Raw genomic sequence first — 56,266 nt, 5'->3', positions numbered from 1 at the left:
GCCCAGACGATGAAGGAGAGCGCGCCGATGATGACGATCGCCCAGACCATCATGCGGTAGCCGAAGATGTTCTTGCGGGCGTGGGTGCTGATGAGATCGGAGACGATGCCGAAGGCGGGCAGGGCGACGATGTAGACCTCCGGATGGCCGAAGAACCAGAAGAGGTGCTGGAACATGATCGGGCTGCCGCCGCCATGCTGCAGCTGCTCGCCCATCTCGACGATCGCCGGCATGAAGAAGCTGGTGCCGAGCACCCGGTCGAACAGCATCATGACACAGGCGACGAAGAGGGCGGGGAAGGCGAGAAGCGCCATCACCGTCGCCGTGAAGATGCCCCAGACGGTGAGCGGCATGCGCATCAAGGTCATGCCGCGCGTGCGCCCCTGCAACACGGTGACGACATAGTTGAGGCCACCCATGGTAAAGCCGATGACGAATAGGATGAGGGAGGAGAGCATCAAGATGATGCCCCAGTCCTTGCCGCCGGGCGTGCCGGAAAGCACTGCCTGTGGCGGATAGAGCGTCCAGCCGGCGCCGGTCGGCCCGCCGGGTGCAAAGAAGCTCGCGACGAGCACGAGGACGGCCAGCAGATACAGCCAGTAGCTCAGCATGTTGGCATAGGGGAAGACCATGTCGCGCGCGCCGAGCATCAGCGGGATCAGGTAGTTGCCGAAGCCGCCGAGGAAGAGCGCAGTCAACAGATAGATCACCATGATCATGCCGTGCATGGTGATGAACTGGTAGTAGCGTTCCGCATCGATGAAGGCGAAGGCGCCCGGAAAGCCGAGCTGCAGACGCATCAGCCAGGAGAGCACGAGGGCGACCATGCCGATGGCGATCGCGGTCGAGGCATATTGCACGGCGATGATCTTCGCATCCTGGCTGAAGACATAACGCGTCCACCAGCTATGGGGATGATAGAGTTCCACGTCCTCCACTTCCGCGGGGCCAATCTGTTCGCCCGTGCCTGACCGGATATCGACCATCTGCGAGAACCTCCCAACACCGGATCATCTCGATCCAACGCCTTGAACCTGCAATTCCGCACGTCCAACAATGGAATTGCGTCTCCTCACGAGCGGGATGCGGGCGGATATCGCGAGCACTTTTCCTCATCCCGCTTTGGCCGTCGGGGCGCCTGTTATTGCGCCGGGGCGGCATTCACTGCCTGCGCCGTTTCTTTCGTTCCTGCCTTTGCCTGCAATTGCGAGAATGTCGTCTGTTGCGAGAGCCAGGCTTGATAATCGGCGGCACTGTCGACGACGACGGTGCCGCGCATCTGTGGGTGACCGGTGCCGCAGAGTTCCGCGCACAGCACTTCGAACGTGCCGGTGCGCGTCGGCGTCAGCCAGAAATAGGTGACCATGCCCGGCACCATGTCCATCTTGGCGCGGAACTCCGGCACGTAGAAATCATGCAGCACGTCGACCGATCGCAGCAGGATCTTGACCGGCTTGCCGACCTCCAGATGCAGCTCGCCGCCTTCGATGACGACGTCGTCGAGGGCGACCGCATCGTTGCGATTGAGGCCGAGCGAATTTTCAGGCGTGATGTCGCGGGTCTCCGACGTACCGAGCTTGCCGTCGGCGCCGGGCAGCCGGAAGCTCCACAACCATTGCTGGCCGACGACTTCTACCTCCGCCGCACCATCCGGCACGGTCACGAACTGGTGCCAGACGAAAAGGCCGGGGGTGAGCATGGCGGCGACGCCGAGCGTGGTGCCGCCGGCAAGCCACCCTTCGAGCTTCCTGTTTTCCGGTTCATAGGCCGCCCGGTTTCCCGGGCGATGCCGAAAACGCAGGACGCAATAGGCCATGAAAAGCACGACGGCGACGAAGACGACGCCGGTAATCCAGAAGGTGATGATGAGCGTATTGTCTATGTAATTCCAGTTGGACGCGATCGGCGTCCACCACCATGGGCTCAACAGATGGAACAACACCGAACCGACGGCCACCAAAACCAGAACAACTACCACGGCCATTTCTGTCCCTCCTCGCCGCTGGCGGCTGTGGGCATGAATACGCAATCCGTAGAGCCTTCTGCATGTTTCCGTTAATCGTCGCCGATCAAACGGCAAAACATGCAGGAATTCAAAGTTCTACAGCGACCTTTGCGCATCTGGTCAGACACGCGGTGCTGTAGCTGCAATTATTACACGAACGTCGAACAGTCGCAATTCGCCGCCTCCGTGCGAGCAGCGGTTGCGTTTAGTCTCCGCAGGTTACTGCGAATACTGCTTGAGATAGGCGATGAGGTTGGAGATATCCGTATCATCTTTCAAACCGGCAAAGGCCATTTTCGTGCCTTTCACCTTGGTCCTTGGATTGTGCAGATAGTCGCGCAGATGCGCCTCATCCCAGACGAGTCCACCCTTGCCGGCATCGATCATCGCCGGTGAGTAGCTGAAGTCGGCATGAGTGCCTGCCGTTCGTCCGAACAGATGGTTGAGCGATGGCCCAACCTTGTTGGTGTCGCTGTCGGCCACATGACAGACGGCGCATTTCTTGAAGACGGTGGCTCCGGCGGCCGCATCGCCCTCTTGCGAAAGGGCAGCGAACGGACAGAGCATCGTTGTCGAAAAGGCAAGGGCAACAACAAGAATTCGCATGACACTTCCTCAATATCGCCGGGCGCAGGCAAGGAAGGCTATCGTCAATCTGTCGTTTTGGCGGTGCTTGCTTCTCTTAAGTTGGCGCCACGGCGGTTGATACTTGCGACACGACGACGGTACGCCTCGCTTTGTGGAAGTCAACCGGCGCAGCCGGCCGGTTTGCCGGATGCGCCTAAATTTTCGCCATGTCGCTGCCGGCGCTCAGACGCGATTGCCGTCGGCGTTGAAGAAGTGCAGCCGCTCGACCGGCAGGCGTACGGGCAGCGAGCCGGAAACGTTGAGGAACCGGCGGTCGTTGGTAAACGCCTTGAAGCCGGCACGGCCGAAGGAGAGGTGCAGGATGATGCCGAAGCCCGTCGGTTCGACCAGGTCGACATTGGCTTTCAGCGCATCCGGGCCTTCGACGCCGATCTCGACATGCTCCGGCCGGATGCCGAGCGTCGCCCTGGCGCCGTCCGTCAAGGCAGGATGCGGCTGGGCCGGAACGATGATGCCGCCTTCGGTCTCGAAGCGCGGGGCGGTGCCGTTGCGATAGGTTCCCTCGAAGAAGTTCATCCCTGGCGACCCAATGAAGCCGGCCACGAAGAGATTGGCCGGGCGGTCATAGAGATCAAGAGGGCTTCCGACCTGCTGGACGAAGCCGCCGTTCATGGCGACGATCCGGTCGGCGAGCGTCATCGCCTCGATCTGGTCGTGGGTGACGTAAATCGAGGTGGCGCCCAAGTCCTTGTGCAGCTTCTTGATCTCGGCGCGCATCTGTTCGCGGAGGCGCGCGTCGAGGTTGGAGAGCGGCTCATCGAAGAGAAACGCCTTGGGTTCGCGCACGATGGCCCGGCCCATGGCGACGCGCTGGCGCTGTCCGCCCGAAAGTGCACGGGGGCGGCGTTCGAGCAGCGGGTCGAGACCGAGCTTGGCGGCAGCGCCCGAGACGACGCTTGCGATCTTTTCCTTGGCGACCTTCCTCAGCCTCAGGCTGTAGCTCATATTCTTGGCGACCGACATGTGCGGATAGAGCGCGTAGGACTGAAACACCATGGCGATGTCGCGGTCCTTCGGGGCCAGTTCGTTGACGCGTTTTCCGGCGATGCGGATTTCGCCCGAGGTCACGCTTTCGAGCCCGGCGATCATGCGCAGTAGCGTGGACTTGCCGCAGCCGGACGGGCCGACGAGCACGACGAATTCGCCGTCGCCGATCTTCAGGTCGACATCGTGCAGGACCGGGTGGATGCCGTAGGATTTCTGGATATTGGCGATATCGATGGAAGCCATGAGAACAATCCTCAGCCTTTGACCGCGCCGGCCGTGAGGCCCTGGACGAGATAGCGTTGAATGAGCAGGAAGAAGAGGCAGGCGGGGATGAGCGCGAGCACGCCGGCGGCCATCATCTGCCCGAAGTCGACGGAGAACTTCGACACGAAGGACAGAAGCCCGACGGGGAACGTCGCCTGATCGTTGCCGGAGATCAGCATCAGCGAGAACAGTAGCTCGCTCCACGCTGCGGTGAAGACGAAGCCGAGCGTCGCGGCAATGCCGGGCAGCGTCAGCGGCAGGATGATCTGGCGGAAGGCGACGAATTGGGTGGCGCCGTCGATCATCGCGGCCTCCTCCAGATCCTTCGGGATGCCGTCGAAGAACGACTGCATCAGGAAGGTGGCAAACGGCACGTTGAAGGCGGTGTAGACGATGACAAGGCCGGTCAGGCTGTTGGTCAGCCCGAGCGGCGAGAGGATCTTGAAGATCGGCGCCACGAGCATCACCAGCGGGAACATCTGCGTCAGGAGCATCAGCGCCACCAGCCAGTACTTGCCGCGGAAATTGAAGCGCGACAGGGCGTAGCCCGAGAGCGAGGCGAGGATGGTGACGATGACGGCGGTGGAACCCGAGACGATCAGGCTGTTCTTGAAGAACACCGGAAAGGCGCTGTGGCGGAGCACGAAATCGAAGTGCTCAAGGCTGGCGCGCGACGGCCACATTCGAATGCCTTCGGAGTAGAGCAGATCGTTGGGCGTGACGGCGACCTTCAGCAGCCAGTAGAGCGGGAAGAGCGCAAACGCGATGTAGGCAAGGATTGCCAGCCGGTGCGCGATCGTGAGGAAAAGAGGTTTGGCGCGCATCGGTTCAATCCTTGCTCAGGAGCCATTGCCGCAGGATGACGATCAGCATCGAATAGGCGAGCAGCAGCGCCAGGAGCACGAGCGCGATCGCCGAGGCGTAACCGAAATCCAGCCGCTTGAAGGCCTGGGTGAAGATGTAGCTGGCGACGATCTGGGTTCGGTCGGCCGGTCCGCCATTGGTCATGACGATGATCAGGTCGGCAAAGTTGGAGATCCAGACGGTGCGCAGGAGGATGGTGATGGCGATGGTGGGCGCAAGGAAGGGAAGGGTGATCGACAAGAAACGTTGCACTGGGCCGGCGCCGTCGATGCTGGCGGCCTCGTAAAGATCGCGAGGGATCGCCTGAAGGGCTGCTAGCAGCGTGATGGCGAAGAAGGGGATGCCCCACCAGACATTGGCGATGATCGGTCCCCACATGGCAAGCTGCGGGTCGGACAGGATGTTGTTCGGTTCGCTCATGATGCCGAGGCCGAAGAGCCAGTGCGGCAGTGGGCCGACGACCGGATTGAACAGCCAGGCCCAGTTAAGGCCGGCGAGGAAACTCGGTACTGCCCACGGGAGGAAGACGAGCGCCTGGGCGAGGCCGCGGCCGTAGAAGGGCTTGTCGAGCAGCAATGCGAGGATCAGACCGAAAACGAACTGGAAGAAGACCGAGGCACCGGTCCACCAGAGCGTATTGCGCAATGCCCGATAGAAGGCCTGGTCCTCGGACAGCGCCCGGAAATGATCAAGACCGATATAGGCGCCGGAGAACGGGTTCAGGAGCTGGATATCGCGGAAGGCGTAGGAGACGCCGAGCACCAGCGGCACCAGCATCACGGTGACGATCAGGATCAGCGCCGGCGCGCTGTAGAGATAGGGTGCGGCGCCATCGGCGATGCGCTTCTTCAGCGGCGTCCTGCTTGCCGGCAGGCCGCTTTGGCGGGCGACATAGGCCATCGATCGAAATTTCCCCTGTGCGGCCGCCGGTTTTTCGGGCGTGCCTCGATTCTAGGTCGGAGCGGGAAGGGCGGAGACCGCGCACACTTCATTCCGCTCAAAGAGTTATGAGGGCCGGCGGCGGCGAACCGCCGCCGGCCAAAAGCTTACTTCTTGCTGGCGAGGAACTTCTGCTGTGCCTTGGTGAGGTAGTCGGCCCACTGGTCGGCGAGTTGCTGCGGCGTGATATCGCCGAGCAAGGCTTCCTGGGTCGTCTTGATGGCGAGCGAATCCTTGAAGAAGGCGAATTCCTCGAGGTAGGTCGGCATCACAGTCAGGACGACGTCCTTGTCGGCAAGTTCGTCGAACCAGCCCTTGAACTGCGCGCTGGCATAGAAGGGATCCTTCTCGGCCGACTTGTGTACCGGAAGCGCCCCGGTGCGCTTGTTCCACTCGATGTTGCCTTCCGGCCCTTCGAGCGTCTCGATCAGCTTCCAGGAGAGGTCCTTGTTCTGGCTTGCCGATAGCATCGACCAGCCGGCAAAGCCGATGGTTGTGAAAGCCTTGCCGCTCGGGCCCTTCGGCATGGTGGTGACGCCGAAGTCTTCCGATTTCATGCGCTCGGCAATCGCGATCAGAGCATCCGGGTCCTGGTCGAGGAAGGCGCAGGTGCCGCTGTAGAAACCGGCGACGATTTCGTTGAAGCCCCAGTTGACGCTGTCCTTCGGCGCCAGCCCCTTCTTGTAGAGATCGATCACCCAGGTGAGGCCCTTGACCCAGCCTTCGCCGTTCATGGTCGAGGTGCCGTCCTCATTGAAGAAGGTGTTGCTGCCGGCCATGGTGGCGCCGAACATCACCCAGCCGTTGAGGCCGCCCGGACCGCCGCGCAGGCAGTAGCCGGACTTGCCCGGAAGCTTCGAGACGGCTTCGGACGCCTTGACGAAATCGTCCATGGTCTTTGGCGGCTCGTTGACGCCGGCTTCCGACAAGAGCTTCTTGTTGTAGAACATGGCGCGCAGGTAGAAGCCGTAAGGCAGCATGTAGGCGGTGTCGTTGACGTCGCGGCCGAGTTCGAGCGCGCGTTCCGTCAGGCCGCCGGTGTGTTCCCACTTGGCGAGGTAGGGCTCGAGGCTTTCGAGCATGCCGTTGTTGGCATAGAGCGACAGCCAGGTGTCGGGCATTTCCATGACGTCAGGCAGTTCGCCGGCCGAAACCATGGTCGCGAACTTCTGGAAGGCTTCGCCCCAGGGAAGCGAGATGATTTCGACCGTCGTGCCGGGGTTGGCGGCCTCGAACTTGGCGACGATCGACTTCAGCGTCTCGGTGCGCTCGGGACTGGTGATGACCTCGACGAGCTTCAGTTTGGTGTCGGCGAGCGCGCTTCCGGCCATGAGGCTGGCGAGAAGCGTGGCAGTGATCAGTTTCTTCATTTCTGTTCCCTCTTTTCTTCGTTGGTTTTGGTTCAAAGTGGGCGGACCGGGATCCTCATCCCGCTCCAGTCAGTCAGTCGAAGCGACGGCGAGCGCCGCTTCGAGATCGCTCCAGAGGGCCTCCGTTCCCTCCAGACCGACATGGAGCCGTACCGATCGCGGCGAGATGCCGAAGGCGGCCGCGGAATTGGGCTGGGCTTTCTGCGACAGCACGACTTCGCCCGGCACGATGAGGCTTTCATGCCCGCCCCAGGACACGCCGAGCTTGAAGAGTTCGAGATGGTCCGCGAAGCGCCTGACGTCGACGCCCTCGCGGAAGATGAATGAGAAGAGGCCGGAGGTGCCGGAAAGGCCCGGCGGCAACGTGTTGCCAAGGCCGGGGTGGCAGACGGTCTCGACCAGCGGGTGAGCCTGCAGGCGGCGCGCGACTTCAAGCGCCGAGCGCTCGTGCGACTTCATCCGGATCGGCAAGGTACGCAGGCCGCGGATCAAGAGCCAGGCGTCGAAGGGCGAAAGCTTGCCGCCGAGATAGGGATAGGCTTCGGAACGGATGCGGCCGATCAGTTCCTTCGATCCGGTGACGACGCCGGCGACGACGTCCGAGTGGCCGCCGAGATATTTCGAGGCCGAATGGATGACGAGATCGACGCCGAGCGAGATCGGCTGCTGGAAGATCGGGCTCGCCCAGCTGTTGTCGATCGCGGTGATGATGCCCTGGTCCTTCGCCAGGCGGGCAAGGGAAGCGACGTCGTGGGTGTCCATTACCCAGCTCGTCGGGCTTTCCATGTAGAAGAGCTTTGCGCCGGGCAGCGCCTTGGCGACCGCTTCCTCGTCGCGGCCGTCGACATAGGTCACTTCGATCTTCATGCGCTTCAGATGCGTGCCGAACAGGCGGAAGGCATCGGGATAGACATGGTTGACGGCAACGATCCGGTCGCCCGGCTCGACGAAGGAGAGCACGGTAGAGGAGATCGCCGACATGCCGCTCGCAAAACCGATCGCGTCCTCGCCGCCTTCGAGTTTCGCCAGCATCTCCTCGAACATGCGCACAGTCGGGTTGAGGCCGCGGGTATAGATCGGCCGCACGCGCTCGCCCCGGTAGGAGGCGACCATGTCGTCATAGTCCTTGAAGGTGAAGAGCGAGGTCTGCACGATCGGCGGCACGACGGCGTCGAAGGCGTGGCCTTCGTCATGCGCGACGATCAGCGAGGCGTGGTCGAACGGATCGAGGCCGTTGGTCATTTGGACATTTCCTTGATGTCTTCCTCGACGATCGCGAGGATTTTCAGCGTTTCTTCGCGCGCGGTCTCGGGGTCCTGAGCAGCGATTGCGTTGAAGAGGGTGCGGTGGAACGGGAAGGAGCGACGGGCGAAATCCGTTCGGTCGAAAGGATGGTCCCAAAAGCGCTCGAAGGCCTCGCGCATTTGTTCGAGCAGCTGGCGAAAGAGCGGATTGTGGGTGGCGTCGTAGATCGCCAGATGAAAGGCCAGGTCTTCCGGCCCCGACGTGCCCTTGGCGATATGCACGCGCTCCATTTCGTTGAGCCTGATTTCGATGACCTTCAGGTCGTCTTCGGTTCGCCGGCGGGCGGCGACCATGTTGGCCTCGACCTCGATGCCGCGGCGCACTTCGAGTGTCATCAACAGCACGTCGCGCAGGTGCGCCGCGTCGAGCGTGAGCGGCATATGGACGGTCGCGCCGGAGATCGTGCGCAAGAGATAGGTGCCGCTGCCCTTGCGCGCCTCGACGACGCCGAGTGCCTGGAAGTGGCGAATGACCTCACGGATCGTGGAGCGGCCGACGGCCAGCGCCGTCATCAGCTCGCGCTCGGCCGGCAGGCGTTCGCCGGGTTTCAGGCCCGATTGTTCTATGTAGTCAGCCAACGCGGCAATCACCTGCTGAGCCCGGTCGGCCGGGGGCAGGGGCATCAGTGCCGCTCTTGCCGGTTCATTCATTCGGCTCCCTCCCCAGAGGCCAAATTGGTCTGACATCTCACCAATATGATCAAGCCAGTTGGGGTCGTCAAGCAAGAACTGATAGACGCACAACTGTTGACCCCGCTCGCCTCAGGCGTAGACAAGGGAGGCAAGGAGCTCTGGTGATGATGAAATCGGAATATCAGTTCGTGGTCGCAGCCGTGCTCGGCGCGTTCTTCGTCATGGTGGCGGCTACGGGGGATGCCGAGGCTCAGATGCGGACGCGGAAGGGCGAGTATTACGAGGGGATCCAGCGCAAGCCCTATGGCTATTACTGGATCTGGCCACCGGTCGAGCAGCAGCAGCCCGTCTACAAGAAGCAACCCGGCAAGAAGGGCAGCGAGCTCGCGAAGCCGCGCAAGCGGCCGGTTCAATAGCCGCAGGGCTCGACGAAGAGCGCAAAGAGAAGCGGCGCCCTGGGGCGCCGCAACTTTGATCAGACCTTCGCGACGTGAACGTCGCGGGGGAGTGAGGAGAGAACCTCCGGCCCATCCTCCCGGAGGATAACGATATCCTCGAGCCGGATGCCGAAGCGGCCGGGGAGATAGATGCCGGGCTCGATCGAGAAGACCATGCCTTCTTCGAGCACGGTTTCCGAGGTCGCGGTGATATAGGGCGGCTCGTGGCCGTCGATGCCCATGCCGTGGCCGGTGCGGTGGACGAAGTACTCGCCATAACCGGCGTCCGAAATCACCTTGCGGGCAGCAGCATCAACCTCCTTGGCGAGCACGCCCGGGCGAGCCGCCTTCAGTGCCGCCTGGACGGCCCTTTCGACGATCGTGTGGATCTGCCCGTAGCCTTCGGGCGCGGGGCCGACGATCGCCATGCGCGTAATGTCGCTCGGGAAGCCCTGCTTGCGGCCGCCGATGTCGATGACCACGGCATCGCCTTCCTCGATCACCCGCTCGCTGGCGGAGTGATGCGGGAAGGCGCCGTTGCCGCCGGCGCCGACGATCCAGAAGGCCGGTGCGGCACCTTCCGAGGCGAAGTGCCCGCGGATCTCGGCGGCCAGTTCCTTCTCCGTCATGCCCGGGCGGATCTTGGAGAATGCCGCCTGCATGGCGCGATCGGCGATGCCGGCATTCATCTTCAGAAGCGCGTACTCGCTCTTGTCCTTGCGCATGCGGAGCGCGCCGAGCGTCGCCGGGGTGAATTCGCGCGCGGTATCGGCGGGCAGCGCATCGATCAGCAGCAGCGCAAAATCGGCGCGCATGGTTTCGTCGAGCACGACGCGACCGGGCTTTGCGGCGCCGACATCGGCAAGCGCTGCGGTCAGGGCGTCGCTCGGGCCAACGTCATCGGCCCAGTTGTGGAAGGCGATGTCGGTGTGCTCGCGCGTGCCTTCGGCGTTGAGCGCCGGCATCAGGAACGCTTCCTTCTCCGGGCCGATGAGCAGTAGGCACGGGCGTTCGTCGGGATGCGGATGGTAGCCGATCAGCCAATCCATATGCGATCCCGGCGCCAACGCGACGAGGCCGACATTGCTTTCGGCCATCGTGCGGCGGAGTGCTGCAAAACGGCTCTTGGTGAGTTCCTTCATGGTGTTTCCAATTCTGGCTTGAGAAATCAGATGCCACAGCCGGTCATGCGGCCGTGGCCGAAGGTGAGGGGGAAAGGAGCACCGGAGATCGGCGCGTCGTCGGCTACGGGGAATGCTTGAGGCCCGCGCCTGTCTTGCGGCGGGACTTGGATCTTTGGCTCTTCAAGCGGACACCTCCCCCTCGAATGCACGAACATGAGGCCGGGAGGCTGGTCGCTTCCCGTCGCTATGCGTCTGTATTTGCACGACTTTGGTGCTGTGGCTGAGCGTTGTCAATATGGAATTTTAGTCACACTAAAATTTATGACGGCATCGCCTCAGGCAGCCAATCGCAGCAACCGTGCAACCGCCTGCTGGTCGAAGCCGCCGATACCCTCACGGATGTCGGCAGCGACCGCGTCGGCAGCAGCGTTCTCATCGCGGCGCCTCAGCGCCTCGATTGCCTCGCGGTGGCGGTCGACCACGTAAAGTTCGGTCACGTGTTCCATGGCGATGCCGAGGATCGGGCCGAGCTGTAGCCAGACGCTCTCGATCAGCGGCACGGCGACCGCATCGGGATTGGCCGTATAGATCATCCGGTGAAACGCCTGGTTGGCGATCAGCGCCGCCACCTTGTCACCCCGACGGATCTCCGTCTCGATGCTGTCGTCGATCGCCGTGATCTTCTCGATCTGACGTTCGGAAAGATGAGCGACGGCCCGGCGAGCCGCATGGCTTTCGAGCGCAATGCGCAACGAGATCAGTTCTTCGAAGCGGGCGGGCGTGATGTGCGGAACCACGATGCGGCGGTTTTCGAGGAACTGCAGCGCGCCGATCGAGGTCAGCTGTCTAAGCGCCTCGCGCACCGGGGTCGGGCTGCTTTCAAGCGCCTCGGCCAGGCCGCGGATGGTGACGGAGGTGCCGGGTCGGAACGCGCCGACCATGATCGCCTGGCGCAGCCGGTGAAAGGCATAGTCATGCGTGGTCATGCCGTCGGGGCGCGCAAGTGGCGGTAAGACAAGGGGTTTCAAGTGCGCATGTCCTTTTGCCCGAATTGCGATGGCTTTCTCATCAGCGAGAGCGGTGTTTGGCAAACGCCTGCATACACTTTTCCGCGTCCCGCTCTACGTCAAACGCCTGATAGCACTGCCGCTGCTTGACTCCAATTCCCGAATTATGTCAACTTTCTGAAAATGTGATCACAAAAAGAGATTTGCGATATGTCGCTCGACGCGGAAGATCCCAGCGCATTCAAGGCATGGCTCGAGCAGAACGGGCCGATCGAAAGCATCCAGGCCGTCGTCTGCGACCTCAACGGCATCATGCGGGGCAAACGCGTGCCAGTGGAGCAGGCGGGCAAGGTGCTCGGCGGCGGCATCCGCATGCCGCTCTCGATCGTCGGTGTCGACGTCTGGGGCGAGGACATCATCAACAGCGAGCAGGTGTTTGCGAGCGGCGACCGCGACGGCATCTGCGGTGTCACCGGCCGCGGCGCGCTGCCGGTCAACTGGACCTCGCGGCCGAGCGCGCTGGTGCCGCTCTGGCTGCAGCTTGAGGACGGCAAGCCGTTTCTCGCCGATCCGCGCCAGGCCCTGGCGGCGGTCGTGCGGGAGTACAAGGAGCTCGGCCTTCGTCCCGTCGTCGCGACCGAGTTGGAGTTTTACCTGATCGACCCGGAGCCGGACAGCGCAGTGCCGCCGATCTCGCCCTATACCGGCAAACGTCTCGATTCCGATGCGATCCTCTCAATCGACGAACTCGACGATTTCGGCGAGTTCTTTTCCGACGTCTACAAGGAATGCGCCCGGCAGAACGTGCCGGCGGATGCGGCGATCGCCGAGAACGGCATCGGCCAGTTCGAAATCAACCTGCTCCACACCGACGACCCGCTGAAGGCGGCCGACGACGCGATCTTCTTCAAGCGCATTGTCAAAGGCGTGGCGCGCAAGCATGGGCTCGCCGCGACCTTCATGGCCAAGCCCTATGGCACCCGTTCCGGCAATGGCATGCATATCCATTTCAGCCTGCTCGACGAGGAGGGCAACAACGTCTTCAACGACGGCAGCGACGAGGGCTCGCCGATGCTGAAGAACGCCGTCGCCGGTCTACTGCGCGGCATGGCCGAGACGACGCTGCTGTTTGCGCCGCATTTCAATTCCTACCGGCGACTGCGGCCGGATACGCACGCGCCAACCGCCGTCTGCTGGGGTTACGAGAACCGCACCTCGGCCATCCGTATTCCCGGCGGCAATCCTGCCGCGCGGCGTATCGAGCACCGCGTCGCCGGTGCCGACTCCAATCCTTATCTCGTCATTGCCGCGATCCTCGGTGCTGCCTTGGTCGGCATCCGCAACAAGTGGAAGCCGCCGGCGCCGGTTTCGGGTCGGGCCTATGCAGCGGAGAAACTGCCCAAAATTCCCTCGGAATGGGGGCAAGCGGTCGACAGCTTCGAGGCAGGACCGATTGCCGCCGAAATCTTCGATCCCGTGCTGCGCTCGATGCTTATCGCCTGCAAACGCCAGGAAATCGCGGGCTTTGCCGAGCAGGTCACGGACTACGAATTCAGCGCCTATCTGGAAATCGTCTGATGCTTACCAAACAGAAATCCTATGCCGGTGACGGCAGCTACCCGACCAGCTACTACGCCGCCTCCCGCAACATCATCCGCACGCCGGTCCGGCTGCAGGGCCGGGTCGAGGCCGATGTCTGCGTCGTCGGCGCCGGCTATTCCGGTATGTCGACGGCGATCCACCTTGCCGAAAAAGGCTACAAGGTCGTCGTCATCGAGGGCGCGCAGGTCGGCTGGGGCGCTTCGGGCCGCAACGGCGGTCAGGTGGTCAACGGCCTTAATGCCAGTCTCGCGACCATCCAGCGCCGCTACGGCGAGGATGCGGCGCGCTTCATCGGCGGGCTGGTGCAGGAGGGCGGCAAGATCATCCGCCGCCTCGTCAGCCAGTACCAGATCGAATGCGACCTGAAGCCGGGCAATATCTACGCCGCCTATACGCCGGCGCATATGAAGGAGCTCGAAGCCAAGCAGGCGCTCTGGCGCAAATATGGCATGGACGACCACCAGTTGCTCGACCGTGTCGCGCTCGCCAAGCTCGTCAAGTCGGATGCCTATTGCGGCGGCATGCTGGACACGACCGGCGGCCACATGCATCCGCTCAATTTGGTACTCGGCGAGGCCCGTGCCTTCGAAAGCATTGGCGGCACGATCTACGAACAGTCGCCGGTGACACGTGTCGACCACGAGGCGGCGCGGCCGACCGTCTATACTGAAGGCGGCGAGGTTTCGGCGCGCATCGTCGTTCTCTGCGGCAATGCCTATCTCGGCGATGCCGTGCCGAAGCTCGTCTCGCGCGTTATGCCGGTTTCGACGCAGATGATCACCACGGCGCCGCTCGGCGAAGAGCTTGCCCATTCGCTGATCCCGAGCGACATGTGCGTCGAGGACGTGCGCTATATCCTCGACTATTTCAGGCTCTCGGCCGACAAGCGCATGATCTTCGGTGGCGGTACCGTCTATGGCGGAACCGATCCGGCCGACGTGGTCGCCAAGCTGAAGCCCAATCTCGAAAAGGTGTTCCCCGCGCTCAAGGGCGTGAAGATCGACTATGCCTGGAGCGGCAATTTCGCGCTCTCCTTCACCCGCGTGCCGCAGATGGGCCGGATCGGCAGCAACACCTATTTCGCCCATGGCTATAGCGGCCACGGCGTTACCGGTTCGCACCTCTTCGGCCGCACGCTCGCCGAGGCGATCGACGGCGACACTACGCGTTATGACGTCTTCGAGAAGCTGCCCTGGTATCCGTTCCCGGGCGGGCGCATGTTCCGGGCGCAGTATTCCACCATCGGTTCCTGGTGGTACCAGTTCAAGGACGCGGCCGGGCTCTAGGAACAATCCGCGCGCAGCGGCGTTTTGGCCGGGCGGACCGCCGTCTCGGCGGCGGTCCGCGGTCGATCTCGCGTCGAATGTGTTTCCGTCCTGATTGGCGATGCGATAGTATCGACCTTCTGCGGCAGGGGTCCGCCATCTCAAAGTGGGCCTTTGCGTCTCTGCCCTGTGACCGCCCGCATCTGGCGCTTGCTGAATCGGTCACCAAGGATCGCCCGCCTGTCGCTGCGGGCAAGCAAACGGGGAGCCTATCGCTCCCGATTGATTTCCTGGGAGACCTCGCGATGTTCGTGCGCTTTGGCTATGAAATCGGCATTCGTTGCCCGCAGCCGACCCCGATGATGACCTATCTTTCCGTCGTGCCGGAACGGCGCTCATGCCTGCGGCGCGAGCATGGTCCAGTCTCTTCGCCGATCGTGAAGATGGAGCAGATCACTGATCCGCATGGCAACACCTGCTTCCGGATGACTGTGCCCGAGGGCGATTTCAAGCTCTGCTATGATGCGGTGATAGAGGATGACGGCAGGCTCGACGCCACGGACCCATTGGCGGATGCGGTGCCGGTCGAGAACCTGCCCGCCGAGTGGCTGCCTTATCTTGCAGCCAGCCGCTACTGCGAAACGGACCGGCTTGGCGCGCTTGCCTGGCGTCTGTTCGGCGATGTGCCAGCCGGCTGGGAGCGCGTCCAGGCGATTTGCGATTATGTCCATGAACGCCTCGTTTTCAGCTACGGCTATGCGCAGGCGATGCGCACGGCACTCGAGGCGCATGAGGATCGCGTCGGTGTCAGCCGCGACTACGCCCATCTGGCGATCACCCTCTGTCGCTGCATGAACATGCCGGCGCGCTACGTGAACGGCTATATGGCCGATATCCCCGCGAGCGAACATCCTGCGCCGATGGATTTCAATGCCTGGTTCGAGGTCTATCTCGGCGATCGCTGGCATACGTTCGACGCCAAGAACAACCAGCGGCGGGCGGGGCGCATCGCGGTTGCCCGCGGCCGTGATGCCGCCGACATTCCGCTGATCCAGACCTTCGGCAAACATGAGCTCACCGCTTTCACCGTCTGGACCTGCGTCGAAACGGATAGCGCGCTCAAAGGCTCGCATCGCGCCTCCGACGTTTCGCTGCTCACCCCATGGTTCAGCGAAACCTGGGCGAAGCATCTTCAGGACCGCGACCGCAACCGCCATTGATGAGCGCGATGGCGGCGAACCGATTTTTTACGATTTATGCGATTTGCGGAATTTAATATCTACAAACTCAATGGAAAATATAGGAGAACAAGACAGTCGATGGGCCGTGGCCCTCGCAGGAACGGAGAGACGCGATGAACGCAGCGAAACCGACGATCCAGTCCCGCTACGCACTCTACGGGACCACACCGCAACGCCGCTCACATGTTCATCTCGTTCCGCACGCAATTGCCATCGTTGCCGCCTTCTCTTTCGTCAGCGCCGTCGTCGTCGGCGCCTTCTGACGGCTGCCTCAGCTTTGCCGTGACAGATGCTCGTGCACGGCAAGCCACTCTCCTGACGATTTCCGCTCGAACACGATCGTTTCCCGTTCGTCCGCGGTTGCGGGCTCTCCATTGAATTCCAGTTCGGTCTCGACCCGGTGGGTGAAGACCGCGACATTGCCCACCGTCTGCACATTTCGCTCGCTCGACCGGCAGGCGCGCACGCGAAAACCGTCCCGTTCCTCCCAAAGCGACCACTCGGCCTCGTACTCCGCCCTGCTTTTCAGCGGTCGGTCGAGCGTGTGGAAGATGAAGGTCGCATCCGGCGCGAACGCGGAGAAATAGGCTGTCCGGTCATGCCTGGCGAAGGCGGCAACCAGCCGGTCGGCGGCCTGAAGCACCGACTGTTCGAGATCTTTCATGGGGTTCCCTCTTTATCCGGAAGCAGACTGCTCCGGTGGTCTTCGCGATGGTCAGCGCACTGCAATGAGCGTCGCCAGCGGGCGGTTCTGGCGTGAGACGCGCGCTTTGAGATCGTCGAGCGACATGGTTTCGCGCTTCGCGAACTCGGTGAACATCATGTTGAGATTGTTGAAGAACATCTCGCCGACCGCCTCGGCATCGACATCAAGTGCGACGACGCCCTTGGCTTGAAGTTTGCGGATCAGCGTCGAAACCTGCTCGCATAGCCGACGATCGAGTTCGGTGTAGCGCTTGCTGAACGGGCTCTCCGGCTGCTGGATGGCGATCGCCATCGCGGTGCGCCACATCTCCTTGCTGAGATAGTAGAGCGAGTGATCGTAGTATTCGCCGATCAGCGCATCGAGTGCGCCCATGACGGAGGCGGGCGGGTTGTCGACGATCGATCCGCCGCCGGCGAGCACCTCCTCGACTTCCATCGACACGGTGGCGAGCAGGATGTCGCCCTTGTTTTCATAGTAGTTGTAGAAGGTTCCGACCGAAATTTCGGCGCGCTCGGCAATGTCCTCGATGCGTGCGCTGTCGTAGCCGACTTCGCGAAAAAGCGCGGCGGCGGCGTCGAGAATTCGCCTGTTGCGATCCGCCTTTTGCCGTGCGCGCAGTCCTGTCATTCCAGTGCTTCCCCGAATTATGAATTGGTTCAAAATTGAGATTGACTTAAAAAATGAATTCATTCAATCTTTTTTTGAAGACGCCGAAACGAGCGTCAAAACAAGAGGGCAACAGCATGATGCAGTCAGTTCGTGACGGTGCGCGCCTGCGCCGTTTTTTCTCCTCCACGGCCGCAATCGCGATCGCCGCTCTGTCGACGGTCGCGGCCCCCGCGCCGGTCTTTGCCCAGGAAGAGCTCAATGCGCTCGTCTGGTGCGACCACACCGATCCGGCGCTTCTTGAGCCGTTCGAGAAGGCCAATGACGTGAAGGTCAACGTCAAGGTTTATGAGGGCACCGGGGCAGGGCTCTCGATCCTCGACCAGTCGCAACCGGGCGACTGGGACGTGCTCGTGATCGACGGCGTCGACGTGCACCGGGCCATCGACCTCGATCTGCTTGCCGAAATGCCGGCCGATGCGTTGCCGACCGCCGACATTTTCCCGGAAGTGCGCATGGAGGCCAACAACACCAAGGACGGCAAGACCTACGCCGTCACCGAGAAGTTCGGCTACAACACGATTTCCTACGACAAGACCAAGGTCGACCCGAAGGACATGCAGGACCTTTCGGTTATCTGGTCGGATAAATACAAGGGCCGCATAGCGCTCTACGACTACTATCTGCCGATGATCGGTCTCGTCGGGCTTGGCCTCGGCAAGAAGACCGCCGATCTGAGTGACGCGGACATGCCGGCGATCAAGGAAAAGCTCGCGGCAATGCGGGCCGTTTCCAAGCAGGTGAGCGACGTCGTCTCCTCGCAGACCGCGCTTGCGACCGGCGAAGTCGACATTCTCGTCGGCGGTGGCGAATGGATCACCGCTGTTCTCTCGGCCGACAAGCCCAGCCTCGACTGGACCATCCCCGAGCAGGGCGCTGTGCGCTGGGCGCAGTCGATCGGCGTCATGAAGGATTCGACCAAGCAGGATCTGGCGCTGAAGTTCGTGCAGTACATCGTGAGCCCCGAGGGCCAGGCGCGGCTTGCGACCTCTTCCTGCTACTGGGCGATGCCGGCCAATGCCAAGGCGGGTGAACACCTGACCGACCAGCAGAAGGCGGCCCTGCGCTTCGACCAGCAGGCCGAATATCTGAAGAAGACGCAGCTCTATCCGATCCCGTCGGCCGAGCTCGACCAGCAGTTCCAGGACGCCTGGACGGAAATGCTGCAGCAGTAATGAAAGCAGCGGGCGCGATGTGTCGCGCTCGCCCTTCTTCTTCGCTCGCCGAAATCCTTTGATCTGGGACGGTAATGGCAGACACCGCTTTGACATCAGCGACAGCGCTTGAAGACGCCGACCGGCGCAAGGCCTGGGGCTTCGTTGCTCCAGCGCTTCTGTGGACCGTCGCCTTCTTCGTCGTGCCCTTCGCCTTCATGGCGGCGATGAGCCTCTGGAAGCGGGAAGGGCGGGACATCGTCCATGCCTGGAACTTCGACAACTACGTCCGCTTCTTCTCCGAAAACGCGCTGTTCCGGGGGCTCGTCAACTCGCTCGAAATCACCGTTATCGTCACGGTGATCTCGGTGCTGCTCGCCTATCCGCTCGCCTGGATCATCGCCGAGCGCGTGCCGAAGCGGCTGCAGCGCATGGCGCTGATCCTGGCGATCCTGCCGTTCTGGACCTCCTATGTGGTGCGCTCCTATTCCTGGCTGCTGGTGTTATCGAAGAACGGCGTGATCAATCAGGTCTTCATGAGCATCGGCCTTATCTCCGAGCCGCTGGAGCTGGCGAGCACGCGCACGGCCACGGTCATCGGTTTCGTGCACTTCTTCGTCATGCTTTTGACGCTGACGATCTATTCCAACCTGATCCAGCTTTCGCCAAACTACCGCCGCGCGGCCGCAGACCTTGGCGCCAATGCCTTCCAGACCTTCTGGCATGTGGTGCTGCCCTTGACGCTGCCCGGTATCATGACCGGCGCCTTCCTTACCTTCGTGCTTTGCATCGGCGACTATGTCACGCCGCAGATCCTCGGCGGCAACAACGAGCTGGTGCTGCCGCAGATCATCATGCTGCAGCTCGGGCGCCGGGCGGATTTCCCGATGGCAGCGGCGCTGTCGATCGTGCTGATGCTCGCCGTCACCGTCGCCTATCTCGCCTGCGCTCGCTGGCTGAAGATCGAGAGGGCCTGACGATGCTGCGCCAGATCTCCGCAAGCGTGCTCTCCTGGACCTATCTCGTCCTCGTCTATGCCTTCATCTTCCTGCCGGTTGCCGTATTGGTGTTGTTCTCGTTCCAGGATGGTCGCCTGCCGGTGCCGCCGTTCAACGGCTTTTCGCTGCAATGGTACGAGGCGGTTTTCGCCGACCGCAAGCTGATGGCAGCGCTTGGTAACTCGATGGTCGTGGCGCTCGTCTCCTCGGTCATCTCCGTGCTGCTCGGCTTTCTCGCAGCCTATGCGCTCGCGCGCTACAAGCTGCCCGGCTCGGCGCTGCAAAGGGGACTGCTGATCGCGCCGATGACGGTCAGCTACCTGATCATCGCGCTTGGCCTTTTGTCGCTCATGAACGCGCTGCATATCCCGCTGTCGCTGATGACGGTCGGCATCGGCCATGTGGTGATCAACCTGCCGCTCTGCTTTGCCATCATCTATGCCTCGATGGGGGATCATCACATCAACATCGAGCGGGCGGCGCGCGATCTCGGCGCCAACGATTTCAAAGTGATGGCGCTGGTGACGGCGCCGATGCTGATGCCGTCGATCCTTGCTGCCTTCTTCCTTTCCGTCACCTTCAGCTGGGACGAGTTCATCATCGCCTTCCTGCTGTCGCGCTTCGACGTGACGCTGCCCGTCGAGATCTGGAGCATGCTGCGCTCCGGCCTCAACCCCAAGACCAATGCCATCGGCTCGCTAGTGTTCTTAGCCTCTGTCGCCGTGCTCCTCATCCTTGAGCTTTCCCTGTTCGGAAGGACGAAAAAACAATGACCGCTCCTGTCTCGATCGAAAACGTCAGCAAGATCTTCGGTGCCTTCACGGCCCTGGATAACGTTTCCCTCGATATCCGGGCTGGCGAGTTCATCGTGCTGCTCGGGCCGTCCGGCTGCGGCAAGACCACGCTTCTGTCGATCCTTGGCGGCTTTCAGTCGCCAAGCGCGGGACGCGTGACGATCGCGGGGCAGGACATGACCTATGTGGCGCCGGCCAAGCGTCCGACGACGACGATGTTCCAGGACTATGCGCTGTTTCCGCACATGCGCCTTGTCGACAATGTCGGCTTTGGCCTCAGGATGCGCGGCCTTGCCAAGGCCGCGCGCGACGAAAAGGCGCTCGGTTTCCTCGATCTCGTCGGTCTGAAGGCTTCCGCCGGCAAGCGGCCGCACGAGCTCTCGGGCGGCCAGCGCCAGCGCGTGGCGCTCGCCCGCGCGCTTGCCGTCGACCCGGATGTGCTGCTTCTCGACGAACCGCTCGGCGCGCTCGACCTGAAACTGCGCCGCCAGATGCAGGACGAGCTGAAGGCGATCCAAAAGCGCGTCGGCACGACCTTCGTGCACGTCACCCACGACCAGGAAGAGGCGATGGCGATCGCCGACCGGATCGTGGTGATGAACCAGGGCCGTATCGAGGATTTTGGCCCGCCATCGGAGATCTATATGCGCCCGCGCTCGCTGTTTTCGGCGGGCTTCATGGGTGAGGTCAATTTCGTTTCCGGCCGTGTGGCGGCGGCGGACGCCAGCTCCGCCCGTGTCGAAACCCCGCTCGGCAGCCTGGCGCTGCCGACCGGCAACTTTACCGCATCGTCGCCGAAGACCGGCGACCGGATTACGCTCACCATCCGGCCGGAACACTTCCGCGCTGACGACAAGGCAGAGGGTCCGACAGTGGCGCTTGGTGAGGCGCGGGTTGCAGGCAGCGCTTTCTTCGGCACGCATTACCGCTGCCACCTGCAGCCCTGTGCGGCGGACACGAGGGCGCTGGTCGCGCACCTGCCGCAATCGGCAAGCGTGCGCGAGGGCGAGATTGTGCCGCTTGCCGTGCGCGCCGCCGACGTCGTAGCCTTGCCCGCCACGGGTGGACATGCGTAGCACGATGCAGAGAATTGCACCTCAGGACTGGTACCGGGTGAGGCGGCTCGACGACGGCGTCACCGCTATCGATGAGCCCTATATCCAGGAATTCTACCGCTGCAACATCTGGCATGTGCGCGGCCGCGACCGCGATATGCTCGTCGATAGCGGCATGGGTGTCGTGTCGCTCCGGCAATGGGTGCCCCTCGTCACCGAACGCGCCTTGGACGCCGTCGCCAGCCACACCCACTTCGACCATATCGGCTGCCATCACGAGTTCGAGTGCCGCTACGTGCATTCGGCCGAGGCGGAACTGCTGGCGCATCCGACGCGCAAGAACACGCTCGCAACCCCCTACGTCGCCGACGAGATCTTCGACGCGCTGCCGCCCGAGCCCTACGCCTCCACCACCTATGCGGTGAAGGCGGCGCCGGCGACGCGGCTGCTCGAAGACGGCGACCATATCGATCTCGGCGACCGCGTCTTCCAGGTGATCCACACGCCCGGCCATTCGCCCGGCGGGATTGCGCTCTTCGAGGCGAAGACCGGGATCCTGTTCTCCGGCGACATCCTCTACGATGGCCCGCTGATCGAGGACACTTATCATTCCAACGCCGACGACTATCTGGCGTCGATGGAACGGCTGCTGAAGATACCCGCGCGTATCGTTCACGGCGGACATTTTCCGAGCTTTTCGGGTGAGCGTTACCGAGCGCTAATCCTTGAATGGCTTGCTGAAAAACAAAAGACAAACTGACGGGAAGGAGGAGCGAATGCTCGACAAACGCAAGTTCTACATCAACGGCACCTGGGTGGATCCCATCGTCGCCAACGACCTCGAGGTCCTGAACCCGGCAACGGAAAAGCCGGTTGCGGTGATCTCCATGGGCACGGCCGCAGACATCGACCGGGCCGTTGCCGCGGCCAAGAAGGCCTTTGCGACCTATAGCCGGACGAGCGTCGAGGAGCGACTGGCGCTGCTTGAAAAGCTGCTTGCCGTCTACAAGCGCCGCTATGACGAGATGGTCGACACCATCACCATGGAACTCGGCGCGCCGAAGACTATGACCCGTGAGCAGCAGGCCGATGTCGGCGTCGGCCACCTGCAGGGCTTCATCGATGCGCTGAAGCGCCTGAAGACCCGCGACCGGCTGCCGAACGGCGACGTGATCCTGCGCGAGCCGATCGGCGTCTGCGGCCTGATCACGCCCTGGAACTGGCCGATCAACCAGATCGCGCTGAAGGTGGTGCCGGCGCTCGCAACCGGCTCGACCTGCGTGTTGAAGCCGAGCGAGTTCACGCCGCTCAATGCCATGCTTTACGCTGAAATGGTGCATGAGGCGGGCTTCCCGGCCGGCGTCTTCAACCTCGTCAACGGCGACGGCATCAACGCCGGTGCCGCGCTGTCGAAGCATCCCGACATCGACATGATGTCGTTCACCGGCTCGACCCGCGCCGGCATCGCCGTCAGCAAGGATGCCGCCGAAACGGTCAAGCGCGTGACGCTGGAGCTCGGTGGCAAGTCGCCGAACATCGTCTTTGCCGACGCCGATCTCGAAGACCGCGTCACCGGCAGCGTGCTCGAATGCTTCAACAATTCCGGCCAGTCCTGCGACGCGCCGACCCGCATGCTGGTGGAGCGTAGCGTCTATGACCAGGTGGTTGAGATCGCCAAGCGCGTCGGCCGCGAGGCGAAAGTCGGAGACCCGACGCAAGAGGGCGGCCATATCGGACCGCTCGTCAGCCACATCCAGTTCGGCCGGGTGCAGGCGCTGATCGAAGCAGGCATTGCCGAAGGCGCGCGGCTGCTCGTCGGCGGTGCCGGCAAGCCTGAGGGCTTCGAGACCGGCTACTTCGTCAAGCCGACGATCTTTGCCGACGTCAACAACGAGATGCGCATCGCCCGCGAGGAAGTCTTCGGTCCGGTGCTGGCGATCATCCCCTTCGACACCGAGGAGGAGGCGATCGCGATTGCCAACGACACCAACTACGGCCTTGCCGCCTATGTGCAGACGGGCAACCCGGAGCGGGCCGAGCGCGTCGCCGGACGCCTGCGCGCCGGCATGGTGCACATCAATGGCGGGCCGCACCGCTACGGCAGCCCGTTCGGCGGCTACAAGCAGTCCGGCAACGGTCGCGAAGGTGGCACGTTCGGCCTTGAGGACTTCCTCGAAGTGAAGACCGTGCACGTTCCCGACGCGGCCTGACAAACGAGTTATCGCGTCTGCCAGACGGAGAAATCGGCGGCCGCCCTGTCTGCGCAGGGCGGCCGCCATTGTTCGGGTGGGCGATTTATTGCGACTGTCGCCGATGCCGGTCTTCTGTTAGCTGCCTTGTCGAGGGCGCGAAGATCGCCCGCCAGCAGAATAGCGACATTGCCTTGACCCCAGTACCCGCCACCGCTTCCTCCCAAAATCGCCTTGCCATGGCTGCCCTCCTCATCGGCGGTGCTGCGATTGGCGGTTCGCCGATCTTCGTGCGGCTGTCCGAGGTGGGGCCGATGGCGACGGCCTTCTGGCGGGTGGCACTGGCGCTGATCCCGCTTCTCGCCTGGTCGTGGTTTCGCGGTGAGGGCGCCAACGACCGGCGCCCGCAAAAGCTCTCCGAGTACGCGCTGCTGGTTCTGCCCGGCGTGTTTCTCGCGATCGATCTTGCGGCCTGGCACTACGCGCTGACGAAGACGTCAGTCGCCAATGCCACGCTGCTTGCCAATCTCGCGTCCGTCTTCGTGACGCTTGCCAGTTGGCTGTTGTTCCGAGCGCGGATCAGCGCTGTCTTTGCCATCGGGCTGGTGACGGCAGTCGTCGGTGTGGTCACCCTCAAGGGCGGGCCGATGGCGCTTGGTGACGGCAATCTGCTGGGCGATGGCGTCGCCGTTGTCGCCGCGATGTTCTATGCCGGCTATATCCTGGCGATCGGCCGGCTGCGCAGCCTGTTCAGCACGATCAGGATCATGGTCTGGAGTACGGCCTCGGCTGCCATCTGCATGCTGCCGATCGTGCTTCTGTCGGAGCCGACGCTGTTGCCGCCGACCGCGTTCGGCTGGGCGATGCTGTTCGGTCTCGCCTTCGTCAGCCATGCCGGCGGGCAGGTGGCGATCACCTATGCACTCGCCTATCTGCCGCCCGCCTTCTCGTCGCTCACCCTCTTGTTGCAGCCAGTGGTCGCGGCGATCCTCGCCTGGATCCTGCTTGCCGAACCCGTCGGCCTGATGCAGGCGATCGGCGGCGCGATCGTCCTTGTCGGCATCCTGATCGCGCGGCGCGGATGACGCCGCGCGCTTTCCTCAGAGCAATTCCAGGAAAAGTGTGAAACGGTTTTCCGTCCGGAATTGCGTCATTTCAAAGTCTTAGAGACCCGGCGGCGTGAAGTTCGCCAGCCGCTCTTCAAGCTTGCGGATCGTATCGGCATCCGCGTTGGCAAAGGCGAAGCGCAGGTAGTTCTCCTGGCCCTCACCGAAGTAATCGCCCGGCAGGCAGACGACGCCGGCGAGTTTGGCCAGCTTCTCGGCGATGAACTGCGAATCGATGTCGGGGAAGGGGTGGCGGACATAGGCGAAATAGGCGCCGACCGCCTGCAGCTTCCACTTCGGCAGGCGGCTCATGACGTCGCGCAGCGCATCGGCTCGTGCCGCGATTTCGGCGCGGTTCGTCTGACGCCAGTCGGCAAGAGCCGGAATTGCCTTCGCGACCGCGGCCTGGGCTGAGCGCGGCGCGCAGATCTGCAGGTTGTCCATGATCTTCGTCACCTGCTCGATGACGGCAGGGCCGGCGGTGATCGCGCCCAGGCGATGGCCCGGGATGCAGAAAGACTTGGAAAAGCTGTAGAGGCCGATGAAGCTATCCTGCCAGCCTTCGGTGGCCAGCAGGCCATGGGGCGCTGCGGAGGCATCGGGCAGGAAGTCGCGATAGGTTTCGTCGAGGATCAGCCAGACGCCCTTGGCACGGCAGGCCTCGTAGATACGGGCGAGCAGCTCCGGCGGGTAGACGGCGCCGGTCGGATTGTTGGGCGAGACCAGCGCGAGCGCCCGGATGCCGGGGTGAAGTGCCGCGGCAATTGCATCGACCTCCGGCAGGAAGCCGGCGCCGGCATCGCAAGGTACGAGCTCGACATTGATGCCGAGCATCGACAGCGTCGTTTCCTGGTTGAAGTAATAGGGGTTGGTCATCAGGATCGTATCCCCCGCGCCGGCAATGGCCATTGCCGTGCAGATGAAGGCCTGGTTGCAGCCCGAGGTGATGTGGATGTTGTCGGCGGCGACCGCAGCACCATAGAGGCCGGCGACATGCGCCGCATAGGCCTCACGCAGCTCCGCTTCGCCCTCGATCGCGCCATAGCCGGTGTAAGCGGTTGAGGCTGCAGCCTCACCGAGCCAGGCCAGCATGTCCGGATGGGCGGGATAGCCCGGCACTGCCTGCGACAGGTCGATCAGCGGGCCACGGGAGCCATCGTAGGACTTCGCCCAGGCCAGCACCGAGGGCACGGGCGGCGGCGAGAGCTTTTCGACGAGCGGGTTGAAATGCGGCATGACGGGTGTTCCTGTGGGTTAGGCCTTGGCTTTGCGTTTCTGCGGACGATCGGTGCGGCGAGCACGACTCGGCGCCGAAACCGGCTGAAAACCGTTCTTCTCCGATTTACGATCTGTCGGCTCGGATTTCGAGGTGCGGCTGCGAATAATCGTGCGCGCCGATGTCTGCAGTTCCGGCATCGGGTCGCTTTCGAGTGTTTCGAACATCCAGTCGATGAAGATGCGCACGATCGGTGCCGCCAGCACCTCGTTGCGGCAGGCGACGAAGAAGGCGTCGTTGGCGGGCACCGTCAGGTCGAAAGGAGCGATCAGTTCGCCGCGCGCGATCAGGCTGCCGGCGGTAATCGTATCGCCGAGCGCGACGCCCTGGTTGTGCAGGGCGGCCTCGGTCGAAAGCCGTGCGTCACTCATGAAATGCTGCTGGCCGCGCTGCAGGTCGCTGGCATCCGCCGCCGCAAGCCAGGTGTTCCATTCGCGGCCATCGTCGCCATGCAGCATGACGTGGTCGCGCAGGTCGCGAACCGAGCGCAGTGGCCGCATGTTGAGCAGGGTCGGGCTGACGACAGGGAAAAGTTCGAGACGGCTCCAGAGCTTGGCCCAGGCGCCGGACCAGTTGCCGTCGCCATAGATCAGGCAGACGTCGACGTCGGGCGAGTGGAGATACGCCTCGTCGTTAGAGGCGATCAGCGTCAGACGCACGTCCGGATATTGCTCGGTGAAAAGGTGCAGCCGCGGGATCAGCCAGAAGGAAAGCAGCGCCGGGACGCAGGTGATGCGCAGTTCGCCGCTCGTCGTCGGCCGCGTCATCGCTGCGGTCGCCGCCGCGATTTCGGCAAAGGCGTGGGTGACGGCCGGCAGCAGCAATGCGCCCTGCGGCGTCAATTTCAGCCGCTTGCCGCCGCGCTCAAACAGCGCCGCCTTGACCGAAAGTTCGAGCGCGCGGATCTGGTGGCTGATCGCACCGTGGGTGACGTTGAGTTCACGCGCCGCGGCCGAAACGGAGCCCCGCCGCGCCGTCGCTTCGAAGGCGCGCAAGGGGTTGAGGGGAGGCAGGCGGCTGGACAAATCGGGGTGTTCCGGCGGTTGCTGTGATGTGAATTTTTCTCACACGAAACGCTATAACAATGTCAATTGATTTTCTAGGGGAATTGCCGCCTAATATTCATCAACAAAGGCGAAAACGCCTGGGGAACATGAACGCGCCGGACGAGCCGGCCCCTTCCGCAGACAGATATCTGTGGCGCCTTCGCGCGCATGCCTCAGGCTATGGAAGACGGAGGATTGAATCGATGGCCTGGAACGACAACAAGCTTGCCGAACTGAAGGCAAAGTATGGCGAAAGCCATGGCGGCGAGCTGTTCGACCCGACCTTCCGCAAGGTCGCCGACAAGATCTTCAACAAGAGCGGCACACGTCTCGCGCCCTATTCCGGCATCCCGACCTTCCTGACGGCGCCGCACATGCCTGTTGACGCGGAGAACCCGGATTTCGGCAATCTGCAGGTGGCGATCGTCGGCATTCCCATGGATCTTGGCGTCACCAACCGTCCGGGCTCGCGCTTTGGACCGCGGGCGCTGCGCTCGATCGAGCGTATCGGTCCTTATAACCACGTGCTCGGCTGCACGCCGGTTCAGGAACTCCGCGTCGCGGATATCGGCGACGTGCCGTTCCAGAGCCGCTACCGGCTGGAACTCAGCCATGAGGACATCGAGAAGCGCATCAACCAGATCGTCGATGCCGGCGTGCTGCCGCTGTCGGTCGGCGGCGACCACTCGATCACCCACCCGATCCTGAAAGCGGTCGGCAAGAAGCGCCCGGTCGGCATGATCCACATCGACGCGCATTGCGACACCGGCGGCGCCTACGACCTCACCAAGTTCCACCATGGCGGTCCGTTCCGAAACGCGGTGCTCGACGGCGTGCTCGACCCGACCCGCGTCGTGCAGATCGGCATCCGCGGTTCGGCCGAATATCTTTGGGAGTTCTCCTACGAGTCCGGCATGACCGTCATCCATGCGGAGGAAGTGACCGGTCTCGGCATTCCCGCGATCATCGAGAAAGCGAAGAAGATCGTCGGCGACGGCCCGACCTATCTGTCCTTCGACATCGACAGCCTCGATCCATCCTTCGCGCCGGGTACCGGCACGCCGGAAGTCGGCGGTCTGACGACCCGCGAAGTGCTGGAATTGATCCGTGGCCTCAAGGGCATCAACCTCGTCGGCGGCGACGTCGTCGAAGTGGCGCCGCAATATGACTCGACCACCAACACGGCCCATGCGGGCGCGCAGGTGCTCTTCGAAATCCTGAGCCTCATGGTCTTCAGCCCGGCGATCACGGGCAAGTCCGCCTGAGGCCTGACTAAGGGTTCGTCGGCTGCCGGACCGGAAACGGCGGCCGACCACCAGACTGCACAATCACAAAGCTTCCGGGTAGGGGAATTACCATGACGATCCATGCAAAACTGAAAACAGCCTTCGCCGCCGCCCTGATGCTCGGGGCCGCCGCAGGCATCGCCAAGGCCGACGCGCTCGCCGATATCAAGTCCGCCGGCCAGATCAATGTCGGCATCTTCTCCGACTTCCCGCCGTTCTCCTCGGCCAGCGCCGACATGAGCATCAAGGGCTATGACGTCGATGTCGCCCAGCAGATCGCCGATGATCTCGGCGTCAAGCTCAACCTCGTCAGCGTCACAGGGCAGAACCGCATTCCCTATCTCAACGACAAGCGCGTCGACATCCTGATGAGCGTCGGCTTCTCCAAGGAGCGCGCCGAGGTGATCGATTTTGCCGCGGCTTACGCGCCTTACTACATCGCCGTCATCGGCCCGGCGGAACTGAAGGTTGCCGGCAAGGAAGACCTTGCCGAGAAGACCATCGCCGTCAATCGCGGCACGCTGGAAGACACCTCGCTTACCGAGGCGGCCCCGGCCAATGCCGACATCCAGCGCTTCGACAACTACAATGCTGTGATCCAGGCCTTCATCTCCGGCCAGACACAACTGATGGTCGTCGGCAACGACGTCGGCGCCCAGGTTCTGGCCCGCCAGGAAGCGTTGAAACCGGAGCAGAAGTTCCAGCTTCTGACCTCGCCGTCGCATATCGGCCTCAACAAGAGCGAGGAAGGCCTGAAGAAGGCGGTCAACGACTCCGTTGCCAAAATGCTCTCGGACGGCAAGTTGAACGCGAGCTCGGAGGCCTGGCTGAAGACGCCGCTCAACCCCGACAACCTCAAGGACTAACAAGCTCGGTGGCCGCGCGGGCAATCCCCTCGCGGCCCGCTTGAGGAAAGGTTGCGACGATGGGCTACGGCCTCAGCTTCGGTTGGCTCAAGGACGCCGCGGGCGCAATCGCCCATGGCGCGGCCATGACCGTGTTCCTGATCGCCTGCACCACGGTGCTCGGCATCCTGATCAGCATTCTCTTCGCCGCCGCCCGCCGCAGCCGCTATGGCGTCTTGCGCAAGGCGGTGGCCGTCTATGTCGAAGTCGTCAGGAACACGCCGTTCCTGGTGCAGCTGTTCTTCATCTATTTCGGCCTGCCGAGCCTCGGCATCCGGCTCGACCCGATCGTCGCGGCAATCGTCGCCATGACGCTGAATATGGCGGCCTATACGACCGAGATCGTCGGTGCGGGTCTCGATGCTGTGCCGAAGGGGCAGAGCGAGGCGGCGTTTGCGCTCGGGCTTAAGCCCCGCCAGGTCTTCGTCAAGATCATCCTGCCGCAGGCGCTGAAGGTGATTTTCCCGGCGCTCACCAGCCAGGTGATCATCATGATGCTGGAATCGGCGGTCGTCTCGCAGATCGCGGTGCGGGAGTTGGCGCATGAGGCGGACCTGCTGCAGGCGCGCACTTTCCGCTCATTCGAGACCTATTTCGTCGTCACGCTGATCTATCTCGGCCTGTCGATGGCGCTTCGGCGGCTGTTCGTCGCCGGCGGGCGCCGCGTGCTTGGAGCGGGCGTGTCATGATCGAGTTCACCTTCTGGGACATCCTGCGCAACCTGATCTTCGCTACGCGGTGGACGATCCTGCTGTCGATCGTCGCTTTTGCCGGCGGCGCAGCAGTGGGGCTTGCCGTCCTTGCAGCGCGCATTTCCGAGCGCCGTTGGGCGCGGCGCTTCGGCTCCGGCTACATCGCGCTCTTCCAGGGAACACCGCTCCTGATGCAGCTGTTCCTGATGTTCTTCGGCCTGCCGATGCTCGGTTTCCGCATCGAGCCGTGGACGGCGGCAGCCCTCGGATTGACCTTCTATGCCAGTGCCTATCTCGCCGAGATCTGGCGTGGCGGGGTCGAGGCACTGCCGCGCGGGCAGTGGGATGCCGGCGCGAGCCTCGGGCTGCACCGGTTGCAGGAACTGCGGCTCGTCATCCTGCCGCAGGCCTTCGCCATCACCCGGCCGGCCGCCGTCGGCTTCCTCGTGCAGCTCATCAAGAGCACGGCGCTGACCTCGATCATCGGCTTCGAAGAGCTTCTCAGAACCGCGAATGCGATCAATAATGCAACCTTCGAACCTTTCACGGTCTATGGGCTGGTCGCGGTGATCTTCTTCGTGCTGTGTTATCCGCTGACACAATATTCGCGCATGCTGGAGCGCAAAACAGCCGCGCACTGAGACTGAAAATGTGCAAGAAATCAAACAGAACAGGGAACAAGGCGGATCACCGCCGAAACAAAGGAGAACGCGAATGATCACCACTTCCATCAAGCGCCGCACGCTGCTCGGCGCCGGCCTTGCCGGTGCCTCCATGCTGGCGATGCCGTCGATCCTGCGCGCGCAGGACAAGTCGCTGAAGGTCGGCGTCTATGGCGGCTACTTCAAGGATTCGTTCGACAAGAACATCTTCCCGGAATTCACCAAAGCGACCGGCATTGCCGTCGAGTCGATCGCGGAACCGACCGGTGAAGCCTGGCTCGTCCAGCTCGAACAGGCCGCCCGCGCCGGCCAGGCCCCAGCCGACGTTTCGATGATGTCGCAGGTCGCGATGCTGAAGGGCCAGTCGACCGATCTCTGGACGCCGCTCGATACCGCCAAGATCAAGAATGCCTCGAACCTGCTTGATCGCTTCGTCAACAAGTATCCGGACGGACGCATTGCCGGCATCGGCGCTGTTTCCTGGTACATCACGCTGGTGACCAACACCGACGTCTACAAGGAAGCGCCGACCTCCTGGACCGCCTTCTGGGATCCGGCGAACGCCGACAAGCTCGGCCTGCTCGCGCTCGTCTCCAACTCGTTCCTGCTCGAAGTGACGGCCAAGACGTTCTTCGGCGGCACCAATGCGCTCGACACCGAAGAAGGCCTTCTCAAGGTGTTCGACAAGCTTGCCGAAGTGAAGCCCAACGTTCGCCTGTGGTACCGCGACGAGGCGCAGTTCGAGCAGTCGCTGAAGTCGGGCGAAATCCCGATGGGCCAGTACTATCACGACGTCACCGGCCTTGCTGCTGCCGACGGTCACCCGGTCCGCTCCACCTTCCCGAAGGAAGGCGGCATTCAGGATTCCGGTTGCTGGGCGCTGTCGCGTGCCTCGCAGAAGTCCGAAGAAGCCCATATCTTCATCGACTACATGTGCCAACCCTCGATCCAGGCGACGCTGTCGCGCAAGGTCGGAACGTCTCCGACCGTCAAGCGCGAGGTTACGGATCTGACCGACAAGGAATTCGCAGCCGTCTCGTCGGATATCGAGCCGATCATTCCGCGCTACGATCTCTACCAGACCAAGTCGGATTGGCTGAACCAGAAGTGGACCGAGCTGATCGTCGGCTGATCCGGCCTGCTCCCCGGCCTCCGGGGAGAGCCACAAGCATAACGACGGGGAGGGGCCTTGCAGCCGCTCCCCGCCTGAAACCCTCCCATGAGGCGGAGGGGACCATCCTCGCGGAGAAACAATGTCCGGACTTGCCCTTCAAAACGTCGTCAAGGAATTCGGAGCCTTCAGGGCCGTCAACAATGTCGATCTGACGGTGCCGCACGGCACCTTCGTCTGCATGCTCGGACCATCTGGCTGCGGCAAGACCACGCTGCTGCGCATGATCGCCGGGCTTGATCTGCCGACCGGCGGCGCGATCCGGCTCGACGGCGAGGACATCACCCGGGTTCCGACGCACAAGCGCAACCTAGGCATGGTGTTCCAGTCGCTGGCGCTGTTTCCGCACCTGACCGTCGGCGAAAACATCGCCTATCCCCTGCGCATCCGCGGTGCGGCAAAAGAAGACCAGAAGAAGCGCGTCGACGAGCTTCTGTCGATGATCCATCTCTCGGGCTATGCCGACCGGCCGGTCGCCAAGCTGTCCGGCGGCCAGCGCCAGCGCGTGGCGATTGCCCGCGCCCTGTCGATCTCGCCGAAACTGTTCCTGCTCGACGAACCGCTTTCGGCACTCGACGCGAAGCTGCGCGAGGCGATGCAGGTAGAACTGCGCCAGTTGCAGCAGAAGCTGGGCATCACCACCATCGTCGTTACCCACGACCAGCGCGAAGCGATGACCATGGCCGACACCGTCGTCGTCATGAGCGGCGGCGAGATCCGCCAGGCTGCGTCGCCGATCGAAATCTATCGCCGCCCGGCCGACAGCTTCGTCGCCGACTTCATCGGCCAGACCAACCTGCTCGACGTTCAGGCCGACAGTGCCGGCCGCGCGGAAGTGCTCGGTCATGTCGTCCCCGGCCTCGCCCTGCCTGCGGGCGCCAACAAGGGTACGCTGTCGGTTCGCCCGGAAGACGTGCACCTGACGGCGCCCGGCGCCGGGGCGCTCACCGGCAAGGTCACCTTCGTGCGCGATCTCGGCGGCACGATCGAAACCTTCGTCGATATCGCGGGACACCAGATTGTCGCCGTCTCGACGCCGCGCGCCCGGCCCGACGTTTCCGTCGGCCAGGAGGTCGGCATCGCGCTCACACCCGATGTCTGCGTGGTGCTGAAGAAATGAGACGCGAACCGCCCCAAACCTTTGGTGACTACCTGCCGCTCCTCTTTCCGGCGGCCATGCTGACAATCTTCTTCGTCGTGCCCTTCGGCACGATGATCGCCGTCAGCTTCTTCCAGCGCCAGCAGGGCGGCTTCTATACGCCGGCCTTCGTCTTCGACAATTACGCCCGCTTCCTCTCGGTCTTTTTCGGCGGTGTGCTCGGCTTTTCGCTGATGCTCGCCGTCATCGTGGCGATCTGCTGCGTCGTGCTCGCCTTGCCCTTCACGTACATTCTGACGCGCATGGCGCGGAAGGTACAGGTCGTGTGGCTGGTGGCGCTCCTGTCGATCCTGTCGCTCTCGGAAGTCATCATCGGCTTTGCCTGGTCGACGCTGTTTTCGCGCACCGCAGGGATCACCAACATCCTCGTTGCGCTCGGCATCATGGAGCAGGCCAAGGCCTTGACGCCGAGCTTCGGCGCGGTCTTGACCGGCATGGTCTATCAGGCCTTCCCCTATACGGTGCTGGTGCTTTTCCCGGCGCTCGTGCGCCTCGATCCGACGCTGACGGAAGCCGCCCGCACACTCGGCGCATCACCGCTCAAGGCCTTCTTCACCGTGGTCGTGCCGGCGTTGCGCAACACGATCACCGCCACCTTGATCATGGTCTTCATCTTCGCGCTCGGCTCCTATCTGTTGCCGCAGCTTCTCGGCCGGCCGCAGCACTGGACGCTGTCGGTGCTGATCACCGACCAGGCGATCTACCAGTCGAACATGCCGTTTGCCGCCGCCATGGCCGTGTTCCTCGTGCTGGTCACGCTCGGGCTCGTGGCGCTCACCGTGATTGCCGGACGCAAGGGAGAAGCGGCATGACCTCGATCTTCCGCAAGGCCTACTTCTTCCTGATCGGCCTGTTCCTGTCGCTGCCGCTGATCGTCGTTGCCGGCGTCTCGGTCAACCAGAAGCAGACGCTCGCCTTTCCGCCGCAGGGCTTTTCGCTCTCCTGGTATGGCGAGATCTTCCTCAATCCGGAATGGCGCAACGCCCTTTTTGCCTCGGTGACGCTGGCCGTGCTTTCGGCGGCGCTTGCGGTGGCGATCGCGCTGCCGCTCTCCTGGTTCCTGTGGCGGCGGATCGCGCCGTGGGCGAACATTTTCCAGCTTCTCGGTGTCGCGCCGTTCACGCTGCCGCCTGTCATCACCGCGCTCGGCATGCTCACCTTCTGGGCGACGGTCGGTTTCTACGGCCAGCCGTGGACGGCCGTCGTCAGCCACGCAATCTTCTTCGTGACGCTGCCGCTGGTGACGTTGTCGCTCGGTTTCACCTCGATCGACCGCTCGCTGGTCGAGGCCGCCTCGACCATGGGGGCGGATGAGCGCACGATCTTCCGCACCGTCGTGCTGCCGCTGATTCTGCCCTATATCGTGTCGGGCTACGCCTTCGCCTTCGTGCTGTCGCTCAACGAATACATCGTTGCCTACATGACGGTCGGCTTCACGGTGGAAACGCTGCCGATCAAGATCTTCAATGCGCTGCGCTACGGCTATACGCCGACCATGGCGTCGGTGACGGTACTCTTCGTCACGACCGCCGCGGTGATCTTCAGCCTCGTCGCCCGTTTCGGCGACCTGCCGAAGCTGCTTGGCGCCATGTCGTCGGATGGAAAATGATGAAACTCGCCGCCCTCCAGATGCAATCGGCGGCGGGTGACGTTGCCGCCAATCTTGACCGCATTGCCCGTGCCGCGGCGGAAGCTGCAGGACAAGGGGCGACGCTGCTTTTGACGCCCGAACTCGGCGTCACCGGCTATGGCGCCGGCGAGGCGTTGACAGCGCTCGCCGAGGCGCCGGATGGCGCGATCGTTCAGCGCCTCAAGGCGATTTCCGCTGAGACGGGCATTGCGCTCATCGCCGGCTTTGCCGAGCGCGACGGCGACGACGTCTATAACAGCGCCGTCTATGTCGATGGCGATGCCGCGCCGGTCGTCTACCGCAAGTCCCATCTCTACGGCGACTATGAGCGTTCGATCTTCCGCGCGCCGGAGCCGTCGACGCGGCTCTTCACACATCGTGGCGTCACCTGCGGCATGCTGATCTGCTACGACGTCGAGTTTCCGGAGAATGTGCGGCGGCTGGCGCTCGCCGGCGCCGAGGCCGTGCTGGTGCCGACGGCGCTGCCGGCGGGCTGGTCCGGCGATTTCATCGCCGAGCACATGATCCAGACGCGCGCCTTCGAGAACCAGGTGTTCGTCGCCTACATCAACCATTGTGGTTCGGACCCGCTGTTCTCCTTCGCCGGGCTGTCGCGCATTGCAGCACCCGACGGGCAGTTGCTCGCCAAGGCGGGGTCTGGGCAGGAAGCCGTGCTCCTCGTCGACATCGACCCCAAGGCCTACGCAATCTCCCGCCTTGAAAACACCTATCTCGGCGATCTCAATCGCCGCTGAGCGCGCCTCGATCGCCGTTGCGCCTCAGCGATGGCAGCGCGGACGGGCCGTTTGTTGTTCACCTGAGGAGAACGTTCTGTTCTCTATTGGTCTACTGTCGGAAACGATGCGGCATCCCATATTGGGCTCAACAGCAATGCCAACGCATTGGAGGCAATCATGAGCTTGCAACTGACTGGGATCCATCACCTGACGGCGATCACCGCCAACGCACCGGAAAACCTGCGCTTCTACACCGAGACGCTCGGGCTGCGGCTGGTCAAGAAAACCGTCAACCAGGACGACACCACCGCCTATCACCTCTTCTATGCCGACGGGCGCGCCACGCCCGGCACGGACTTGACCTTCTTCGACTGGCCGGTCGGGCCGGAAGGGCGCGGCACGCACAGCATTTCGCGCACGGGTCTGAGGGTCGGCAGCGCCGAAACCGTTCGCTGGTGGAAGGACCGCTTCGACGAACTCAAGGTCACGAGTGGAGAGGTCACGGAGATCGATGGCCGCACCGCGCTTGATTTCGAGGATGGCGAAGGCCAACGTTTCCGGCTGGTCGACGACGGCGGGCTTGCGCCCTCACACCCCTGGGAAAAGAGCCCGGTGCCGGCCGAGCGCCAGATCAAGGGCCTCGGACCGATCACCATCAGCGTGCCTGACATCACCAACACCGAACTCGTCCTGACGCATGTGATGAACATGAGCAAGGCCCGCACCTATCCGTCGCCGGACGGCGAGGGGGAAGTCAACGTCTTCACCATGGGCGAGGGCGGTCCTGCGGCCGAACTGCACGTGGCCGTCCAACCGGGATTGCCGATCGCGCGTCAGGGCGCCGGTGCCGTGCACCACGTCGCCTTCCGGGCGCCTGATAATGCGGCGCTGACGGAGTGGACGGAACGGCTTAACGGCTTCCGTCTGCCGTCGAGCGGCGAGGTCGAGCGCTATTATTTCCGCTCGCTCTATTTCCGCGAGCCGAACGGCGTCCTCTTCGAGATCGCGACCGATGGTCCCGGTTTTGCCGTCGACGAGCCGATGGAAACGCTCGGTGAGAGCCTGTCTCTGCCGCCGTTCCTGGAGCCGAAGCGCGCGCAGATCGAGGCCCGGCTGAAGCCGCTCGTCTAACGGTCTGATCCCAACGAAAAGCCGGGGCTCGTCCCCGGCTTTTTTGTCTCTATCCCTCTGATCCCGTTGGACATCGGTTCCGCGCGGACCCATCATGACAGCTGTTGCGTTGCCTATGTCGATGGCATCCCGCCTCGCGCTTCGAGGCGCGCCCGCAAGGACTTGGAAAAGGACCAGACCTCATGACAAAAATCCTCGGCATTTCCGGGAGCCTGCGCAAGGCGTCGTTCAACACCGGCCTGATGCGGGCGGCCGCGGAAAACCCGCCTGGTGGCGTCGAATTCGACACCGCGACGCTGCACGGAATTCCGCTCTATGACGGCGATGTCGAAAAGGAGAGCGGCATTCCGGACGCCGTGACGGCGCTGAAGCAAAAGGTGATGGCTGCCGACGGCGTCATCCTGTTCACGCCGGAATACAACAACTCCATCCCCGGCGTGTTCAAGAACGCGATCGACTGGATGAGCCGGCCTTCCGCCGATATCGCCAAGGTGTTTCGCGGTCGGCCCTTTGCGCTTGCCGGCAGCTCGCCCGGCAATTTCGGCACCATTCTCAGCCAGAACGCCTGGCTGCCCGTCATGCGCACGCTCGGCGCCGAGCTCTGGTCCGGCAAGCGCCTGATGCTGCCCAAGGCGGATACGCTTTTCGATGAGGCGGGGACGCTGACGGACACGGACGCCCGCGACCGGCTCGCCGCCTTCGTCAAGGCATTTGCGGATTTTGCCGGCGCTGAGGGAGCGCGGTAGTCTGCCGACACAGTGAGGCGCTAAGGCTGCCCCGGACATCGCGGACAGGACTGGGTATGGATGCTCGGGCAAAGCCCAAGCATGAGGGTGAGGGAGCGAGCGCTGTTGGATTTCTCGAAAGCATTCGCCGAAACGACCTCAGAAACGCTTAGAGGCCCTTATCCTGCAGCCATTGCTGGATAGCCGCGATATCTGGCGCGCCGATCTCGTGGCCCATGTCGAGGTCGACCGCGGTCAGATCCGCGCGCGTGCGGACGAGCTCTTCCCTGAGGCGTGGAGCGAAGTCGCCGTAGCTGTCGTGCTTGCCGGTCAGGAGCAGCACCTTCGTACCCGAGAGATCCGGCGGCGGCACGTCGTCGAGGACGAGCATTGAGCGCATCAGTACGACATTGCGCACGAGCCCCGGATACAACAGCATCAGGGCCACCAGAAGATTGGCGCCGTTGGAGTAGCCGATGAAAACCGTCTTCTCCAGATCGATGCGGTAGCCGTCGCGGGCACCCTCGACGAAGGCAGCAAAGGCCTCGGCTTCCGACCGCACGTCCTTCTGGTCGAAGGTCGTCGGCGAATAGCGCCGGAACCAGCGCGGCGTTCCCTCCTCGTTCGACCGGCCGCGAATGCCGACAAGCGTCGCCTGCCTGTCGACCTGATGGGCGAGGTGGAGAAGCTGCGTTTCGTTGGCGCCGCTGCCGTGCAAGAGCATGAAGGTGCGGTCATCCAGCACGCCAGGGTGATAGAAGCGGTGCACGAAGGGCAGGTCGCGCTCGGTCAGCCGCGGTTCTCCCGGCAGGGCGAACTGCGGCATGGCCAGCAGCATTTCTTCGCGCGCGGCGCTGAAATGCGCCGGCACGAAGAGTTCGGTGCCGAGTGTTTCCTTCGGTTCGTCGACGGTGAAGCCGGGCACGTCGCTGGCCAGTTCGTAGAGCGACCCACCGGGTTCGCGGACGTAGAGCGAATAGAAGTATTTGCGGTCATGCGCATTGATCGCGCCCGCGCCATCCCGTTGCAGGTCCTCGTGCACCCGTTCCACGGCGGCTCGGTCGGGCGCGCGGAAGGCGATGTGATCGATCGTTCCGGTTCCGGGGGCAGACGTCCAGAAGCCGCTTGCATTGCGCACGTCGATGGTGTCGCCGGAGGCGGAGGTGAGCCGCCGGATCGCGTCGGTTGCGCCGGTTTCCGTATAACCGAAATGGGACGTCAGGAAGCGAACGGAATCCTCCGGCTTTTCCGTGAGGATCGTGGCGCCACGCAGGCGGCGGATGGCGTCTTCCGCCGGGATATCGCGCGGGCTCCAGGGGGCCGCACCCGAAACCAACTCGGTGCCGACGAGCTTGACGATGACACCGTCCGGATCCTTGAGCCGCAGCACCGGCTCACCGAACTCCTGCGCTGGCCCTGACGTGGCGATGTTGAACTGCAGCGCGCGGGTCAGCCAGAAGCCGATACTCTCCGGCCGGATGGCAAACGCGATTTCGCTCGGCTGGCCATGGCCCACGCGGCCGCGGCCGCCGTCTTCCCACATCAGGAAGGTCACGAGCGAACCCGGCGAACCCTCGGCGTCGCCGTAAAAAAGGTGCAGCTGGTTGGCGTCCTCATAGCCGCCCGTCCGCTTGACCAGGCGCAAGCCAAGAAAGCCGACATAGAAGTCGACGTTTGCCTGGACCTTCCGGGCAATCAGGGTGATGTGATGGATGCCGCTCGTCATTCTTAGTCCCTCATTATCGTCGTCCCACAAAACACGATGTGTCCCGCCAGCACCAGAAGGGTCGCCGAGAACGCAGTGTCAACGTAGGAGGATCAATCGCCATCCCTGTCGAGGAACGCCTTGAAGGCATCCGCATATTTCGGATGCCAGCGCGACAACGGCGGCCGGTTCGCGACGATGTCGCCGGCGGCCCAGAGGATACGCCGTTCGTCGGTCGCGCGTGGCACGTCGTTATCAGGGCAGAGGATGTAGAAATCCCCGCGCGCCAGGCTCTCCATCATGAAGCCGACCGTCTGTTCCGACGTCCAGGCGCCGGCGGGCTTTTCCGTGCGGCCGCCAGCCGTCAGCCCGGTGTAGACGAAACCGGGGATCAGCAGGTGCGCGTGGACCTGGCTTCCGGCGGTGTTGCGCAGCTCGTGCTCCAGCGCCTCGGTAAAGACCTTCACGGCCGCCTTGGAGACGTTGTAGGCCGGGTCGCCGGGCGGCGTGGTGATGCCCTGTTTCGAGCCAGTGTTAATGATGACGGCCGGTTTGCCGTGGGCGATCATCCGGGATGCAAAGACGCGCGAACCGTTGATGACGCCCCAGAGATTGACCCCGAGCGTCGCCTCCCAGGCGGCCAAGGGGCCGAGGATCGCGCTGCCGGGCTGAATGCCGGCATTGTTCATGAGCACATGCACGTCGCCGAGCCGCTGATGAACCTCCCGCTCAAGCGCTTCCAGCGTGTCGAGCCGCGAGACGTCTGTCGCGATGGCCGTGACGTGCCGCGCCCCGCCGGGCGAGGCGGCTGCGACTTCGGCGGCCGCCTTCTCCAGCTTGTCGCCCGCGAGGTCGGTGAGCACGACGTACATGCCGAGCGTCGCGAAGTGTCTGGCAGCCGCAAGGCCGATGCCGGAAGCAGCACCGGTAACGACGGCGACATTGCCGGGGGCGAAGGCAGGGTGGGACATAGTGAAGCTCCTGTGGCGGGGTCGAGTGCAAGAGATAGGGCGCCAAGGGCTGGCTGTCCATGATCATGGCAACGATGGCGCTTCGGAAAACCAAGTGTTTTCAGGGTTGTATCTTGTCACCTGCGATGCCGGCGCTACTTGCAGTTTTGGACGCAAAAGCCTGAACGAACGCATGCGGTGGATGGAACGATGAACGAAATGACAGCCCGCAACGAAAAGCGCACCCCTTGCGAAAGCTGTCCCTTGCGCAAGCTCGATCATTTTCGTGCCTTTACCGGCGAAGAACTTGCCTTCGTTTCGCAGTTCAAGACTGGCGAACTGGCGGTCGATGGTGGCGCGACCATACTCGTCGAAGGCGCGCACAGTGCGCACCTTTTCACCGTGCTTTCCGGCTGGGGCTTCCGCTACAAGATGCTCGATGACGGCCGCCGCCAGATCCTCAACTATGTGATGCCCGGCGATCTGATCGGACTGCAGGGCAGCCTGATGGGGGAGATGCAGCATTCGATCGAAGCGCTGTCGCCCGTCACTCTCTGCGTCTTCGAGCGCGGCAAGCTCAACCGTCTGTTCGAGAACTACCCTGAGCTTGCCTATGATCTCACGTGGATCGCTGCACGCGAGGAGCGCATTCTGGATGAAAACCTCTTGAGCATCGGCCGCCGATCCGCGCTGGAGCGGGCGGCCTATCTCATCGCCTTCCTCTATCAGCGGGCGGAGGTGCTCGACCTCTTCAGCAACAGCCGCGTCGCCATTCCGATCAGCCAGCAGCATGTGGCCGACACGCTGGGTCTTTCGATCGTTCACACCAACAAGACTTTGAAGAAACTTGCCGAACGGGGCCTGATCCGCTGGGCGGAGAAGGGCTGCAATGTCCGCGACATCGACGGCCTGCTTGCGGTTTCAGGCTGGGAAGGGCTCCGCGAACCCAAGCGGCCGTTCATCTGACGTGCCCAGTCGAAGCCGATCGATGCGGCGCCGGGGCCGCATCGATGTCAAGGTGGGGGAGATCAGGCGGCAACGATCGCCCGCAGCATCCACAGAGCCTTTTCATGGAAGTTGAGGCGATCGGTCAGCATGTCCGTCGTGACCAGGTCGCCGTTTTCATCGGCCTTGGTGCCGGCCTCGCGTATGCGCCGCGCCGCCGCTTCGTGATCGGTGATCAGGTCTGCCACCATCTCGGCCGCCGTCGTGTGGTTGACCGAGGCGGCGCTGGGGGCGAAGGTTTTTGCTTCGGCGAGCTTCGCCGGCGCCAGGTGGCCAAGAGCGCGAATGCGCTCGGCAATGATGTCGGTTGCCTTGAACAGCGCGTTGTAGTGCTCTTCGGTCAGTTCGTGCAGCGGCTTGAACAGGGGCCCGACCACGTTCCAGTGGTAGATGTGGCTCTTGATCACCAGCTTGTAGGTATCGGCAAGGATATCGGAAAGCGCGGTTGCCATCTGCTGGCGATAGGCCTTCGTCAGGCCGATGTCGAATTCTTCGTCCCTGACCTTGGGCTTCAGCACGGCGGCAGTCTGTTTCATTCTTCTGCTCCAGTTCTGTCTTGGAATGTCGAGCGGAGGCGGCCGAGGGCCACGCCGCATGAACTGAACGCCGCGATGAAAGGGTTGTTCCCGATCCCGTCATGACGCTCACATGTCTTTTTTAAATGCCAGGTCAGGCCATTGGAGCCTAAGCTCAGTCGTTGCCGTTGCCTCAGTGGAGGTTCCGGGACTCTGGACGGCATTCCGCCTGGAAATGCGCCTGCAGCGACGATGACTGCCGTCGCTGTGCGTGAAAAATGGAGTGCATTGACATGGCCGAGCTTTCACCGTCCGTCCGGACGGTCCTCGTTCTCGAGGACAACTTCATCATCGCCATGGACGTCGAGGAAATCCTCGCTTCTCTCGGAATATTGCAGGTTACGATCGCCGGAAATGCGAACCAGGCATTGGAGCTGCTGGCGCTCCAGGCCTTCGATTTCGCGATCCTCGACGTCAATCTCGGCGATCACACGAGTTTCGTGGTTGCCGATGCCATGCTTGCCCGCGGAATGCCGTTCGGCTTCACCAGCGGCTACGGCGATGCCGAGCACTTCCCGACCTATCTCAGGCACGTTCCGCGGATCGACAAACCGTTCAACGAGAAATCGATCGGCCAGCTGATCGCCGCTGGGATCCAGACGAGAGAGGCTTAGGAATCGGCTCAGCCCTTGCGCGACCTGCTCAGGGCTTGCCGCGCGATACGAACCAGGGATTGGCGAAGTCGCTGTCGTCCTTCTGGTTGCGCTTGCCGTAGGTGAGTGGCGTGCCATCCATCGTCAGCGTTTCGCCACCGGCGGCCCTCAGGATCGCGTCGCCAGCGGCGGTGTCCCATTCCATCGTCCGGCTGAAGCGGGGATAGACGTCGGCCACGCCTTCGGCGAGCAGGCAGAATTTCAAGGACGAGCCGACCGTCCGGTAATCGGCGATGCCGTGTTTTTCGAGGTAGTCGATCGTCTCGGCGCTGTTGTGCCAGCGGCTGGCGAGCCCCACCATGCGATCCCCGCAGCTGCGGCAGCCGATGATCGTTTCTTCGGTCAGGCGAAAGCTGCCATCAATAACCGACTTTACCGCCTTGCCATGGTGTGCCGCATAGAGGATTCCAAGCGCCGGGGCGTAGACGACGCCCGCGACGGGCGCGCCGTTTTCGATCAGCGCGATGTTGACGGTGAAGTCGTCGTTGCGGCTGATGAATTCCTTGGTGCCGTCGAGCGGATCGACAAGGAAAAACGACTTGCCGGAAATCTCCGGCACGAAGCCGGCGGACACCGCTTCCTCGGCGACCACGGGGATGTCCGGAAAGGCGGAGGCGAGGTCTGCCAGGATGATGCGTTCGGCCGTCGTGTCGGCATCGGTGACCGGCGAGCAGTCAGGCTTGTGCGTGACCTCCGGCCCGGCATTGTAGATGTCGAGAATGGCCCGACCCGCCGTTATTGCCGATTGTTGCAGTATCTCCAGCATTCGCCCTGTCTTTCGGTCCGTCATCAGGCCCATAGCATATTGAGAGGAAGATTATAGCCATGCTTTTGACATGGCAGGCGGCTCTTTACGCGTGGTCGCAACTGATCTGCGGGGCGGAGCATCTCAAGCTTTTTTGCAATTGCGAGAGGCTTTGCGTCTTTGCTTCCGCGTTCCGGCTGTGCAAATGTGCCGGCGCAACTGAACTGGATGCCTTCATGCGTTATTCCGCCTTCTCGCTTGTCAGGAACGCCCTTTCCGGAAACCTGAACTGGAAACCGCATTGGCGCCAGCCACAGCCGAAATCCCACTATGACGTGATCATCGTCGGCGGCGGCGGCCATGGGCTCTCGACCGCCTATTATCTCGCCAAGGAATTCGGCGTGAAGAACGTCGCGGTCCTGGAAAAGGGCTATCTCGGCTCGGGTAATGTCGGTCGCAACACGACGATCGTGCGCTCCAACTACATGCTGCCCGGCAACGAACCCTTCTACGAGTTCTCGATGAAGCTCTGGGAGGGGCTGGAGCAGGATCTCAACTACAATGTAATGCTGTCGCAGCGCGGCGTCATCATGCTCTACCACAGCGACGGCCAGCGCGATGCCTATGTGCGCCGCGGCAATGCCATGTGGATGGAAGGCGTGGCAGCGGAGCTCATCGAGCGTGAGCAGTTGAAGAAGATGATCCCCTTCCTCAACTACGATCACGCCCGCTATCCGATCCTCGGTGGCCTGCTGCAGCGCCGCGCCGGTACCGCGCGGCATGATGCGGTCGCTTGGGGCTATGCCCGCGGCGCCGACCAGCATGGTGTCGACATCATCGAGCATTGCGAAGTGACCGGCATTCGCCGCGAAAACGGTGTCGTCACCGGCGTCGAAACGACCAAGGGGTTCATCGGCTGCGGCAAGCTGGCGCTGGCGGCGGCCGGCAACACCTCGAGCGTCGGCGAAATGGCGGATCTGAAGCTGCCGCTGGAAAGCCATGTGCTGCAGGCCTTCGTGACCGAGGGGCTGAAGCCCTGCATCGATCACGTGATCGTCTATGGTGGCGGCCACTTCTACATCTCGCAATCGGACAAGGGCGGCCTCGTCTTCGGCGCCGAGATCGACGGCTATTCGTCCTATGCCCAGCGCGGCAATCTGGCGACCGCCGAGCACGTGATGGAGGAGGGGGTGACGATGATCCCCGGCCTGTCGCGCGTTCGGGTGCTGCGCGCCTGGGGGGGCGTCATGGACATGAGCATGGACGGCTCGCCGATCATCGACCGCACCTCGATCGACAATCTCTACTTGAACTGCGGCTGGTGCTACGGCGGTTTCAAGGCGACGCCGGCTTCCGGCTACTGCTTCGCCCACCTGATCGCCAAGAACGACACCCATCCGGTGGCGCGCGCCTTGAGGCTCGATCGCTTCGCCCGCGGCTATGCCGTCGACGAGGCCGGCGCCGGCCCGCAGCCCAACCTTCACTGACAGGACACGGCCGGCCCGCCGGCTCGTATGGAATGAACAGGAAGCCGGAGTGCGGCTTCAGGACACGGAAGACGATGGCAAGCCTGATTAACTGCCCGCATTGCGGGGTCCGACCGAAGGAAGAATTCGCGATCCGCGGCGACGCCTCGCGCGGCCGTCCCGAGCCGATGGATTCGGACGAGGCCTGGCATGATTACGTCTATGTGCGCGCCAACCCGCGTGGGCGGACGTTGGAGCATTGGCATCACATCGCCGGCTGTCGCCGCTTCCTGGTGGTCGAGCGCGATACGGCCACCCACGAGGTCTATTCCGTCGTCGATGCGGCCGAGTTTGCGCGGAGGGCTGCGCGATGACCGGCTATCGTCTTTCCTCCGGCGGCCTCGTCGATCGCAGCAAAACGTTGAGCTTCACCTTCGACGGCCGGCCGCTGCGCGGATTTTCCGGCGATACGCTCGCCTCCGCACTTCTTGCCAATGACCAGCTGCTCGTCGGCCGCAGCTTCAAATACCACCGGCCGCGCGGCATCGTCAGCGCCGGGCCCTCCGAGCCCAACGCGCTCGTCACCCTCGGCTCTGGTGCCCGCACCGATGCCAACACCAAGGCGACCGTCGCCGAACTCTATGGCGGGCTGACTGCCAAAAGCCAGAACCGCTGGCCGTCTCTCGGCTTCGATGTCGGGGCGGTCAACGGCGTCCTTTCGCCGTTCCTCGGCGCCGGCTTCTACTACAAGACCTTCATGTGGCCGAAGCAGTTCTGGGAGCGCGTCTACGAACCCTTCATCCGCCGCGCCGCCGGCCTCGGCCGGGCGGTGCTGGAGCGCGACCCCGAGAGCTACGAGAAGTCCTGGGCGTTCTGCGACCTGCTCGTCGTCGGTGCCGGTCCCGCCGGCCTGATGGCAGCACTGACGGCCGGCCGCGCCGGCCTTCGGGTCATCGTCGCCGACGAGGATTTCCGGCTCGGCGGCTCCCTGCTTGCGACCGGCGAGACCGTCGACGGCGCGCCGGCATCGGTCTTTGCCGACCGCACCGTCGCCGAACTGCAAGCGCTGCCCAACGTCACTCTGCTTTCGCGCACCACGGTCTTCGGCTGGTATGACGACAACGTCTTCGGCGCGGTTGAACGCGTGCAGAAACACGTCGCTGAACCGTCTTCGAAGCTCGTGAGCGAGCGTGTCTGGCGTATCGTTGCCAAGCGCGCGCTGATGGCAACCGGTGCCGAGGAACGCCCGCTGGTGTTCGGCGGCAATGATAGGCCCGGCGTGATGATGGCGGGCGCCATGACCACCTATGCCGAGCGCTATGGTGTGGCCGCCGGCAAGCAGGTCACGATCTTTACCAGCGGCAGCGCCGGGTACCGCACGGCACGGGCCCTTGCGTCCAAGGGCGTCGCCATCGCGGCGATCGTCGACGCCCGAGCGGAATCCGCCGATCAGGCGCCTGATGGCATCCGGGTCATCCGCTCGGCTTCCGTCGTCGACACCAAGGGCAGGCAGCGCCTCAAGGGCATCGTCGTCGAACGCTCCGGCTTCGAGGAACTGATCGCTTGCGATGCGCTGGGGATGTCCGGTGGCTGGAGCCCGGTCGTGCATCTTGCCTGCCAGCGCGGCGCAAGACCGGCCTGGTCGGAGGAATTGAAGGCCTTCGTCGCACCCGATGTCGGTGGCGGCCTGCGTCCCGTGGGCGCTGCAAACGGTGTCTACACGCTCGCGGGCTGCCTGTCCGATGGTGCGGACAAGGCCGCAGCGATTGCGGCCGACCTCGGCTTCAGCGCCAGCTCGGCCGCAGCACCGGTCGTCGATGGCGAAGAGGCCACGTCCTTTTCAGCGCTCTGGTATGTGCCGGGCGCCAAATCGAAGGCCTTTGTCGATTTCCAGAACGACGTGCATGCGAAGGATCTCGGCCTGGCGCTTCGCGAAGGTTTCGGCCATGTCGAGCACGCCAAGCGCTACACGACCAGCGGCATGGCGACCGATCAGGGCAAGCTTTCCAACATCAATGCCGTCGGCATTCTCGCCGGCATGCGTGGTGTCAGCCCGGCAGAGGTCGGCACCACCACCTTCAGGCCTTTTTATACGCCGGTCTCCTTCGGTGCACTTGCCGGCACGGCGCGCGATGAGCATGCAGCACCGGCGCGCAAGTCGCCGCTGCATGGCTGGGCGATGAAAAATGGCGCGACCTTCGTCGAGGCCGGGCTCTGGTATCGTTCCGCATGGTTCCCGCGCGCCGGCGAAAAGACCTGGCGCGACAGCGTCGATCGAGAAGTCTTGAACGTGCGGGCCAATGTCGGCCTCTGTGACGTCTCGACCCTCGGCAAGATCGAGGTCTTCGGCCCCGACGCTGCGGAGTTCCTCAACCGTCTCTATTGCAACCCGGTCCTGAAGCTGCCGATCGGCAAGGCGCGTTACGGCCTGATGCTGCGCGAAGACGGTTTCGTCTTCGACGACGGTACGGTCAGCCGCTTCGACGAGGAACATTTCTTCGTCACCACGACGACGGCGATGGCCGGTCCCGTCATGGCGCACCTGGAATATTGCGCCCAGACGCTCTGGCCTGAACTCGAAGTCCGCTTCACCTCGTCGACCGACCAATGGGCGCAGATGGCGATCGCTGGTCCGAAAGCGCGCGCGGTGCTGCAGCAGATCGTCGATGGCGATATTTCCGATGGCGCGTTTCCGTTCCTGTCCGCCCGCAAGATCGTCCTGAAAAGCGGCGTGTCGGCGCGGCTCTTCCGCATTTCCTTCTCCGGGGAGCTGGCTTTCGAACTGGCGGTGCCGGCAGGTTATGGCGAGGCGGTGGCCGACCAGATCATGGAGGCCGGCCGGCCGCATGAAATCTGTGCCTATGGCGTCGAAGCCTTGAACGTGCTGCGGCTGGAGAAGGGTCTGCTGACGCATGCGGAATTCGACGGTCGCGTGACGCCAGACGATGCCGGGCTCGGCCGAATGCTCTCGATGCAGAAGACCGACTTCATCGGCAAGCGCCTGTCGACGCGCTACGGCCTGACGGCGGCGGATCGCATGCAGCTTGTTGGTCTGAAGCCCGTCGATGCCGACAAGGACATGCGGGCCGGAGCGCATCTTCTGAAGGAGGGGACCAAGCCCTCGACGCTGAACGATCAGGGTTGGGTCAGCTCGGCCGGTTTCTCGCCGGTCCTGGGCCACGCCATCGCGCTTGCCTTCCTGAAATCCGGGCGCGAACGCTATGGCGAGAAGGTCGTGGTGTTCGACAAGCTGCGCGATCAGGAGATCGTCGCCGAGGTCTGCGACCCGGTCTTCGTCGATCCGCAAAATGCAAAGCTGAAGGCCTGAGGAGGCGGTGATGGTTCGCGACTACAACAACCGCCACGCACTGGAGCAGAAACTGCGATCGGCACCCACGTCGCCGGCGGCCGACCACCTGATGGTCGGGCATTGGCGCACGATGGCGACGGTTCTTGCGTGCGCCGGCCGGGAGGAGACCGTGCGTGAGGCGATCGCCGTACAGTCCGACTTGTCCATGCGGTTTTCGGCGCCGGGGGAATGGCTTGTCGTCTCCGAGGTGGAGGCGCCGAGCGGGCTCGTGCGTTGGCTCGAAGAGCTTTGCGACGGCAGTGCCTATGTTGTCGACCAAAGCGATGGGCGCGTCGTGTTCCGGATCGCCGGCCCGAACGTGCGCAGCATCCTCGCCAAGGGCATCGGCCTTGATCTTCATCCCTCAGCCTTCACGGTTGGCGGCAGCACCAATGCGCTGTGCGGTCACATCCCGGTCAATCTCGCCCGGACGGACGAGGACACGTTCGAGCTGATCGTGCCGCGGAGCTATGCGGAATCGCTCTTCGATGACCTGATGAAGATGGGGCGGGCCTTCGATCTCACCGCCGCCTTCTCTGATTGAAACGGCCCCTTCAAGAGGTCGAAATCAAATGCGGCATGAAATGCCGCAAACAGGTCGCCCATCCACCAGCAAACGGCGGAAATGGACAAGCGTCCTTCGCAGCCGTGTCTTTATCGGCGCCGTCTTTCTGACTAGGCTTTCATCATTCGCCGCTTGCACTTCTGTCCCTGAAGCAAGCGGTGGCCGTGCCTGAGTTTCTTCCTGACAATTTGGCCATGCCTCCGACAGGAGCATGGGGAGACGGAGTGTACGCATGAAAAGCCATGCCAAGGTCGTCGTTATCGGAGGCGGTGTCGTCGGTTGTTCGGTGCTCTATCACCTGACGAAATTCGGCTGGACCGACGCCGTGCTGCTCGAACGATCGGAACTCACCTCCGGCTCCACCTGGCACGCGGCCGGCGGCATGCACACGATCAACGGCGACCCGAACGTCGCCAAGCTGCAGAAATATACGGTCGAGCTCTACAAGGAGATCGAGGCGTATTCCGGCCAGGATGTCGGCCTGCACATGACGTCCGGCATGATGCTCGCCGCCACCAAGGAACGTTTCGACTGGATGAAATCGATCCTTGCCAAGGGCCGCTACATGGGGCTCGAAGCCGAGCTTTTGACGCCCAGGGAAGCGCATGACCTGATGCCGCTGCTCGATCCCGACCAGTTCGTCGGTGCGGTGTTCGATCCGGTCGAGGGGCATCTCGATCCCTATGGCACGACGCATGCCTATGCCAAATCAGCGAAGAAGAACGGTGCGGAGATCTATCTGCACGCCAAGGTCGAGGATCTGGTGCAGCGGGAAGACGGTTGCTGGCGGGTGATCACCAACCAGGGCGAGATTGTCGCCGAGCATGTCGTCAACGCCGCCGGCCTCTGGGCCCGCGAGGTGGGGCGCATGGTGGGGCTGGAACTCCCGGTGCTCGCTATGGAGCACATGTATCTCATCACCGAGGACATGCCAGAGGTCATCGAGTTCAACCAGACGCGCGGCAAGGAGCTGATGCACTGCGTCGATTTCGACGGCGAGATTTATCTCCGCCAGGAGCGGAACGGCATGCTGATGGGCACCTATGAGAAGGCGTGCCGTCCGTGGTCGCCCGTCACGACGCCCTGGGACTTCGGCCATGAACTTCTCGCCGAGGACATCGACCGTATCTCGCCCGAACTCGAGGTCGGCTTCCGGCACTTCCCGGCCTTCAACAAGGCCGGCATCAAGAAGATCATCAACGGTCCTTTTACCTTCTCGCCGGACGGTAACCCGCTGGTCGGCCCGGTGCGGGGCTTGAGGAATTTCTGGTCGGCCTGCGCCGTCATGGCCGGCTTCAGCCAGGGTGGCGGCGTCGGCCTGGCGCTTGCCAACTGGATGATCCATGGCGACCCCGGCTTCGACGTCTTTGCCATGGACGTTTCGCGCTACGGCGATTTCGCCACGCTTGCCTATACCAATGCCAAGGTGCGCGAGAACTACTCGCGTCGCTTCTCGATCCGTTATCCGAACGAGGAGCTGCCGGCGGCAAGGCCTCTGCTGACGACGCCGATCTACGACCGGCTGAAGGCTGCGGGCGCCGTCTTCGGCGCGTCCTACGGGCTTGAAACGCCGCTGTGGTTTGCACCCGAAGGCGTCAAGGACGCCTTCTCCTGGCGCCGTTCGACCGACTTCGAGACGGTGGGCGCGGAGACCCGGGCCGTGCGCGAAGGCGTCGGCCTGATGGAGACATCGGGCTTTGCCAAATATGCGATCACCGGCAAGGGCGCTGAAGCCTGGCTCGACCGCATGCTTGCCTGCCGCATCCCTGAGGTCGGGCGCATGGCATTGGCACCGATGCTGAAGGAGGACGGCAAGCTGATCGGCGACTTCACCCTTGCCAAGCTCGGCGAGGGGGATTTCCTGCTTGTTGGATCCGGCATAGCCGAGGACTACCACATGCGCTGGTTCGAGGCGCATCTGCCTGCGGACGGCTCGGTGACGCTGAAGGCGTTGAAGCTGGAGCTGGTGGGCCTGTCGATCGCCGGGCCGAAGGCGCGCGATGTGCTTGAAAGCCTGACCCATCTCGATGTCTCCGACGCCGATTTCCCGTTCATGGACATCCGCCGGATGGATCTCGGCATGGCGCCCGCGCTCGTCGGCCGCGTCAGCTACACCGGCGATCTCGGCTACGAGATCTGGATGAAACCGGAGTACCAGCGTTATCTCTTCGAACTGCTGATGGAGAAGGGGGCGGCTTCCGGGATCCGTTTGTTCGGCCTGAGGGCGCTGAATGCATTGCGCGTCGAAAAATCCTTCGGCAGCTGGGCGCGCGAATATCGTCCGCTCTATGGCCCGGTCGAGGCTGGGCTCGGCCGTTTCGTCGCGACCGGCAAGGATGCGGATTTCATTGGCAAGGCGGCGGCCGTGAAGGAGAAGGCGGATGGCGGCGCGATGCGGCTGCGGACCTTCGTGCTCGATGCGAGGGATGCGGACGTCATCGGCGACGAGCCCATCTATCTCGACGGTGTCGTGCGCGGCTGGGTGACATCGGGCGGCTATGCGCATGCAAGTGGGGTTTCGGTCGCCATGGGCTACGTGCCCAAGGAGATCGCCGACCGAAGCGATGGCTGGTCGATCGAACTCTTGGGTGAGATCCTGCCGGCCCGTCTTCAGCCGCATCCGCTGTTCGATTCGAACGGTCAGCGCATGCGTGCCTAAGCATTCGAGGTGTAATGCAGACCGAAGTGGCTGTCGAAGCTTCATAGAATACCCGACGCTTTTACGACTAAAGTTGATGCTTTCGCGGGCGAAAGCTGCGAAAGATTTGATTTTTCTGGCTGTAAAAGCGTCAAATCGATTTTATCGAGGAAGTTTTTGGCGAAGTCGCGTTTTTTAGCTTTCCTTTTCGTTTGAAAGAGGTATGGAATCGAGCAAACACAGCGCTCAACAATGAGCTCAAAAAACAAGAGACCGGACCGTTATGGATCTGGTCCAGGGGAAGATTGATGGAGTATTTCGTCCAGCAGCTCGTCAACGGGCTGACTCTTGGGTCTATTTATGGTATGATCGCAATCGGTTATACCATGGTCTACGGCATCATTGGCATGATCAACTTCGCCCACGGCGATATCTTCATGCTCGGCGGCTTTGCTGCTTTGATTGTCTTTCTTATTCTCACAACATTCATCGGGGGCGTCCCGGTTGTACTTGCTCTCCTGCTGATGATGATCGTCGGCATGCTGACTGCAGGTCTCTGGAACTGGACGATCGAGAAAGTGGCCTATCGGCCGCTGCGCGGTTCGTTCCGGCTTGCGCCGCTGATCACCGCGATTGGCATGTCGATTGCGTTGTCGAACTTCATCCAGGTGACGCAGGGCCCGCGCAACAAGCCGATCCCGCCGCTCGTCTCTTCGGTCTACGAAGTCTTCGGCATCACCATCTCGCTGAAGCAGATCATCATCATCGTCATCACGGCGGCTCTGCTTTCGATCTTCTGGTACATCGTCAACAAGACGCCGCTCGGCCGCGCCCAGCGCGCGACCGAACAGGACCGCAAGATGGCGGCGCTGCTGGGTGTTGACGTCGACCGCACCATCTCGGTGACCTTCATCATGGGTGCAGCACTCGCTGCCGTCGCCGGCACGATGTATCTGATGTATTATGGCGTCGTCGTCTTCACCGACGGTTTCGTGCCTGGCGTCAAAGCGTTCACCGCGGCCGTTCTCGGCGGCATCGGATCGCTGCCGGGCGCCGTTCTCGGCGGACTGTTGATCGGGCTCATCGAGTCCCTCTGGTCGGCCTATTTCACCATCGACTACAAGGACGTCGCGACCTTCTCCATTCTCGCCATCGTCCTGATCTTCAAGCCGTCTGGCATTCTCGGACGACCGGAAGTCGAGAAGGTATAATTCCATGGCAAACATTGCTTCTACGACTGCAAGCGCCGGCACTGACGTGACGGCGCGGGCCCTGCGCGAGGCTGTCTTCGCGGGCCTGATTTCGCTCGGCCTTTTCGTGCTGTTCGTCGGTCTCAAGTCCGACCAGAACATCCGCAACGAGCTGATCCTCAACCAGCGCTGGGGACTGCTGGCGATCTTCGTGATCGTCGCTGCCGTCGGCCGCTTCCTGATGGTTGCCTATGTCCAGCCGGCCATGGCTCGGCGCAAGGCCGCCAAGGCCGAGGCCGAGGATGCGGTGAAGGAGGAGACCTTCTTCAGCCGCAACTTCTCCAAGCTCGCGATTGCGTTCCTGCTCATCTATCCGCCGCTCGTCGTCGCGATCTTCGGCGTCCAGGGCTCGCTGAAGTGGGTCGACAATTTCGGCATCCAGATCCTGATCTACGTGATGCTGGCCTGGGGGCTCAACATCGTCGTCGGCCTCGCTGGCCTGCTGGACCTGGGTTACGTCGCCTTCTACGCGGTCGGTGCCTATTCCTACGCCCTGCTGTCGACCTATTTCGGCCTGTCCTTCTGGGTTCTTCTTCCGGTCGCCGGCATTCTCGCCGCCTTCTGGGGCATGATTCTCGGCTTCCCGGTCTTGCGTCTTCGCGGTGACTATCTGGCGATCGTGACGCTCGCCTTCGGTGAAATCATCCGACTGGTGTTGATCAATTGGACCGAAGTGACGAAGGGTACCTTCGGCGTCTCCGGTATCGCTAAGGCGACGCTGTTCGGCATCAAGTTCGATGCCTCGAAGGACGGATTTGCAGCAATGATGGGCCTGCCGATGTCGTCGGCCTATTACAAGATCTTCCTGTTCTATCTGATCCTGGCACTTGCGCTGCTCACGGCTTACGTGACGATCCGGCTGCGCCGCATGCCGATCGGCCGCGCCTGGGAAGCGTTGCGCGAGGACGAGATCGCCTGCCGCTCGCTCGGTATCAACACGGTGACGACCAAGCTCACCGCCTTTGCGACGGGCGCCATGTTCGGCGGCATCGCCGGCTCGTTCTTCGCGGTGCGCCAGGGCTTCGTGTCGCCCGAATCCTTCGTCTTCCTGGAATCCGCGGTCATTCTCGCGATCGTGGTTCTCGGCGGCATGGGCTCGCTCACCGGCATCGCGGTCGCTGCGGCCGTCATGATCGGCGGCACCGAAATCCTGCGCGAGCTTTCCTTCCTGAAGATGGTCTTCGGACCGGACTTCACACCTGAACTCTACCGTATGCTGATCTTTGGCCTGGCCATGGTCGTCGTCATGGTCTGGAAGCCGCGCGGCTTCGTCGGATCACGCGAACCGACAGCCTTCCTGCACGAACGCAAGGCAGTCTCCGGCAGCTTCACCAAGGAAGGGCACGGTTGATGGCCCGCGAGACAACGACAATGACAAAAGACCCCATTCTCAAGGTTGAGCACCTGTCGATGCGCTTCGGCGGTCTCATGGCCATCAACGACTTCTCCTTCGAAGCCTATCGCGGTGACATCACCGCGCTGATCGGCCCGAACGGAGCGGGCAAGACCACGGTGTTCAACTGCATCACCGGCTTCTACAAGCCGACGATGGGCATGATCACGATGAAGCAGAAGGCCGGCAAGGAATACCTGCTGGAGCGTCTGCCCGACTTCGAGATCACCAAGCTCGCCAAGGTAGCGCGCACCTTCCAGAACATCCGGATGTTCTCCGGTCTGACGGTGCTCGAAAACCTGCTCGTCGCGCAGCACAACAAGCTGATGCAGGCATCCGGCTACACCTTCCTCGGTCTGCTCGGCTTCCCGGCCTACCGCCAGGCGTCGCACGAGGCGATCGAACTTGCCAAGCACTGGCTGGAAAAGGCGTCGCTGATCGACCGTGCCGACGATCCGGCCGGCGATCTCTCCTATGGCGCCCAGCGTCGCCTCGAAATCGCGCGTGCCATGTGCACCGGGCCCGAGCTTCTCTGCCTGGACGAGCCGGCCGCCGGTCTCAATCCGCGCGAGTCTCTGGCGCTCAACGAATTGCTGAAAAGCATTCGCGCCGATACCGGCACGTCGATTCTTTTGATCGAACACGACATGTCCGTGGTCATGGAGATCTCCGACCACGTGGTGGTCCTGGAATATGGACAGAAGATTTCCGACGGCACACCGGATTTCGTGAAGAACGATCCGAGGGTCATTGCGGCCTATCTGGGTGTCGAGGATGAAGAGGTTGAAGAGGTGATCGAACAAATCGAGGAAATCGAAGGCGGGCAGGGGGGCACCCACTGATGACGGCGCCACTTCTCCAAGTCAAAGCCGTCGAGACCTACTACGGCAACATCCGGGCGCTCAGCGGGGTCGATGTCGAAGTTCACCGTGGTGAAATCGTCTGCCTGATCGGTGCCAACGGTGCCGGCAAGTCGACGCTGATGATGACCATCTGTGGCAGCCCGCAGGCGCGTACCGGTTCGGTCTTCTTCGAAGGCCAGGACATCACCCGCATGCCGACGCACGAGATCGCCCGGCTGCGCATTGCGCAATCGCCTGAGGGTCGGCGCATCTTCCCGCGCATGACCGTGTTCGAAAATCTGCAGATGGGCGCCAGCCTCGACAACCTGAAGCACTTCGACCAGGACGTGGAAAAGGTGTTTACGCTTTTCCCGCGCCTGAAGGAGCGCCAGGCGCAGCGCGGCGGCACGCTTTCGGGCGGTGAGCAGCAGATGCTGTCGATCGGCCGCGCGCTGATGGCCCGGCCGAAGCTTTTGCTTCTCGACGAGCCGTCGCTCGGTCTCGCACCGCTGATCGTCAAGGGCATCTTCGAAGCGATCAAGAAACTCAACAAGGAGGAGGGGCTGACGGTCTTCCTCGTCGAGCAGAACGCCTTCGGCGCGCTCAAGCTTTCGGACCGCGGCTACGTGATGGTGAACGGCCGGGTGACGATGAGCGGTTCCGGCAAGGAACTCCTCGCCAATCCGGAAGTGCGCGCGGCCTATCTCGAAGGCGGCCGTCATTGACCGGCCGCATCTGGAGCAAGTGACATGCAGGGAATTCTCTACGAAGAAGTGTCGATCTGGCAGTTTCTTTTCATAAGCTGCGTGCTCGGCGGCTGGACCGCCTGGCGCACGGGCAAGAGCGTGGCTGAAAGCTGGGAAGGCATGCCGCGGCTCATCCTCTACGTGGAGTTGCTGGGACTGGGCATCCGTTTCGTCCACCATGCGCTGTTCGAAGGCACCATGTTCAGCCTGCAATACTATATCGTGGACACGATCGTACTTTTGTTGTTTGCTACCGCAGGTTTCCGGTACTACCGGACCAAGCAAATGACCAATAACTACTATTGGCTCTATGAGAAGGCTTCGCCTTTCTCCTGGAAAGCCAAATAAAGGGAACAGCGCGCGCCGGCCGCCGCGGCCGGTGCGAAAGAAACACCGGCGCAACTATGGTGGGCATTGCGCAGGTTGGTAACGAGACCCGCTCGAATAATTGGGAGTAACAAGATGAAAAAGTCTCTTCTGTCGGCGGTCGCGCTGACGGCTATGGTTGCCTTCAGCGGCAGCGCCTGGGCTGATATTCTCGTTGGTGTCGCCGGCCCGCTGACTGGCCCGAACGCCGCTTTCGGTGCACAGCTCCAGAAAGGTGCAGAGCAGGCCGCCGCTGACATCAATGCCGCTGGCGGTATCAATGGGGAACAGATCAAGGTTGTGCTCGGCGACGACGTTTCGGATGCCAAGCAGGGCGTTTCGGTCGCCAACAAGTTCGTTGCTGACGGTGTGAAGTTCGTTGTCGGTCACTTCAACTCGGGCGTGTCCATCCCGGCTTCTGAAGTTTACGCCGAAAACGGTATCCTGCAGGTAACCCCGGCCTCCACCAACCCGCAGTTCACCGAGCGCGGTCTCTGGAACACGTTCCGTACCTGCGGCCGTGACGACCAGCAGGGTGCGGTTGCCGGTGCCTACCTCGCTGCCAACTTCAAGGACGCGAAGATCGCCGTCATTCACGACAAGACCCCCTATGGTCAGGGCCTTGCCGACGAAACCAAGAAGTCGATGAACGAAGCCGGCCTCACCGAAGCCCTCTATGAAGGCATCAACACCGGCGACAAGGACTTCTCGGCTCTGATCGCCAAGATGAAGGAAGCCGGCGTTTCGATCGTCTACTACGGCGGTCTGCACACCGAAGCCGGCCTGATCATGCGCCAGATGAAGGACCAGGGCCTCAAGGCTACCCTGATGTCGGGCGACGGTATCGTTTCGAACGAACTGGCCTCGATCGCCGGCGACGCCGTTGACGGCACGCTGATGACGTTCGCTCCGGATCCGCGCAAGAACCCGGCTGCCAAGGACCTCGTCGAGAAGTTCCGCTCTGCCGGCTTCGAACCGGAAGCCTACACGCTCTACGCCTACGCCGCTCTCCAGGTCATCGCCGAAGCTGCCAAGGCTTCCGGTGGCAACGACCCGCAGGCAGTTGCCGAAGCCATCAAGGCAAAGGGTCCGTTCAAGACCGCAATCGGCGAACTCGGCTATGACGAAAAGGGCGACATCACGCGTCCGGACTACGTCATGTACACCTGGAAGAAGGGTGACGACGGCAAGTACAACTACTTCCAGAACGAGTAGTTCTGATTTCGGACCTTGTGTCCGA

Annotated in this window: 55 protein-coding genes (1 of these 55 running past the window's edge); 36 read left to right on the top strand and 19 right to left on the bottom strand. The window is 62.8% G+C overall.

Features of this window, described 5'->3' with window-relative positions; all coding sequences use genetic code 11:
- From ctaD to IB279_RS22550, 9 genes are all read right to left on the bottom strand, one after another.
- On the bottom strand, positions 1–986 hold the 5' portion of the coding sequence (ctaD, locus tag IB279_RS22590) for a cytochrome c oxidase subunit I (RefSeq protein ID WP_110819502.1). It extends 793 nt beyond the left edge of the window; the window shows 986 of its 1,779 coding nt (coding positions 1–986); the start codon lies at positions 984–986; its stop codon lies beyond the left edge, outside the window.
- Positions 987–1,141: 155 nt separating this feature from the next.
- Positions 1,142–1,984 (bottom strand): cytochrome c oxidase subunit II, encoded by an 843-nt coding sequence (locus tag IB279_RS22585; protein ID WP_192339821.1) that lies wholly within the window; start codon positions 1,982–1,984, stop codon positions 1,142–1,144.
- A 240-nt stretch (positions 1,985–2,224) separates the two neighbouring features.
- Positions 2,225–2,611, bottom strand: coding sequence for a cytochrome c family protein (locus IB279_RS22580; RefSeq protein ID WP_034798911.1), 387 nt, complete (start codon positions 2,609–2,611; stop codon positions 2,225–2,227).
- Positions 2,612–2,815: 204 nt separating this feature from the next.
- Positions 2,816–3,883, bottom strand: coding sequence for an ABC transporter ATP-binding protein (locus tag IB279_RS22575; protein ID WP_034798909.1), 1,068 nt, complete (start codon positions 3,881–3,883; stop codon positions 2,816–2,818).
- Between the two features lie 11 nt (positions 3,884–3,894).
- The gene (locus IB279_RS22570; protein WP_112771938.1) at positions 3,895–4,728 is read right to left on the bottom strand and encodes a carbohydrate ABC transporter permease; all 834 of its coding nucleotides are present in this window, start codon (positions 4,726–4,728) and stop codon (positions 3,895–3,897) included.
- 4 nt (positions 4,729–4,732) lie between these two features.
- Entirely contained in the window at positions 4,733–5,668 is a 936-nt protein-coding gene (locus IB279_RS22565; RefSeq protein ID WP_051659467.1) for a carbohydrate ABC transporter permease, read from the bottom strand.
- Between the two features lie 146 nt (positions 5,669–5,814).
- Entirely contained in the window at positions 5,815–7,077 is a 1,263-nt protein-coding gene (locus tag IB279_RS22560; RefSeq protein ID WP_060582988.1) for a sugar ABC transporter substrate-binding protein, read from the bottom strand.
- Between the two features lie 69 nt (positions 7,078–7,146).
- Entirely contained in the window at positions 7,147–8,319 is a 1,173-nt protein-coding gene (locus IB279_RS22555; RefSeq protein WP_034798903.1) for a PLP-dependent transferase, read from the bottom strand.
- Positions 8,316–9,032, bottom strand: coding sequence for a FadR/GntR family transcriptional regulator (locus IB279_RS22550; protein ID WP_034798900.1), 717 nt, complete (start codon positions 9,030–9,032; stop codon positions 8,316–8,318). Before IB279_RS22550 ends, IB279_RS22555 begins: the two co-directional genes overlap by 4 nt.
- 146 nt (positions 9,033–9,178) lie before the next feature.
- Here IB279_RS22550 and IB279_RS22545 point away from each other — a divergent pair, with 146 nt between their 5' ends.
- The gene (locus IB279_RS22545) at positions 9,179–9,430 is read left to right on the top strand and encodes a hypothetical protein (protein WP_090298298.1); all 252 of its coding nucleotides are present in this window, start codon (positions 9,179–9,181) and stop codon (positions 9,428–9,430) included.
- Between the two features lie 59 nt (positions 9,431–9,489).
- On the opposite strand, the gene IB279_RS22540 is transcribed toward IB279_RS22545, so the two are convergent.
- Both IB279_RS22540 and IB279_RS22535 read right to left on the bottom strand, forming a co-directional pair.
- Positions 9,490–10,593 carry a Xaa-Pro peptidase family protein gene (locus IB279_RS22540; RefSeq protein ID WP_113292869.1) on the bottom strand — a complete coding sequence of 368 codons (1,104 nt, stop codon included), beginning with the start codon at positions 10,591–10,593 and terminating at the stop codon, positions 9,490–9,492.
- A gap of 317 nt (positions 10,594–10,910) precedes the next feature.
- The gene (locus IB279_RS22535; RefSeq protein WP_034798895.1) at positions 10,911–11,603 is read right to left on the bottom strand and encodes a GntR family transcriptional regulator; all 693 of its coding nucleotides are present in this window, start codon (positions 11,601–11,603) and stop codon (positions 10,911–10,913) included.
- 189 nt (positions 11,604–11,792) lie between these two features.
- Here IB279_RS22535 and IB279_RS22530 point away from each other — a divergent pair, with 189 nt between their 5' ends.
- The 4 genes from IB279_RS22530 to IB279_RS22515 all read left to right on the top strand — a co-directional run bounded on the left by IB279_RS22530 (position 11,793) and on the right by IB279_RS22515 (position 15,953).
- Entirely contained in the window at positions 11,793–13,160 is a 1,368-nt protein-coding gene (locus IB279_RS22530) for a glutamine synthetase family protein (protein ID WP_034798892.1), read from the top strand.
- On the top strand, positions 13,157–14,470 hold the full coding sequence (locus tag IB279_RS22525; protein ID WP_162744653.1) for an FAD-binding oxidoreductase: 1,314 nt from the start codon (positions 13,157–13,159) through the stop codon (positions 14,468–14,470). Before IB279_RS22530 ends, IB279_RS22525 begins: the two co-directional genes overlap by 4 nt.
- Positions 14,471–14,754: 284 nt before the next feature.
- Positions 14,755–15,669, top strand: a complete 915-nt coding sequence (locus tag IB279_RS22520; protein ID WP_034798891.1) for a transglutaminase family protein — start codon at positions 14,755–14,757, stop codon at positions 15,667–15,669.
- 134 nt (positions 15,670–15,803) lie between these two features.
- Positions 15,804–15,953 carry a hypothetical protein gene (locus IB279_RS22515; RefSeq protein WP_181529557.1) on the top strand — a complete coding sequence of 50 codons (150 nt, stop codon included), beginning with the start codon at positions 15,804–15,806 and terminating at the stop codon, positions 15,951–15,953.
- An 8-nt stretch (positions 15,954–15,961) separates the two neighbouring features.
- On the opposite strand, the gene IB279_RS22510 is transcribed toward IB279_RS22515, so the two are convergent.
- Together IB279_RS22510 and IB279_RS22505 are read right to left on the bottom strand one after the other, a co-directional pair.
- On the bottom strand, positions 15,962–16,354 hold the full coding sequence (locus IB279_RS22510; RefSeq protein WP_060582992.1) for a nuclear transport factor 2 family protein: 393 nt from the start codon (positions 16,352–16,354) through the stop codon (positions 15,962–15,964).
- 51 nt (positions 16,355–16,405) lie between these two features.
- Positions 16,406–17,023 carry a TetR/AcrR family transcriptional regulator gene (locus tag IB279_RS22505; protein ID WP_060582993.1) on the bottom strand — a complete coding sequence of 206 codons (618 nt, stop codon included), beginning with the start codon at positions 17,021–17,023 and terminating at the stop codon, positions 16,406–16,408.
- A 119-nt stretch (positions 17,024–17,142) separates the two neighbouring features.
- Between IB279_RS22505 and IB279_RS22500 the strand changes: the two genes are divergently transcribed.
- The 7 genes from IB279_RS22500 to IB279_RS22470 all read left to right on the top strand — a co-directional run bounded on the left by IB279_RS22500 (position 17,143) and on the right by IB279_RS22470 (position 24,337).
- Positions 17,143–18,237 carry an extracellular solute-binding protein gene (locus IB279_RS22500; RefSeq protein ID WP_060605296.1) on the top strand — a complete coding sequence of 365 codons (1,095 nt, stop codon included), beginning with the start codon at positions 17,143–17,145 and terminating at the stop codon, positions 18,235–18,237.
- A gap of 74 nt (positions 18,238–18,311) precedes the next feature.
- Positions 18,312–19,193, top strand: coding sequence for an ABC transporter permease (locus tag IB279_RS22495; RefSeq protein WP_034798883.1), 882 nt, complete (start codon positions 18,312–18,314; stop codon positions 19,191–19,193).
- Between the two features lie 2 nt (positions 19,194–19,195).
- Complete coding sequence (locus IB279_RS22490; RefSeq protein WP_034798882.1) at positions 19,196–19,987, top strand: ABC transporter permease; 792 nt, start codon at positions 19,196–19,198, stop codon at positions 19,985–19,987.
- Complete coding sequence (locus IB279_RS22485) at positions 19,984–21,084, top strand: ABC transporter ATP-binding protein (RefSeq protein WP_089045839.1); 1,101 nt, start codon at positions 19,984–19,986, stop codon at positions 21,082–21,084. Before IB279_RS22490 ends, IB279_RS22485 begins: the two co-directional genes overlap by 4 nt.
- A 4-nt stretch (positions 21,085–21,088) precedes the next feature.
- Positions 21,089–21,823, top strand: a complete 735-nt coding sequence (locus tag IB279_RS22480) for an MBL fold metallo-hydrolase (RefSeq protein ID WP_112771941.1) — start codon at positions 21,089–21,091, stop codon at positions 21,821–21,823.
- A gap of 16 nt (positions 21,824–21,839) precedes the next feature.
- On the top strand, positions 21,840–23,273 hold the full coding sequence (locus IB279_RS22475; protein WP_112771942.1) for an aldehyde dehydrogenase family protein: 1,434 nt from the start codon (positions 21,840–21,842) through the stop codon (positions 23,271–23,273).
- 218 nt (positions 23,274–23,491) lie between these two features.
- Positions 23,492–24,337, top strand: a complete 846-nt coding sequence (locus IB279_RS22470; protein WP_192339819.1) for a DMT family transporter — start codon at positions 23,492–23,494, stop codon at positions 24,335–24,337.
- Between the two features lie 78 nt (positions 24,338–24,415).
- Here the strand turns inward: IB279_RS22470 and IB279_RS22465 are convergent, their stop codons facing one another.
- Together IB279_RS22465 and IB279_RS22460 are read right to left on the bottom strand one after the other, a co-directional pair.
- Entirely contained in the window at positions 24,416–25,594 is a 1,179-nt protein-coding gene (locus tag IB279_RS22465) for an aminotransferase (protein ID WP_112771943.1), read from the bottom strand.
- Positions 25,595–25,612: 18 nt separating this feature from the next.
- Complete coding sequence (locus tag IB279_RS22460) at positions 25,613–26,659, bottom strand: LysR substrate-binding domain-containing protein (RefSeq protein ID WP_034798872.1); 1,047 nt, start codon at positions 26,657–26,659, stop codon at positions 25,613–25,615.
- Between the two features lie 224 nt (positions 26,660–26,883).
- On the opposite strand from IB279_RS22460, the gene speB reads away from it, so the two are divergent.
- The 11 genes from speB (at position 26,884) to IB279_RS22405 (ending at position 36,799) form a co-directional block, all read left to right on the top strand.
- Entirely contained in the window at positions 26,884–27,945 is a 1,062-nt protein-coding gene (gene speB, locus IB279_RS22455; RefSeq protein WP_034798870.1) for an agmatinase, read from the top strand.
- Positions 27,946–28,037: 92 nt separating this feature from the next.
- A complete protein-coding gene (locus tag IB279_RS22450; protein WP_034798868.1) occupies positions 28,038–28,832 on the top strand; it encodes a transporter substrate-binding domain-containing protein in 795 nt (264 codons plus the stop codon).
- Between the two features lie 59 nt (positions 28,833–28,891).
- Positions 28,892–29,560, top strand: coding sequence for an amino acid ABC transporter permease (locus tag IB279_RS22445; RefSeq protein ID WP_034798866.1), 669 nt, complete (start codon positions 28,892–28,894; stop codon positions 29,558–29,560).
- Complete coding sequence (locus IB279_RS22440; RefSeq protein WP_034798864.1) at positions 29,557–30,204, top strand: amino acid ABC transporter permease; 648 nt, start codon at positions 29,557–29,559, stop codon at positions 30,202–30,204. The genes IB279_RS22445 and IB279_RS22440 overlap by 4 nt, the downstream gene beginning before the upstream one ends.
- Positions 30,205–30,277: 73 nt before the next feature.
- The gene (locus IB279_RS22435; protein ID WP_192339817.1) at positions 30,278–31,357 is read left to right on the top strand and encodes a PotD/PotF family extracellular solute-binding protein; all 1,080 of its coding nucleotides are present in this window, start codon (positions 30,278–30,280) and stop codon (positions 31,355–31,357) included.
- Positions 31,358–31,478: 121 nt separating this feature from the next.
- Positions 31,479–32,516 (top strand): ABC transporter ATP-binding protein, encoded by a 1,038-nt coding sequence (locus IB279_RS22430; RefSeq protein ID WP_060520343.1) that lies wholly within the window; start codon positions 31,479–31,481, stop codon positions 32,514–32,516.
- Positions 32,513–33,367, top strand: a complete 855-nt coding sequence (locus IB279_RS22425; protein WP_192339815.1) for an ABC transporter permease — start codon at positions 32,513–32,515, stop codon at positions 33,365–33,367. The genes IB279_RS22430 and IB279_RS22425 overlap by 4 nt, the downstream gene beginning before the upstream one ends.
- Positions 33,364–34,164 (top strand): ABC transporter permease, encoded by an 801-nt coding sequence (locus tag IB279_RS22420; protein ID WP_034798857.1) that lies wholly within the window; start codon positions 33,364–33,366, stop codon positions 34,162–34,164. Before IB279_RS22425 ends, IB279_RS22420 begins: the two co-directional genes overlap by 4 nt.
- Positions 34,161–34,940: a carbon-nitrogen hydrolase family protein gene (locus tag IB279_RS22415; RefSeq protein ID WP_034798855.1), complete on the top strand. Its 780-nt coding sequence runs from the start codon at positions 34,161–34,163 to the stop codon at positions 34,938–34,940. The genes IB279_RS22420 and IB279_RS22415 overlap by 4 nt, the downstream gene beginning before the upstream one ends.
- A 159-nt stretch (positions 34,941–35,099) precedes the next feature.
- Positions 35,100–36,053, top strand: a complete 954-nt coding sequence (locus tag IB279_RS22410; RefSeq protein ID WP_060583000.1) for a ring-cleaving dioxygenase — start codon at positions 35,100–35,102, stop codon at positions 36,051–36,053.
- Between the two features lie 182 nt (positions 36,054–36,235).
- Positions 36,236–36,799 (top strand): NADPH-dependent FMN reductase, encoded by a 564-nt coding sequence (locus IB279_RS22405; RefSeq protein ID WP_060520347.1) that lies wholly within the window; start codon positions 36,236–36,238, stop codon positions 36,797–36,799.
- Positions 36,800–36,947: 148 nt separating this feature from the next.
- Here the strand turns inward: IB279_RS22405 and IB279_RS22400 are convergent, their stop codons facing one another.
- Together IB279_RS22400 and IB279_RS22395 are read right to left on the bottom strand one after the other, a co-directional pair.
- Positions 36,948–38,504 (bottom strand): VOC family protein, encoded by a 1,557-nt coding sequence (locus IB279_RS22400; protein ID WP_060583001.1) that lies wholly within the window; start codon positions 38,502–38,504, stop codon positions 36,948–36,950.
- A gap of 92 nt (positions 38,505–38,596) precedes the next feature.
- Positions 38,597–39,454: an SDR family NAD(P)-dependent oxidoreductase gene (locus tag IB279_RS22395; RefSeq protein ID WP_112771945.1), complete on the bottom strand. Its 858-nt coding sequence runs from the start codon at positions 39,452–39,454 to the stop codon at positions 38,597–38,599.
- Positions 39,455–39,643: 189 nt separating this feature from the next.
- On the opposite strand from IB279_RS22395, the gene IB279_RS22390 reads away from it, so the two are divergent.
- Positions 39,644–40,399, top strand: coding sequence for a Crp/Fnr family transcriptional regulator (locus IB279_RS22390; RefSeq protein ID WP_034798848.1), 756 nt, complete (start codon positions 39,644–39,646; stop codon positions 40,397–40,399).
- A gap of 62 nt (positions 40,400–40,461) precedes the next feature.
- Here IB279_RS22390 and IB279_RS22385 read toward each other — a convergent pair whose 3' ends face one another.
- On the bottom strand, positions 40,462–40,974 hold the full coding sequence (locus IB279_RS22385; RefSeq protein WP_060583003.1) for a Dps family protein: 513 nt from the start codon (positions 40,972–40,974) through the stop codon (positions 40,462–40,464).
- Between the two features lie 266 nt (positions 40,975–41,240).
- Here IB279_RS22385 and IB279_RS22380 point away from each other — a divergent pair, with 266 nt between their 5' ends.
- Positions 41,241–41,627 (top strand): response regulator, encoded by a 387-nt coding sequence (locus tag IB279_RS22380; protein ID WP_034798951.1) that lies wholly within the window; start codon positions 41,241–41,243, stop codon positions 41,625–41,627.
- A 28-nt stretch (positions 41,628–41,655) separates the two neighbouring features.
- Here IB279_RS22380 and cysQ read toward each other — a convergent pair whose 3' ends face one another.
- A complete protein-coding gene (gene cysQ, locus IB279_RS22375) occupies positions 41,656–42,432 on the bottom strand; it encodes a 3'(2'),5'-bisphosphate nucleotidase CysQ (RefSeq protein ID WP_034798846.1) in 777 nt (258 codons plus the stop codon).
- Positions 42,433–42,647: 215 nt separating this feature from the next.
- On the opposite strand from cysQ, the gene IB279_RS22370 reads away from it, so the two are divergent.
- From IB279_RS22370 to IB279_RS22320, 11 genes are all read left to right on the top strand, one after another.
- Positions 42,648–43,898: a sarcosine oxidase subunit beta family protein gene (locus tag IB279_RS22370; protein ID WP_112771985.1), complete on the top strand. Its 1,251-nt coding sequence runs from the start codon at positions 42,648–42,650 to the stop codon at positions 43,896–43,898.
- 74 nt (positions 43,899–43,972) lie between these two features.
- Positions 43,973–44,251 (top strand): sarcosine oxidase subunit delta, encoded by a 279-nt coding sequence (locus IB279_RS22365; RefSeq protein WP_112771946.1) that lies wholly within the window; start codon positions 43,973–43,975, stop codon positions 44,249–44,251.
- Positions 44,248–47,205, top strand: coding sequence for a sarcosine oxidase subunit alpha family protein (locus IB279_RS22360; RefSeq protein ID WP_112771947.1), 2,958 nt, complete (start codon positions 44,248–44,250; stop codon positions 47,203–47,205). The genes IB279_RS22365 and IB279_RS22360 overlap by 4 nt, the downstream gene beginning before the upstream one ends.
- A 10-nt stretch (positions 47,206–47,215) precedes the next feature.
- On the top strand, positions 47,216–47,770 hold the full coding sequence (locus IB279_RS22355; protein WP_112771948.1) for a sarcosine oxidase subunit gamma: 555 nt from the start codon (positions 47,216–47,218) through the stop codon (positions 47,768–47,770).
- Positions 47,771–48,023: 253 nt separating this feature from the next.
- A complete protein-coding gene (locus IB279_RS22350; RefSeq protein WP_192339813.1) occupies positions 48,024–50,450 on the top strand; it encodes an FAD-dependent oxidoreductase in 2,427 nt (808 codons plus the stop codon).
- Positions 50,451–50,737: 287 nt separating this feature from the next.
- Entirely contained in the window at positions 50,738–51,640 is a 903-nt protein-coding gene (locus IB279_RS22345; protein WP_034798833.1) for a branched-chain amino acid ABC transporter permease, read from the top strand.
- A gap of 4 nt (positions 51,641–51,644) precedes the next feature.
- Positions 51,645–53,030, top strand: coding sequence for a high-affinity branched-chain amino acid ABC transporter permease LivM (gene livM / locus IB279_RS22340; RefSeq protein WP_060520354.1), 1,386 nt, complete (start codon positions 51,645–51,647; stop codon positions 53,028–53,030).
- The gene (locus IB279_RS22335; RefSeq protein ID WP_034798829.1) at positions 53,030–53,914 is read left to right on the top strand and encodes an ABC transporter ATP-binding protein; all 885 of its coding nucleotides are present in this window, start codon (positions 53,030–53,032) and stop codon (positions 53,912–53,914) included. The genes livM and IB279_RS22335 overlap by 1 nt, the downstream gene beginning before the upstream one ends.
- Positions 53,914–54,639 carry an ABC transporter ATP-binding protein gene (locus tag IB279_RS22330; protein ID WP_034798827.1) on the top strand — a complete coding sequence of 242 codons (726 nt, stop codon included), beginning with the start codon at positions 53,914–53,916 and terminating at the stop codon, positions 54,637–54,639. The genes IB279_RS22335 and IB279_RS22330 overlap by 1 nt, the downstream gene beginning before the upstream one ends.
- Before the next feature lie 24 nt (positions 54,640–54,663).
- Positions 54,664–55,008 carry a DUF6867 family protein gene (locus tag IB279_RS22325; RefSeq protein ID WP_192339811.1) on the top strand — a complete coding sequence of 115 codons (345 nt, stop codon included), beginning with the start codon at positions 54,664–54,666 and terminating at the stop codon, positions 55,006–55,008.
- Between the two features lie 114 nt (positions 55,009–55,122).
- Positions 55,123–56,241 (top strand): branched-chain amino acid ABC transporter substrate-binding protein, encoded by a 1,119-nt coding sequence (locus tag IB279_RS22320; RefSeq protein WP_034798823.1) that lies wholly within the window; start codon positions 55,123–55,125, stop codon positions 56,239–56,241.
- Positions 56,242–56,266: the final 25 nt, after the last annotated feature.

This window comes from Ensifer sp. ENS06, from assembly GCF_014852205.1.
GTDB classification, from domain to species: domain Bacteria; phylum Pseudomonadota; class Alphaproteobacteria; order Rhizobiales; family Rhizobiaceae; genus Ensifer; species Ensifer adhaerens.
The sequence above is the reverse complement of the archived record's forward strand: the minus strand, read 5'-3'. Positions and strand labels throughout refer to the sequence as shown.

Excerpts from the sequence above, each read along its gene's own strand:
- IB279_RS22585 (WP_192339821.1), bottom strand. The coding sequence starts at position 1,984 with ATGGCCGTGGTAGTTGTTCTGGTTTTGGTGGCCGTCGGTTCGGTGTTG.
- IB279_RS22580 (WP_034798911.1), bottom strand. The coding sequence starts at position 2,611 with ATGCGAATTCTTGTTGTTGCCCTTGCCTTTTCGACAACGATGCTCTGT.
- IB279_RS22575 (WP_034798909.1), bottom strand. The coding sequence starts at position 3,883 with ATGGCTTCCATCGATATCGCCAATATCCAGAAATCCTACGGCATCCAC.
- IB279_RS22570 (WP_112771938.1), bottom strand. The coding sequence starts at position 4,728 with ATGCGCGCCAAACCTCTTTTCCTCACGATCGCGCACCGGCTGGCAATC.
- IB279_RS22565 (WP_051659467.1), bottom strand. The coding sequence starts at position 5,668 with ATGGCCTATGTCGCCCGCCAAAGCGGCCTGCCGGCAAGCAGGACGCCG.
- IB279_RS22560 (WP_060582988.1), bottom strand. The coding sequence starts at position 7,077 with ATGAAGAAACTGATCACTGCCACGCTTCTCGCCAGCCTCATGGCCGGA.
- IB279_RS22555 (WP_034798903.1), bottom strand. The coding sequence starts at position 8,319 with ATGACCAACGGCCTCGATCCGTTCGACCACGCCTCGCTGATCGTCGCG.
- IB279_RS22550 (WP_034798900.1), bottom strand. The coding sequence starts at position 9,032 with ATGAATGAACCGGCAAGAGCGGCACTGATGCCCCTGCCCCCGGCCGAC.
- IB279_RS22545 (WP_090298298.1), top strand. The coding sequence starts at position 9,179 with ATGATGAAATCGGAATATCAGTTCGTGGTCGCAGCCGTGCTCGGCGCG.
- IB279_RS22540 (WP_113292869.1), bottom strand. The coding sequence starts at position 10,593 with ATGAAGGAACTCACCAAGAGCCGTTTTGCAGCACTCCGCCGCACGATG.
- IB279_RS22530 (WP_034798892.1), top strand. The coding sequence starts at position 11,793 with ATGTCGCTCGACGCGGAAGATCCCAGCGCATTCAAGGCATGGCTCGAG.
- IB279_RS22520 (WP_034798891.1), top strand. The coding sequence starts at position 14,755 with ATGTTCGTGCGCTTTGGCTATGAAATCGGCATTCGTTGCCCGCAGCCG.
- IB279_RS22515 (WP_181529557.1), top strand. The coding sequence starts at position 15,804 with ATGAACGCAGCGAAACCGACGATCCAGTCCCGCTACGCACTCTACGGG.
- IB279_RS22510 (WP_060582992.1), bottom strand. The coding sequence starts at position 16,354 with ATGAAAGATCTCGAACAGTCGGTGCTTCAGGCCGCCGACCGGCTGGTT.
- IB279_RS22505 (WP_060582993.1), bottom strand. The coding sequence starts at position 17,023 with ATGACAGGACTGCGCGCACGGCAAAAGGCGGATCGCAACAGGCGAATT.
- IB279_RS22500 (WP_060605296.1), top strand. The coding sequence starts at position 17,143 with ATGCAGTCAGTTCGTGACGGTGCGCGCCTGCGCCGTTTTTTCTCCTCC.
- IB279_RS22495 (WP_034798883.1), top strand. The coding sequence starts at position 18,312 with ATGGCAGACACCGCTTTGACATCAGCGACAGCGCTTGAAGACGCCGAC.
- IB279_RS22490 (WP_034798882.1), top strand. The coding sequence starts at position 19,196 with ATGCTGCGCCAGATCTCCGCAAGCGTGCTCTCCTGGACCTATCTCGTC.
- IB279_RS22485 (WP_089045839.1), top strand. The coding sequence starts at position 19,984 with ATGACCGCTCCTGTCTCGATCGAAAACGTCAGCAAGATCTTCGGTGCC.
- IB279_RS22480 (WP_112771941.1), top strand. The coding sequence starts at position 21,089 with ATGCAGAGAATTGCACCTCAGGACTGGTACCGGGTGAGGCGGCTCGAC.
- IB279_RS22475 (WP_112771942.1), top strand. The coding sequence starts at position 21,840 with ATGCTCGACAAACGCAAGTTCTACATCAACGGCACCTGGGTGGATCCC.
- IB279_RS22470 (WP_192339819.1), top strand. The coding sequence starts at position 23,492 with ATGGCTGCCCTCCTCATCGGCGGTGCTGCGATTGGCGGTTCGCCGATC.
- IB279_RS22465 (WP_112771943.1), bottom strand. The coding sequence starts at position 25,594 with ATGCCGCATTTCAACCCGCTCGTCGAAAAGCTCTCGCCGCCGCCCGTG.
- speB (WP_034798870.1), top strand. The coding sequence starts at position 26,884 with ATGGCCTGGAACGACAACAAGCTTGCCGAACTGAAGGCAAAGTATGGC.
- IB279_RS22450 (WP_034798868.1), top strand. The coding sequence starts at position 28,038 with ATGACGATCCATGCAAAACTGAAAACAGCCTTCGCCGCCGCCCTGATG.
- IB279_RS22445 (WP_034798866.1), top strand. The coding sequence starts at position 28,892 with ATGGGCTACGGCCTCAGCTTCGGTTGGCTCAAGGACGCCGCGGGCGCA.
- IB279_RS22440 (WP_034798864.1), top strand. The coding sequence starts at position 29,557 with ATGATCGAGTTCACCTTCTGGGACATCCTGCGCAACCTGATCTTCGCT.
- IB279_RS22435 (WP_192339817.1), top strand. The coding sequence starts at position 30,278 with ATGATCACCACTTCCATCAAGCGCCGCACGCTGCTCGGCGCCGGCCTT.
- IB279_RS22430 (WP_060520343.1), top strand. The coding sequence starts at position 31,479 with ATGTCCGGACTTGCCCTTCAAAACGTCGTCAAGGAATTCGGAGCCTTC.
- IB279_RS22425 (WP_192339815.1), top strand. The coding sequence starts at position 32,513 with ATGAGACGCGAACCGCCCCAAACCTTTGGTGACTACCTGCCGCTCCTC.
- IB279_RS22420 (WP_034798857.1), top strand. The coding sequence starts at position 33,364 with ATGACCTCGATCTTCCGCAAGGCCTACTTCTTCCTGATCGGCCTGTTC.
- IB279_RS22415 (WP_034798855.1), top strand. The coding sequence starts at position 34,161 with ATGATGAAACTCGCCGCCCTCCAGATGCAATCGGCGGCGGGTGACGTT.
- IB279_RS22410 (WP_060583000.1), top strand. The coding sequence starts at position 35,100 with ATGAGCTTGCAACTGACTGGGATCCATCACCTGACGGCGATCACCGCC.
- IB279_RS22405 (WP_060520347.1), top strand. The coding sequence starts at position 36,236 with ATGACAAAAATCCTCGGCATTTCCGGGAGCCTGCGCAAGGCGTCGTTC.
- IB279_RS22400 (WP_060583001.1), bottom strand. The coding sequence starts at position 38,504 with ATGACGAGCGGCATCCATCACATCACCCTGATTGCCCGGAAGGTCCAG.
- IB279_RS22395 (WP_112771945.1), bottom strand. The coding sequence starts at position 39,454 with ATGTCCCACCCTGCCTTCGCCCCCGGCAATGTCGCCGTCGTTACCGGT.
- IB279_RS22390 (WP_034798848.1), top strand. The coding sequence starts at position 39,644 with ATGAACGAAATGACAGCCCGCAACGAAAAGCGCACCCCTTGCGAAAGC.
- IB279_RS22385 (WP_060583003.1), bottom strand. The coding sequence starts at position 40,974 with ATGAAACAGACTGCCGCCGTGCTGAAGCCCAAGGTCAGGGACGAAGAA.
- cysQ (WP_034798846.1), bottom strand. The coding sequence starts at position 42,432 with ATGCTGGAGATACTGCAACAATCGGCAATAACGGCGGGTCGGGCCATT.
- IB279_RS22370 (WP_112771985.1), top strand. The coding sequence starts at position 42,648 with ATGCGTTATTCCGCCTTCTCGCTTGTCAGGAACGCCCTTTCCGGAAAC.
- IB279_RS22365 (WP_112771946.1), top strand. The coding sequence starts at position 43,973 with ATGGCAAGCCTGATTAACTGCCCGCATTGCGGGGTCCGACCGAAGGAA.
- IB279_RS22360 (WP_112771947.1), top strand. The coding sequence starts at position 44,248 with ATGACCGGCTATCGTCTTTCCTCCGGCGGCCTCGTCGATCGCAGCAAA.
- IB279_RS22355 (WP_112771948.1), top strand. The coding sequence starts at position 47,216 with ATGGTTCGCGACTACAACAACCGCCACGCACTGGAGCAGAAACTGCGA.
- IB279_RS22350 (WP_192339813.1), top strand. The coding sequence starts at position 48,024 with ATGAAAAGCCATGCCAAGGTCGTCGTTATCGGAGGCGGTGTCGTCGGT.
- IB279_RS22345 (WP_034798833.1), top strand. The coding sequence starts at position 50,738 with ATGGAGTATTTCGTCCAGCAGCTCGTCAACGGGCTGACTCTTGGGTCT.
- livM (WP_060520354.1), top strand. The coding sequence starts at position 51,645 with ATGGCAAACATTGCTTCTACGACTGCAAGCGCCGGCACTGACGTGACG.
- IB279_RS22335 (WP_034798829.1), top strand. The coding sequence starts at position 53,030 with ATGGCCCGCGAGACAACGACAATGACAAAAGACCCCATTCTCAAGGTT.
- IB279_RS22330 (WP_034798827.1), top strand. The coding sequence starts at position 53,914 with ATGACGGCGCCACTTCTCCAAGTCAAAGCCGTCGAGACCTACTACGGC.
- IB279_RS22325 (WP_192339811.1), top strand. The coding sequence starts at position 54,664 with ATGCAGGGAATTCTCTACGAAGAAGTGTCGATCTGGCAGTTTCTTTTC.
- IB279_RS22320 (WP_034798823.1), top strand. The coding sequence starts at position 55,123 with ATGAAAAAGTCTCTTCTGTCGGCGGTCGCGCTGACGGCTATGGTTGCC.